The organism is Marinobacterium arenosum, from assembly GCF_019795155.1.
Classification (GTDB): Bacteria; Pseudomonadota; Gammaproteobacteria; order Pseudomonadales; family Balneatricaceae; genus Marinobacterium_C; species Marinobacterium_C arenosum.
Genome location: NZ_JAILYN010000007.1, coordinates 57,672 through 115,342, shown reverse-complemented (window position 1 = coordinate 115,342; position 57,671 = coordinate 57,672). Strand labels below are relative to the sequence as shown.

55 protein-coding genes (2 of these 55 cut by a window edge) are annotated in these 57,671 nt (G+C 61.9%); 8 read left to right on the top strand and 47 right to left on the bottom strand.

Annotated elements, in window-relative coordinates:
* From K6T12_RS05260 to K6T12_RS05250, 3 genes are all read left to right on the top strand, one after another.
* Positions 1-804: the 3' portion of a YeaH/YhbH family protein gene (locus K6T12_RS05260; RefSeq protein ID WP_222220179.1), read on the top strand. It extends 486 nt beyond the left edge of the window; the window shows 804 of its 1,290 coding nt (coding positions 487-1,290); its start codon lies beyond the left edge, outside the window; it ends in the stop codon at positions 802-804.
* Entirely contained in the window at positions 801-2,321 is a 1,521-nt protein-coding gene (locus K6T12_RS05255; RefSeq protein WP_222220177.1) for a SpoVR family protein, read from the top strand. The genes K6T12_RS05260 and K6T12_RS05255 overlap by 4 nt, the downstream gene beginning before the upstream one ends.
* A 244-nt stretch (positions 2,322-2,565) precedes the next feature.
* A complete protein-coding gene (locus K6T12_RS05250; RefSeq protein WP_222220175.1) occupies positions 2,566-2,937 on the top strand; it encodes a histidine triad nucleotide-binding protein in 372 nt (123 codons plus the stop codon).
* Between the two features lie 596 nt (positions 2,938-3,533).
* Here the strand turns inward: K6T12_RS05250 and tviB are convergent.
* Entirely contained in the window at positions 3,534-4,811 is a 1,278-nt protein-coding gene (gene tviB / locus K6T12_RS05245; protein ID WP_222220173.1) for a Vi polysaccharide biosynthesis UDP-N-acetylglucosamine C-6 dehydrogenase TviB, read from the bottom strand.
* 144 nt (positions 4,812-4,955) lie between these two features.
* Between tviB and mnmC the strand changes: the two genes are divergently transcribed.
* Positions 4,956-6,941 carry a bifunctional tRNA (5-methylaminomethyl-2-thiouridine)(34)-methyltransferase MnmD/FAD-dependent 5-carboxymethylaminomethyl-2-thiouridine(34) oxidoreductase MnmC gene (mnmC, locus tag K6T12_RS05240; RefSeq protein ID WP_222220171.1) on the top strand — a complete coding sequence of 662 codons (1,986 nt, stop codon included), beginning with the start codon at positions 4,956-4,958 and terminating at the stop codon, positions 6,939-6,941.
* Positions 6,942-7,006: 65 nt separating this feature from the next.
* Positions 7,007-7,651, top strand: a complete 645-nt coding sequence (locus K6T12_RS05235) for a CBS domain-containing protein (RefSeq protein WP_222220169.1) — start codon at positions 7,007-7,009, stop codon at positions 7,649-7,651.
* A gap of 461 nt (positions 7,652-8,112) precedes the next feature.
* On the opposite strand, the gene K6T12_RS05230 is transcribed toward K6T12_RS05235, so the two are convergent.
* The 14 genes from K6T12_RS05230 to ccmA all read right to left on the bottom strand — a co-directional run bounded on the left by K6T12_RS05230 (position 8,113) and on the right by ccmA (position 20,842).
* Positions 8,113-8,814, bottom strand: coding sequence for a DUF4126 domain-containing protein (locus K6T12_RS05230; RefSeq protein ID WP_222220167.1), 702 nt, complete (start codon positions 8,812-8,814; stop codon positions 8,113-8,115).
* A gap of 40 nt (positions 8,815-8,854) precedes the next feature.
* A complete protein-coding gene (locus K6T12_RS05225; RefSeq protein ID WP_222220165.1) occupies positions 8,855-9,070 on the bottom strand; it encodes a YheU family protein in 216 nt (71 codons plus the stop codon).
* Positions 9,071-9,109: 39 nt separating this feature from the next.
* Positions 9,110-9,634: a transglycosylase SLT domain-containing protein gene (locus tag K6T12_RS05220; protein WP_222220163.1), complete on the bottom strand. Its 525-nt coding sequence runs from the start codon at positions 9,632-9,634 to the stop codon at positions 9,110-9,112.
* Entirely contained in the window at positions 9,631-11,985 is a 2,355-nt protein-coding gene (gene ligA / locus K6T12_RS05215; protein ID WP_222220161.1) for an NAD-dependent DNA ligase LigA, read from the bottom strand. The genes K6T12_RS05220 and ligA overlap by 4 nt, the downstream gene beginning before the upstream one ends.
* A 49-nt stretch (positions 11,986-12,034) precedes the next feature.
* Positions 12,035-13,753 carry a cell division protein ZipA gene (gene zipA / locus K6T12_RS05210; protein ID WP_222220159.1) on the bottom strand — a complete coding sequence of 573 codons (1,719 nt, stop codon included), beginning with the start codon at positions 13,751-13,753 and terminating at the stop codon, positions 12,035-12,037.
* An 80-nt stretch (positions 13,754-13,833) separates the two neighbouring features.
* The gene (ccmI, locus tag K6T12_RS05205; protein WP_222220157.1) at positions 13,834-15,078 is read right to left on the bottom strand and encodes a c-type cytochrome biogenesis protein CcmI; all 1,245 of its coding nucleotides are present in this window, start codon (positions 15,076-15,078) and stop codon (positions 13,834-13,836) included.
* Positions 15,075-15,548 carry a cytochrome c-type biogenesis protein gene (locus K6T12_RS05200; protein ID WP_222220155.1) on the bottom strand — a complete coding sequence of 158 codons (474 nt, stop codon included), beginning with the start codon at positions 15,546-15,548 and terminating at the stop codon, positions 15,075-15,077. The genes ccmI and K6T12_RS05200 overlap by 4 nt, the downstream gene beginning before the upstream one ends.
* A complete protein-coding gene (locus K6T12_RS05195; RefSeq protein WP_222220153.1) occupies positions 15,545-16,087 on the bottom strand; it encodes a DsbE family thiol:disulfide interchange protein in 543 nt (180 codons plus the stop codon). The genes K6T12_RS05200 and K6T12_RS05195 overlap by 4 nt, the downstream gene beginning before the upstream one ends.
* Before the next feature lie 13 nt (positions 16,088-16,100).
* Positions 16,101-18,080, bottom strand: coding sequence for a heme lyase CcmF/NrfE family subunit (locus K6T12_RS05190; protein WP_222220151.1), 1,980 nt, complete (start codon positions 18,078-18,080; stop codon positions 16,101-16,103).
* A complete protein-coding gene (ccmE, locus tag K6T12_RS05185; RefSeq protein WP_222220149.1) occupies positions 18,077-18,538 on the bottom strand; it encodes a cytochrome c maturation protein CcmE in 462 nt (153 codons plus the stop codon). The genes K6T12_RS05190 and ccmE overlap by 4 nt, the downstream gene beginning before the upstream one ends.
* On the bottom strand, positions 18,538-18,714 hold the full coding sequence (gene ccmD / locus K6T12_RS05180) for a heme exporter protein CcmD (protein WP_222220147.1): 177 nt from the start codon (positions 18,712-18,714) through the stop codon (positions 18,538-18,540). The genes ccmE and ccmD overlap by 1 nt, the downstream gene beginning before the upstream one ends.
* 8 nt (positions 18,715-18,722) lie before the next feature.
* A complete protein-coding gene (locus K6T12_RS05175; protein ID WP_315853566.1) occupies positions 18,723-19,481 on the bottom strand; it encodes a heme ABC transporter permease in 759 nt (252 codons plus the stop codon).
* Between the two features lie 6 nt (positions 19,482-19,487).
* Positions 19,488-20,156, bottom strand: coding sequence for a heme exporter protein CcmB (gene ccmB / locus K6T12_RS05170; protein ID WP_222220217.1), 669 nt, complete (start codon positions 20,154-20,156; stop codon positions 19,488-19,490).
* 47 nt (positions 20,157-20,203) lie between these two features.
* Entirely contained in the window at positions 20,204-20,842 is a 639-nt protein-coding gene (gene ccmA, locus K6T12_RS05165) for a cytochrome c biogenesis heme-transporting ATPase CcmA (protein WP_222220145.1), read from the bottom strand.
* Positions 20,843-20,987: 145 nt separating this feature from the next.
* Between ccmA and K6T12_RS05160 the strand changes: the two genes are divergently transcribed.
* The gene (locus K6T12_RS05160) at positions 20,988-23,051 is read left to right on the top strand and encodes a flagellar hook-length control protein FliK (protein ID WP_222220143.1); all 2,064 of its coding nucleotides are present in this window, start codon (positions 20,988-20,990) and stop codon (positions 23,049-23,051) included.
* Complete coding sequence (locus K6T12_RS05155) at positions 23,048-23,386, top strand: EscU/YscU/HrcU family type III secretion system export apparatus switch protein (protein ID WP_222220141.1); 339 nt, start codon at positions 23,048-23,050, stop codon at positions 23,384-23,386. Before K6T12_RS05160 ends, K6T12_RS05155 begins: the two co-directional genes overlap by 4 nt.
* On the opposite strand, the gene K6T12_RS05150 is transcribed toward K6T12_RS05155, so the two are convergent.
* The 32 genes from K6T12_RS05150 to K6T12_RS04995 form a co-directional block, all read right to left on the bottom strand.
* The gene (locus K6T12_RS05150; protein ID WP_315853565.1) at positions 23,374-23,784 is read right to left on the bottom strand and encodes a DUF2802 domain-containing protein; all 411 of its coding nucleotides are present in this window, start codon (positions 23,782-23,784) and stop codon (positions 23,374-23,376) included. The genes K6T12_RS05155 and K6T12_RS05150 overlap by 13 nt on opposite strands.
* 87 nt (positions 23,785-23,871) lie before the next feature.
* Entirely contained in the window at positions 23,872-25,398 is a 1,527-nt protein-coding gene (locus K6T12_RS05145) for a chemotaxis protein CheW (RefSeq protein ID WP_222220139.1), read from the bottom strand.
* Positions 25,395-26,180, bottom strand: a complete 786-nt coding sequence (locus tag K6T12_RS05140; protein WP_222220137.1) for a ParA family protein — start codon at positions 26,178-26,180, stop codon at positions 25,395-25,397. Before K6T12_RS05140 ends, K6T12_RS05145 begins: the two co-directional genes overlap by 4 nt.
* 2 nt (positions 26,181-26,182) lie before the next feature.
* Entirely contained in the window at positions 26,183-27,106 is a 924-nt protein-coding gene (locus K6T12_RS05135; RefSeq protein WP_222220135.1) for an OmpA family protein, read from the bottom strand.
* Entirely contained in the window at positions 27,106-27,846 is a 741-nt protein-coding gene (locus K6T12_RS05130; RefSeq protein WP_222220133.1) for a flagellar motor protein, read from the bottom strand. The genes K6T12_RS05135 and K6T12_RS05130 overlap by 1 nt, the downstream gene beginning before the upstream one ends.
* Positions 27,846-29,075 (bottom strand): protein-glutamate methylesterase/protein-glutamine glutaminase, encoded by a 1,230-nt coding sequence (locus K6T12_RS05125; protein ID WP_222220131.1) that lies wholly within the window; start codon positions 29,073-29,075, stop codon positions 27,846-27,848. The genes K6T12_RS05130 and K6T12_RS05125 overlap by 1 nt, the downstream gene beginning before the upstream one ends.
* A gap of 34 nt (positions 29,076-29,109) precedes the next feature.
* Entirely contained in the window at positions 29,110-31,224 is a 2,115-nt protein-coding gene (locus K6T12_RS05120) for a chemotaxis protein CheA (protein ID WP_222220129.1), read from the bottom strand.
* Positions 31,225-31,235: 11 nt separating this feature from the next.
* On the bottom strand, positions 31,236-32,051 hold the full coding sequence (locus K6T12_RS05115) for a protein phosphatase CheZ (protein WP_222220127.1): 816 nt from the start codon (positions 32,049-32,051) through the stop codon (positions 31,236-31,238).
* Positions 32,052-32,070: 19 nt separating this feature from the next.
* The gene (gene cheY, locus K6T12_RS05110; RefSeq protein WP_222220125.1) at positions 32,071-32,454 is read right to left on the bottom strand and encodes a chemotaxis response regulator CheY; all 384 of its coding nucleotides are present in this window, start codon (positions 32,452-32,454) and stop codon (positions 32,071-32,073) included.
* 82 nt (positions 32,455-32,536) lie between these two features.
* Positions 32,537-33,247 (bottom strand): RNA polymerase sigma factor FliA, encoded by a 711-nt coding sequence (locus tag K6T12_RS05105; protein ID WP_222220123.1) that lies wholly within the window; start codon positions 33,245-33,247, stop codon positions 32,537-32,539.
* 12 nt (positions 33,248-33,259) lie between these two features.
* Complete coding sequence (locus K6T12_RS05100; RefSeq protein ID WP_390879075.1) at positions 33,260-34,087, bottom strand: MinD/ParA family protein; 828 nt, start codon at positions 34,085-34,087, stop codon at positions 33,260-33,262.
* A gap of 13 nt (positions 34,088-34,100) precedes the next feature.
* On the bottom strand, positions 34,101-35,762 hold the full coding sequence (gene flhF / locus K6T12_RS05095; RefSeq protein WP_222220119.1) for a flagellar biosynthesis protein FlhF: 1,662 nt from the start codon (positions 35,760-35,762) through the stop codon (positions 34,101-34,103).
* Positions 35,763-35,803: 41 nt separating this feature from the next.
* Positions 35,804-37,924: a flagellar biosynthesis protein FlhA gene (gene flhA, locus K6T12_RS05090; RefSeq protein ID WP_390879074.1), complete on the bottom strand. Its 2,121-nt coding sequence runs from the start codon at positions 37,922-37,924 to the stop codon at positions 35,804-35,806.
* 225 nt (positions 37,925-38,149) lie between these two features.
* A complete protein-coding gene (flhB, locus tag K6T12_RS05085; protein ID WP_222220117.1) occupies positions 38,150-39,292 on the bottom strand; it encodes a flagellar biosynthesis protein FlhB in 1,143 nt (380 codons plus the stop codon).
* A complete protein-coding gene (fliR, locus tag K6T12_RS05080) occupies positions 39,292-40,074 on the bottom strand; it encodes a flagellar biosynthetic protein FliR (protein ID WP_222220115.1) in 783 nt (260 codons plus the stop codon). The genes flhB and fliR overlap by 1 nt, the downstream gene beginning before the upstream one ends.
* Before the next feature lie 4 nt (positions 40,075-40,078).
* Complete coding sequence (fliQ, locus tag K6T12_RS05075) at positions 40,079-40,348, bottom strand: flagellar biosynthesis protein FliQ (protein WP_222220113.1); 270 nt, start codon at positions 40,346-40,348, stop codon at positions 40,079-40,081.
* Positions 40,349-40,357: 9 nt separating this feature from the next.
* Positions 40,358-41,107: a flagellar type III secretion system pore protein FliP gene (gene fliP / locus K6T12_RS05070; RefSeq protein ID WP_315853564.1), complete on the bottom strand. Its 750-nt coding sequence runs from the start codon at positions 41,105-41,107 to the stop codon at positions 40,358-40,360.
* Positions 41,104-41,568 carry a flagellar biosynthetic protein FliO gene (gene fliO / locus K6T12_RS05065; RefSeq protein ID WP_222220111.1) on the bottom strand — a complete coding sequence of 155 codons (465 nt, stop codon included), beginning with the start codon at positions 41,566-41,568 and terminating at the stop codon, positions 41,104-41,106. Before fliO ends, fliP begins: the two co-directional genes overlap by 4 nt.
* Positions 41,569-41,576: 8 nt before the next feature.
* Positions 41,577-42,026: a flagellar motor switch protein FliN gene (gene fliN, locus K6T12_RS05060; RefSeq protein WP_222220109.1), complete on the bottom strand. Its 450-nt coding sequence runs from the start codon at positions 42,024-42,026 to the stop codon at positions 41,577-41,579.
* 29 nt (positions 42,027-42,055) lie between these two features.
* Positions 42,056-43,033, bottom strand: coding sequence for a flagellar motor switch protein FliM (fliM, locus tag K6T12_RS05055; protein WP_222220107.1), 978 nt, complete (start codon positions 43,031-43,033; stop codon positions 42,056-42,058).
* A gap of 24 nt (positions 43,034-43,057) precedes the next feature.
* On the bottom strand, positions 43,058-43,579 hold the full coding sequence (locus tag K6T12_RS05050) for a flagellar basal body-associated FliL family protein (RefSeq protein WP_222220105.1): 522 nt from the start codon (positions 43,577-43,579) through the stop codon (positions 43,058-43,060).
* A gap of 358 nt (positions 43,580-43,937) precedes the next feature.
* Positions 43,938-45,773 carry a flagellar hook-length control protein FliK gene (locus K6T12_RS05045; RefSeq protein WP_222220103.1) on the bottom strand — a complete coding sequence of 612 codons (1,836 nt, stop codon included), beginning with the start codon at positions 45,771-45,773 and terminating at the stop codon, positions 43,938-43,940.
* 133 nt (positions 45,774-45,906) lie between these two features.
* Positions 45,907-46,350, bottom strand: a complete 444-nt coding sequence (gene fliJ / locus K6T12_RS05040; protein WP_222220101.1) for a flagellar export protein FliJ — start codon at positions 46,348-46,350, stop codon at positions 45,907-45,909.
* A 12-nt stretch (positions 46,351-46,362) separates the two neighbouring features.
* Positions 46,363-47,706 (bottom strand): flagellar protein export ATPase FliI, encoded by a 1,344-nt coding sequence (fliI, locus tag K6T12_RS05035; RefSeq protein WP_222220099.1) that lies wholly within the window; start codon positions 47,704-47,706, stop codon positions 46,363-46,365.
* Positions 47,703-48,473: a flagellar assembly protein FliH gene (locus tag K6T12_RS05030; RefSeq protein ID WP_222220097.1), complete on the bottom strand. Its 771-nt coding sequence runs from the start codon at positions 48,471-48,473 to the stop codon at positions 47,703-47,705. Before K6T12_RS05030 ends, fliI begins: the two co-directional genes overlap by 4 nt.
* A 94-nt stretch (positions 48,474-48,567) precedes the next feature.
* On the bottom strand, positions 48,568-49,590 hold the full coding sequence (gene fliG / locus K6T12_RS05025) for a flagellar motor switch protein FliG (RefSeq protein WP_222220095.1): 1,023 nt from the start codon (positions 49,588-49,590) through the stop codon (positions 48,568-48,570).
* Positions 49,583-51,259, bottom strand: coding sequence for a flagellar basal-body MS-ring/collar protein FliF (gene fliF, locus K6T12_RS05020; protein ID WP_222220093.1), 1,677 nt, complete (start codon positions 51,257-51,259; stop codon positions 49,583-49,585). The genes fliG and fliF overlap by 8 nt, the downstream gene beginning before the upstream one ends.
* Before the next feature lie 49 nt (positions 51,260-51,308).
* Complete coding sequence (gene fliE / locus K6T12_RS05015; protein ID WP_222220091.1) at positions 51,309-51,650, bottom strand: flagellar hook-basal body complex protein FliE; 342 nt, start codon at positions 51,648-51,650, stop codon at positions 51,309-51,311.
* A 322-nt stretch (positions 51,651-51,972) separates the two neighbouring features.
* The gene (locus K6T12_RS05010) at positions 51,973-52,602 is read right to left on the bottom strand and encodes a 3'-5' exonuclease (protein ID WP_222220089.1); all 630 of its coding nucleotides are present in this window, start codon (positions 52,600-52,602) and stop codon (positions 51,973-51,975) included.
* Positions 52,603-52,606: 4 nt separating this feature from the next.
* Positions 52,607-54,433 carry a putative nucleotidyltransferase substrate binding domain-containing protein gene (locus K6T12_RS05005; RefSeq protein ID WP_222220088.1) on the bottom strand — a complete coding sequence of 609 codons (1,827 nt, stop codon included), beginning with the start codon at positions 54,431-54,433 and terminating at the stop codon, positions 52,607-52,609.
* An 86-nt stretch (positions 54,434-54,519) separates the two neighbouring features.
* Entirely contained in the window at positions 54,520-56,328 is a 1,809-nt protein-coding gene (locus K6T12_RS05000) for a sodium:solute symporter family protein (protein WP_222220086.1), read from the bottom strand.
* 29 nt (positions 56,329-56,357) lie between these two features.
* Positions 56,358-56,618: a DUF4212 domain-containing protein gene (locus tag K6T12_RS04995; RefSeq protein WP_222220084.1), complete on the bottom strand. Its 261-nt coding sequence runs from the start codon at positions 56,616-56,618 to the stop codon at positions 56,358-56,360.
* Between the two features lie 300 nt (positions 56,619-56,918).
* Between K6T12_RS04995 and K6T12_RS04990 the strand changes: the two genes are divergently transcribed.
* Positions 56,919-57,671 carry the start of a hybrid sensor histidine kinase/response regulator gene (locus K6T12_RS04990; protein WP_222220082.1) on the top strand. It continues 3,174 nt past the right edge of the window, so the window shows 753 of its 3,927 coding nt (coding positions 1-753); it begins with the start codon at positions 56,919-56,921; its stop codon lies beyond the right edge, outside the window.

Here is a 57,671-nt window from a genome sequence, read left to right as displayed (position 1 = left end):
AAGATCCATATCATCCGTTCGCTGCGCGCCGCCAATGCGCGCCGTATCGCACTGTCCGGCAAAGAACGGCGTCGGGTACGCGAGCTGAAGAAAGAGATCGAAACGCTGGAGGCCCGGCTACCGGACGATGACGCCAGCGCCCAGATTGCCACCCTGCGGCTGGAGATCGAGGAGCTGGAAAAACGTATCCACCGGCTGCCTTGGATCGACGATTACGACCTCAAATACAACAACACCATCCGGGTGCCGGTTCCGTCCAGCAAAGCGGTGATGTTCTGCGTCATGGACGTATCCGGCTCGATGACCCAGAGCATCAAGGATATTGCCAAGCGCTTCTATATCCTGCTGTACCTGTTCCTGAAGCGAAATTACAAGCAGATCGAAGTAGTGTTCATCCGCCACCACACCCACGCCAAGGAGGTGGACGAACAGGAGTTCTTCTACTCCCGCGAAACCGGCGGCACCATCGTTTCCAGCGCGCTGAACCTGACCGCCGACGTAATCGCCCAGCGCTATCCGAAAGGCGACTGGAACATCTACGTGGCCCAGGCTTCCGACGGCGACAACTGGGATGGCGATTCCGATGTCTGCGGCAAGATCCTGCAATCGCGTATCCTGCCGAAGGTCCAGTATTACGCCTATGTGGAGATCACCACCGGGCCGCACCAGAACCTGTGGCTGGAATACCAGAACCTGCAGCAGGGCTGGCCGCACAGTTTCGCCATGCACCAGATCGAGGAGCCGACCGATATCTATCCGGTATTCCGCAAGCTGTTCGAACGCAAAACGGAGGGGGCGGCATGAAGAAGAAGGAACCGATCTCAACCGGCGCCGAATGGACCTTCGACCTGATCAATCGCTATGACGAGGAGATCGGACGGATCGCCGAAGGTTTCAGGCTGGACACCTACCCCAACCAGATCGAGGTGATCACTTCGGAGCAGATGATGGACGCCTACTCCTCGGTGGGCATGCCGTTGAACTACAACCACTGGTCGTTCGGCAAGCAGTTCGTCGAGACCGAGCAGAACTACAAGCGCGGCCGGATGGGGCTGGCCTACGAGATCGTCATCAACTCCAACCCTTGCATCGCCTACCTGATGGAGGAGAACACCATGACCATGCAGGCGCTGGTGATCGCCCACGCCTGCTACGGCCACAACTCCTTCTTCAAGGGCAACTACCTGTTCCGCACCTGGACCGACGCCTCGGCGATCATCGACTACCTGCTGTTCGCCAAGAACTATATCGCCAAGTGCGAGGAACGCTACGGGGTCAGTGAGGTGGAAGAGTTGCTGGACTCCTGCCATTCGCTGATGAACTACGGCGTCAACCGCTACCAGCGGCCGCCGCCGCTGACCGCCGAGGAGGAGAAAGCGCGCCAGGCCGAGCGGGAGGAGTATGTCCAGCGCCATATCAACCAGTTATGGAACACCATCCCGCAGAAGCAGGCCGAACAGCTGCCGAAGGAACAGCGCTTCCCGAAAGAACCGGAGGAGAACCTGCTCTACTTCATCGAAAAGAACGCTCCGTTGCTGGAGCCCTGGCAGCGGGAGATCGTGCGGATCGTGCGCAAGGTCGCTCAGTACTTCTATCCACAGAAACAGACCCAGGTGATGAATGAGGGCTGGGCCTGTTTCTGGCACTACAACCTGCTGCACCAGCTGTATGACGAGGGGCTGGTCACCGACGGTTTCATGATGGAGTTCCTACACTCCCACTCCAGCGTGATCTACCAGCCGCCGTTCGACAGCCCCTATTTCAGCGGCATCAACCCCTACACGCTGGGCTACAACATGATGCATGACCTGCGCCGCATCTGCGAGTCGCCCACCGACGAGGACCGCCAGTGGTTCCCCGACATTGCCGGCAGTCCCTGGCTGGACACCCTGCACGACGCCATGTGCAATTATAAGGACGAGAGCTTCATCCTGCAGTTCCTGTCACCGAAGCTGATCCGCGAACTGAAGCTGTTCACCATCCTGGACGACGCCGCCAGTCCGACCCTGAAGGTCTCGTCGATCCACGACGAGAGCGGTTACCGGCAGATCCGCGAGGACCTGGCCGCCCAGTACAACCTCGGCAACCGGGAACCCAACATCCAAGTCTACAGCGTCAATGTCCGTGGCGACCGTTCGCTGACCCTGCGCCATTTCGTCCACAACGGCCAGCCGCTGGGCGAGAGCTCCGACGAAGTGATGCGCCACCTGCACCGGCTCTGGGGGTTCGACATCCACCTGGATTCAGTGATGCCGGATGGCACTTTGTACAACAGCTTCCACTGCCCGCCCCGGCAGCAGGAACTGATCGAAGCAGTGTAATATTTTTCGGTCGCTATAATTCACCCCCGTATCTACGGGGGTGAATACTTTTTGGCATCAGTCTGGAACAGAGCTCAGGCAGAAAACCGAAAAGGGTGCACACTTGGCGTGGCGCGCTACCTGAAGCGGTACCCCACGCGCGGTTTGTCAGCCCATTCGCGCGGGCTATACTGGCTCCTTCATCGGCATGATTAAAACAATGCCCGACAAAATTTAAAAAGAATGCCCAGAAGAGAGAGCTGATATGGACTGCCTGTTCTGCAAGATCCTCAACAAGGAGATTCCGGCCCAGATCATCTACGAAGATGAGAAGGTGATCGCGTTCAACGATATCAATCCGCAAGCGCCGACCCACTGCCTGGTGATCCCACGCAAGCATATTGCCACCCTGAACCAGATCGAGGATACCGACCAGGAGCTGGTCGGCCATATGGTGCAGGTCGCGGCCAAGATCGCCGACCAGCAGGGTTTCGACCAGACCGGCTACCGTACCGTGTTCAACTGCAACGAACATGGCGGCCAGACCGTCTACCATATCCACCTGCACCTGCTAGGTGGCAAACCGATGGGCTGGCCCCCCTACCAGGAGAAGCTGAAGACTGCGGTCACGCAGTAAGCAAGCTGCAAGCTGCAAGCTGCAAGCTGCAAGCTGCAAGCTGATCAATGGTCGCCCGCAGCACCCGCAGGGCATAAAAGCGGGCTACTACAAGCGCCCCTACTGCAGAAACCTTCTCTCGATTCCGACCACAACGGCCTTCTACAGCCGTTGTGGTTGGAACTCCTGCTGGTTCTTCACCACACCGGCACAGCTGTGTACCGACTTGCGCATGACAGCGTCGGGCGATCCACCTGTAGGGCCGGACCCGGCCGGGTAGGCCCGGCCGGCCAAACGCCGATAGGCGTTTTCAACCGCCAGCGGCGGCCGCGCCCCGGGTGGCGCCCTACAGAGCCCTGCCGTAGCCCGCCCTGAGGGCGACCACCCACGCGATCGTTCTAGACCTGTCGCGGTCAGAACCCGCTGCTACGCAAAAGAGCGAGAAGCGGCAAGCAGCTCATCGAACCGGATGCCCCGCACGATGCCGGTGGATTCGTAGCAGACCGCTCCGAGGGCGACATCCACCGGACTGTGCCAACCCTGTCGCGGTCGGAGCCCGCTGCTACAGGGCCTCTGCCCACTGCGCCACTGTTAACTCAAATCTGTTAACTCAGCACTTAAAGACGGCCATCGCTCTGATCCGCCGGCAGCGCGGATTTGACGTCGAATAGCACATGCGCGGCCTTGCCGAAGGCGTGGATCGCATCGGCGCCCAGCTGCTGGAATTCGACATGGTTGACGGCTAGCACCACGGCGTCGTAGTCGCCCGGCTGCGGCCGTTCCACCAGCTCGATGCCGTACTCATGCCTGGCATCCTGCGGGTCGACCCAGGGGTCGTGGATATCCACCTCGATCTGGTAGTCAGCAAACTCGTCGAGCAGATCCAGCACCCGGGTGTTGCGGATATCCGGGCAGTTTTCCTTGAAACTGAGGCCGAGGATCAGCAGTCGCGATCCCGGCACGGTGATCCCCTTCTGCACCATCAGCTTGATCACCCGCGAGGCGACATGCTGGCCCATACCGTCGTTGATCCGGCGACCGGCCAGGATCACGTCCGGGAAGTAACCCAGCGACTGCGCCTTATGGGTCAGGTAGTAGGGGTCCACGCCGATGCAGTGACCACCGACCAGACCCGGCCGGAACGGCAGGAAATTCCACTTGGTGCCGGCCGCCTCCAGCACCTCCAGGGTATCGATGCCGACTTTCTCGAAGATGATCGACAACTCGTTGATCAACGCGATATTGAGATCGCGCTGGGTGTTTTCGATCACCTTGGACGCTTCGGCCACCTTGATGCTGCTGGCCTTGTGGGTGCCGGCGGTGATGATGCTGCGGTACAGCTGGTCGACCAGCTCGGCAACCTCCGGAGTGGAACCGGAAGTCACCTTGACGATGGTCGGCAGACGGTGGTTCTTGTCACCGGGGTTGATCCGTTCCGGGCTGTAGCCGACGAAGAAATCTTCGTTGAAGCGCAGGCCGGATACCCGCTCCAGCTCCGGCACGCAGACCTCCTCGGTGGCCCCCGGATAGACGGTGGACTCGTAGATCACCACATCGCCCTTAGCGAGCACCTCGCCTATGGCGGCGCTGGAGGCACGCAGCGGCGACAGGTCCGGCTGCTTGTACTCGTCGATCGGCGTCGGCACCGTAACGATATAGATATTGCAGTCCGCCACCTCACTCAACTGAGCGGTAAAGCTGAGCTGGTGCGCCTCGGCCAGCAGTTCCGGCTCGACTTCCAGGGTGCTATCCCGGCCGGCCTTCAGTTCGGCAACCCGGGCCTGGTTGATATCGAACCCGACCGTCGGCAACCGCTTGCCAAACTCCACCGCCAGCGGCAGACCGACGTAGCCCAGCCCCAGTACACAGATCTTCTTACCTTCAAGCGTCAGCATATTGATACCGTTTCTGCTTTCTACCGGCCCGCTGCCGTATAATGGACGCCGGCAACCCGAAGTCGCCGTTCCATCTCTGTTCGACAGGGCCACCGTAACTATGATTCAGCGCGCAGAATACCACCAAACTGTAACAATTTCGTTATGAAGCATACCCCCATCGAAGCCGCCACGCTCAGCTGGCAGGACAACACGCCGATCTCCGATCAGTTCGACGATATCTACTTCAACAAGGCCGGCGGGCTGGACGAGACCGACTACGTATTCCTGCGCGGCAATCGGTTGCAGCAGCGCTTCGCTGAGCATGAGGGCCCGCATTTCACCATTGCCGAGACCGGTTTTGGTACCGGGCTGAATTTCCTCTGCGCCCGCCAGCTCTGGCTGCAACAGAGCCGACCCGATCAGCAGCTGCATTTCATCTCGGTGGAAAAATTCCCGCTCAGTCGCGACGACCTGGCCCGCGCCCTGGCCCACTGGCCGCAGCTGGCCGATGGCGCCGGGCAGCTGATCGCGCAATACCCGCCTGCGCTGGCCGGCTTCCACCGGCTGATCCTCGATGGCGGCCGGGTACGGCTGACCCTGATGCTGGGCGATGCCGACGACTGTTTCCCGCAGCTGGACGGACGGGTCGACGCCTGGTTCCTGGATGGTTTCGCGCCGGCCAAGAACCCGGCGATGTGGAGCGACACCCTGTTCCGCGCCATCGCCGCGCACAGCGCCCCCGGCACCAGCTTCGCCACCTTCACCGCTGCGGGGCTGGTACGGCGCGGCCTGCAGCAGGTCGGCTTCGACGTCGAGAAGGTGCCGGGCTTCGGTCGCAAGCGCGAGATGCTGGTCGGCCGCTTCGCCGGCAGCACCGCAATCGACAGCACCGGTGTGCGCAACGCGCCCTGGTTCCAGCGTCCGCAGCCGCAGCCGCAGGACGACCAGCCGATCACCCTGATCGGCGGCGGGCTGGCCGGCTGCTGCACCGCCTGGGCACTGGCTCAACGCGGCCGCCGGGTACGCATTCTGGAGCGCGGCCCAGAACTGGCCGGCGGTGGCTCCGGCAACCGCCAGGGGGCGCTCTATGCCAAACCGACCCTGCAGATGACCAAGCAGGCCCGGCTGCATAGCCTCGGCATGCTGTTCAGCCAGCGGCTGCTGGCACAGCTGGACCCGCAACGCCAGTTGCACGACGACTGCGGCGTGATGCTGACGGCACCGAATGACAAGACGGCGACGCGCTTCGAGCAGGTCCTGGCCAGCGGCCACCTGCCTGCGCAACTGCTGCACGGGCTGGATGCCGCACAGGCCAGCGAGATCGCCGGCCTGCCGATCCATTCACCGGCGCTGCTGTTTCCGGCTGCCGGCTGGGTCAACCCGCCAGCATTGTGCCGACGGCTGGCCGAGCATCCGCTGATCGAACTGATCAGCGACTGCCAGGTGGAGAAGCTGCAATACGATCCGCAGCAGCAAAGCTGGCAACTCGAATGCAACAGCGGCCGTTACCGGGCCCGTCAGGTGGTGATCGCCAATGCCGCCGACGCCCGTCAGCTCGAACAGAGCCAGATGCTGCCGCTGAAAGCGATCCGCGGTCAGGTGACCCATGCTCCGGTGCCGGCAGATCTGCCGGCGCTGAAAACCGTGGTCTGCGCCGACGGCTATATTTCGCCGCCCTGGCAGGGCCAGTACTGCTTCGGCGCCACCTTCGATATCGGCGATACGGACAGCAACCTGCGGTCAAGCGACGTTCAGCGAAACCTGGCCACCCTGGCGGTAGCCCTGCCGGAACTGGCCGACGCGCTGGCCGAGCAGCCGCTGCATGAGGGCCGGGTCGGCTACCGCTGCGCCAGCAGCGACTATCTACCGCTGGTCGGCGAACTGCCTCGCCCGGCTGACTTTGTCGAACAGTACGACAAACTGCGCGACGACGCCCGCTGGCCATTCGATGACAGCCCGCCGGCGCGCCATCCCGGCCTCTACGTCAACCTGGCGCATGGCTCCAAGGGACTGATCACCGCGCCGCTGTGCGCGGAACTGCTGGCGGCGCTGATCTGCGACGAACCGCTGCCGCTCGACCGGGAGATCTGCGATGCGCTCGACCCGAGCCGTTTTCTGGTCAAGAAGCTGATCCGGCAGGCGATATAATAAGATAACAACAATAAACCAAGTGAATGCGTGCCCCCTGCCCGCATCCACCACCGGGAGGCATGATGGCACTGGTGATCTACGACCACGGCTACCGGGTACAAACCGATAGCAATGCGCTGTTCCCGGCCGGTAACGTGCGGCCTACCGAACAAATCAAGCCACTGCACCGCAGCGCCGATCTGGAGGATCAACTGCACGCCGACGGCAACAAGTTTCCACTGCCGGAAAACCTGACGCCGGAGCAACGCAAGCAAAAACAGGCGGTTCGCGCCTATGCCAACACCGACGAGCAGGCCCCGCCCGACAACCGGCCGCCGCCGCTGCTGGTCGGCCAGGTGATGAGCAAACCGGCACATACCATCTCGCCGGACAGCTCGGTGATCCGCGCCTGGCAACGGATGGAGAGCCTGGAGATCCGCCACCTGGTGGTGGTAGCTGATGACGGCCGGCCATTGGGCGTGGTCTCCGACCGCGACCTGTTGCGCCACGGCAAGGATTCCTTCGACAAGCTGTCAGGGCTCTACTCGGGGCAGTTGGTCGCGGCAAAGCGCACCACCGAACTGCGCCGGGTGGTTGCCACCTTTCTGGAACAGCGGATCTACTGCATTCCGGTGGTCGACGACAACGACCAGGTGATCGGCGTTGTCTGTCGCAGCGACCTGCTGCGACTGCTGATCAGCGGAGTGCATATGGAAGGCTGGGCCTGACTTAGCTGAGCTTTCAACGATAAGCTTCAAGCTGCGCATCGAGGCGGAGAGTCCGGCGCGATGCCGGTTGATTCGTAGCAGCCCGCTTTTATGCCCTGCGGGTGCCGAGGGCGATACCCACGGACTGTGCCAATACTGTCGCGGTCGGAGCCCGCTGCTACAGGGTCCACGCTTCGTAGCAGCCGCTCCGAGGGCGGTACCCACGGACGGTGCCAATACTGTCGCGGTCGGAGCCCGCTGCTACAGGGTTCACGCTTCGTAGCAGCCGCTCCGAGGGCGGTACCCACGGACGGTGCCAATACTGTCGCGGTCGGAGCCCACTGCTACAGGGTCCGTGCTTCGTAGCCCAAGATCGGTAGCCCAGATCGGTCGCCCGCGGAGCGGGCTGCTACGGCAGAATTGGCAGCGCCCTGAATGCTTGGCTAACGAGGGCAGCTGGTCATAAGCCAATGACCGGGCATTTAATCACCCGATCTACCTGGCCCATCCAGTTTCGCCGCCGGCGGGTTGGTAACCGGGGTCACCGGGCCTTTCGGCAACTCGGGCGGCTCGGAACCCGCCATGCCGAAGAATCGCAGGATCGCGCCGAACACCTTTTTCACCCCGCGCCACAGCTTCGGCAGCAGCCAGATCATCAACAGGATAAACAGCAGCAGACCGGCCAGGAACCAGGCCGGATGGTTCAGCGCGGTCCACAAACCGGCCAGCACCAGCAGGTCTTCACTGACCGAGGCGGTCCAGTTGGTGACCGGTTCCGGCGAGGTGTTGATCATCACCCGGCTGCCGGCCTTGACCGCATGGGCACCGGCGGCCAGCGAACCGCCCACCAGCGCCGCCGCCAGCTCCACCGCCGGGCTGATATCACCCACCGCACCGGCCGCCAACGCGGCCCCGGCCGGTATTCGGATAAAGGTATGCAGGCCGTCCCAGCCGGTATCGACGCCGGGCACCTTGTCGGCGAAGAACTCCACGCAGTACATCAAGCCGGCCGCCATCAATACCAGCGGATCGGCGACGATCTGCAGTTCGGCCGGCAGTTGGATATGGCCCATATTGCTCAGCACGCCGAGCATCAGCACGGTGGCGTAGAGATTGATACCGCTGGCCCAGGCCACCCCCATCGACAGCGCTATCAGGCTGACAATCTGATCGAGTTGCTCCATGGGGTACCTCCTCTAGCGTGAAAGAACAGCCCGGTCGGGTTCAGTCGAGCCGGGACCTTTCTACGATATTGCACTGCCCTGTCTGCTGGCTGAACAGGATCACCACCTCACCGAGGGCCAACAGTCGCTGCACCTGCGCAACCCGCGCCTCAAGTGAAACCTCCTGCTCGCCATAATCGGTACCGTCACGGCTGACGAACTCCTCCAGCAAGCCCTGCAGCGCCTCCGGGGAGAGTTGTTGATAGGGAATAATCATCAGTATAGGAATTGTTGCCAAGGGAACGGTCTGGCAGCACTACCAGACCTGCCACCAGCGCTCGCCGGCCACCGTCGGCGGACAGCGCTGCAGCCTGGCCTGCCATTGCTCGGCGCGCAGCGCGGCCTGTTCGGCCTGTTGTTCGAGCTGCGGATGCTGGCCCTTGATACGGCGGAAATAGCCACCGTGGCCGAGCCGGATCGCCAGGTAGTGATCGCTCACCTGCTGCCAGTCCAGCCGCAGCCGCTGCTTGCCGCGCTGACCAAACCAGCCGATGAAGTCGACCGAATCGGCCAGTTCAGCGGCGCTGGCCGACCAGTTTTCGCTCTGCATCCGGTACTCGTCCCAGTCCAGCGGTCGCGGCCGCACCCAGGGCGGCCCCTTGGGCTCCAGCAGGGCCAGACCCACCGCCGGCGGCATCTGCCAGCGTTGCAGGGCAACCTGTACCGCCGCCAGCTGATCCTCCTCACGGCCGCTGTAATCGCAGCTGTCGCCTGGCTGGGTCTGCCACAGACAGCCCTGCAGCAGCGGGGTCAGCATCACCAGCGACAGCAACGACCTCATGACTGAATTCCGTGCTCGGCCAACAGTTGCATAAACGCCTCCTCGTCGATCACCTCCAGCCCCAGTTGCTGGGCCTTGGCCAGCTTGGAGCCGGCGCCGGGACCGGCCACCACCACGTCGGTGTTCTTCGATACACTGCCCGCCACCTTGGCACCCAGCGCCTGCAGATGGTTCTTGGCCTCGCTGCGACTGAGCTGTTCCAGCGTGCCGGTCAGCACATAGATCAGCCCGTCCAACGGCAGTGCCGCACTGGCACTTGGCTCCGGCTGACACTGCCAGTGCATGCCGAACTCCAGCAACTGGGCTTCCAGCTGACGGGCCCGGCGGCAGAACGCCTCTTCGCCAGTATGGGCCAGCAGGCTGTCGATGGCACGTTTGGAGAGTTTTTCCACCAGCCGCAGCTGCAGTTCGTCGGCGGCCAGGATCGCCTCCAGGGTCTGGAAATGATCGGCCAGCCGAGCCGCCGTGGTCTTGGCCACCGCCGGGATCTCCAGTTTCACCAGCAGGTCGGCCAGCGAGATGGCGCCACCCAGGCGCGGATCCAGCTCACCGCTCTGCTGCAGTTCGATGCCTTGCTGCAGCAGGTCGTCGATCGCCTCGCAGTTGTGCGGGTCGGTGAAGAAATGGCTGATCTCCTGCGCCACCTCGCGGCCGATATCCGGCAGCCAGGTCAGCAGGTCCGGCAACGCCCGGCGGATACGGTCCAGCGTGCCGAAACTCTGCGCCAGCACCCGGGCGGTCTCCTCACCGACATCGGGAATACCGAGGGCATAGATAAAGCGGGCCAGCGGCACCTGCTTGCTGGCCTGCAGCGAAGCCAGCAGGTTGGCGGCGGACAGCTCGCCGAACCCCTCCAGCGGCACCAGCTGCTCCTTGCGCAGCCGGTACAGGTCGGCCGGGGTGCGGATCAATTCCTTGTCCACCAGCAGTTCGACACTCTTGTCGCCGAGGCCGTCGATATCCATCGCCTTGCGCGACACGTAGTGGATGATCGCCTGCTTCAACTGGGCTTCGCAGCTGAGCCGGCCGACGCAGCGGTAGGCGGCGCCTTCCACCTGCTGAACCTGGCCGCCCTTGCCGTAACGGGCGATCTGCACCCGCTCGACATCGGAGCCGCAGACCGGGCAGTGATCCGGCACGGCAACCGGCGCGGTGTCTTCCGGGCGACGCTCACGCAGCACCTTGACCACCTGCGGAATCACATCGCCGGCACGGCGGATCACCACACTGTCGCCGACCCGCACATCCAGCCGGGCGATCTCGTCCATATTGTGCAGCGTGGCATTGGAGACGGTGACACCGCCGACGAACACCGGCTCCAACCGGGCCACCGGGGTAATGGCGCCGGTACGGCCGACCTGGAACTCGATAGCGCGGACCCGGGTGATCTCCTCCTGGGCCGGAAACTTGTGGGCGATCGCCCAGCGCGGCGCGCGGGCAACGAAGCCGAGTTCCCGCTGCAGTGCCAGCTCGTTGACTTTGAACACGATGCCATCGATATCGTAGGGCAGCGAATCACGCAGCTGCGCCAGCTGAGAGTAATAGCCGAGGCAACCCTCTACGCCCTCCACCAGCCGCATATGGCGGTTGATGCGCAGCCCCCACTGCTGCAGTTGCTGCAGGATCGCCACATGCTGGCCCGGCAGCTCGCCCCCATCGACTATGCCGACACCGTAGGCGCACATCTCCAGCGGCCGTTGGGCGGTAATCCGGGAGTCCAGCTGACGCAGGCTGCCGGCGGCGGCGTTGCGCGGATTGACAAAGGTCTTATCGCCGCGGGCACGGGCCGCTTCATTGAGTTTGTCGAAGCCGGCCTTGGGCATATAGATCTCGCCGCGCACCTCCAGCCGGCGCGGATAGCCCTCACCGATCAGCCGCAACGGGATGCTGGGGATGGTGCGTACGTTCTGGGTAATATCCTCGCCGGTGGTGCCGTCGCCGCGGGTGGCGCCACGCACCAGTACCCCCTCCTCGTACAGCAGGCTGACCGCGATGCCATCCAGCTTGGGTTCGCAGGCGAACATCAGCGGCCGCTCGGCCGGCCACTCCAGCCGGTCGCGGATACGGCGCTCGAAATCACGCATATCGTCGGCGCTGAACGCGTTGTCCAGCGACAGCATCGGCTGTTCGTGGCGAACCTGACTGAATTCGCCGAGCGGCAGCATACCCACTCGCTGGGTCGGTGAGTCAGGGCTGACCAGTTCCGGATTATCCTGCTCCAGCTGCTTGAGCTGCTGGAACAGGCGGTCGTATTCGGCATCGGGAATCTGCGGATCGTCCAGCACGTAGTAGCGGTAGTTATGCTGGTTGATCTGGTCACGCAGACGCTGAATGTCCTGTTCGATAGACACGCGCAAGGGTTCTCAATCTATTAAAGCGGAAGGAAAAGCGCGTCGCCGTTCAGATGTTACGGCGACGCATGTTGTGCATTTCGAAGTCGCGTACGCGCTGGCGGTAGTGTTCCTGGGTTTGCGAGCGCATCACCGAACGGTTTTCGTCCACCAGCTCGCCGTCTAGATAGCGGGCCACGGTTTCCGCCGTCGCCAGCATGCAGTTGAAGGCGTTCATCACTTCGTGCGGCTCCTCCATCGACATGAAGAAGGAGACCGCCGGGGTGTTCTCCCGGGCCATACTGTCGATATCGAAGGTACCGCCACCGACTGCGTTGGCCATGCTGAACTGTACCGCGCCCCGGTCGATACCATCTTCGAAACGGTGGAAGATATCCATATCGCCAAAGCGCATGCCACAGGCCAGTACCAACTGCAGCAGTGCCTGGCCGTTCAGGCCTTCCGGCGATCTGGCCAGCACCGACACCACCAGCACATTGGCCGGGTCCGGCTCCTTGCGCAAGGTGCCGCCTTTGACCCGGGCGTTCTGCAGCGAATGGCGGGCATCAGAAGTATCTTCACGGGGATCGAAACTCTCGGCCAACTCCGGCGGCTGGGCGACTTGAGGTCCGGCTTCCCGGGGTCCGGCCTGCCGGGATACGGTCTCCGGAGAGATGGTCTGCCGTGCAGGAACAGCCTGCGGCGGCTCCAGCTCGATCTCGGCGGCCCGATCCAGCTGTTGTTCGGCCTCGGCCCGGAAATCAACGGAGGTTTCGACCGGCGCCGGCTCGACATCAGGCTGTGCCGGCGGCTGTTCAAGCTTGGCCGAGGGCTTTTCAGGCTTGGCTGAGGGCTCTTCAACCTTGGCTGAAGGCTCCGGTTGTGTCGCCACAGGCTGCGCTTCAGGCTCGGCATCCGGCTCCAGCGCCAGTTCGGCCTGGCTGTGGGTTATTTCAACCGCAGCTGTCTCTGCTGCTCGCGGTGCGGTCCGGCCGGGAGCGGTCCGGCCGGGAGCGGCCTGACGCGGCGCATCGGCACGCTGCGCCAGCAGTTCGGTGATCGGCTTGTCCAGGTCCATCAGCGGATCGTCGCTGAGCGGTCGCTGCTGATCAGCAAGTATCGGTTGCTCATCACCGATTCCCCGCGGTTCAGGCAACGGCTGGTCAGGCAACGGCGCCAGCAGCGGGTCCGGCTTGGCCGTTTCCGTCTCGCGCAGCGGATCGGCGTCCTCGGCAGCGGGCTGATCGGTCCAGTCGGCGGTCTGTTCTGGTGCCGGGCTCGGTTCAAGCGGCGTTTCGAACAGCGGTTCCGCGTCGCTCGGATCGACCGGCTCGGGCGTCTCGACGGCCGCCGGTCGAATCGGTACGGACTGCGGTTCCGGCTCGGTTTCCGGCTCCGCCAACTCGGTGATCAGCGGCACCCGTTCCGGATCGACAGCAGAGGGCTCCTGCGGCGGGTACTGATAGGTCGACTGCGCAGCCTGCGGCGGCTGCGGCTTACGCTCGGCAACGGCCGGCTCGGCAGCGTCGTCCAATTCGATCGCGGTATCGAAACGCGGCTCGATATGCTCGAACAGCGGTTGCGGTTGGCTCGACACCCGGGCGCCACCGTTGGGCAACTCCGGATTGAACTCATCTTCCGGCGCATCGCTATCAGGCAGTTCCTTGTCGATATCCAGACGCAGCCGGTTGTTGCGCGCACCTTTCATGCGCCGCCAGCCGTCCAGGATGATCAGCAGGATCACCAGGATGCCACCGATAATTAGCCATTCACGCAGACCGATTTCCATACGATCAACAGCTTCCCGTCGCTAAAAGTTAAAGAATGGTGCAACTATAGAACGAGCCCCGCTCGCTCTACAACCGCCGCTTACTCGACAACCTTGTCGATCAGCAGCTCAACCACCTGATTCTCGCCACCCACCTGCACCGGAGAACGGCTGCCATACAGATCACCCGGTTGCTGTTGCGGCTGGCCCGACGCAGAAACCTTGGCAGTCACCTCCACCTGTTGCACCGACGACAGCTTCGCTTCCGGCATCATCGCCAGCGAATCGTCCAGCACCACTTCGGCCGGCAGTTCGGCAACGGTCAACTTAAGCGCCGCCAGCGGCATCCGGCCGCCGACCGGACGGGCGAATACGAACACCGTATCCTCGGCCGAGACCTTATCCCGCAGGGTTTCAGCCAACGCCACGCTGACCCGGATCTGTACCGGCGCCAGTTCCGGCAGCTCCGGTGCCGGCTTGCCTTGTGCAATCAACGCTTCGCGCGCTTTGCCGATACCGGTGCGCAGGGACTCAGCGGCCTTGCCTTCGGCACGGTCGAGTGCCTTGCGCCAGTAATCGATCGCCGCTTCATACTGCTGCTGTTCGAAGGCATCGATACCCAGCAGCCCCAACGTGGTGACCTCGAACGGGTCGATCGCCAGCACCTGGTCGATCTGCTTGCGTATCTGGTCGGTCATCTGGCCATCGGCGGCGAAATAGAGTGCCTGGGCGTACTGCCCCATCACGCCGGGATACTGCGGCGCGTCCTGCGGCAACAGTGCAACCACCTTGCTCAGCGCCTCGGCGCCATCGGCATACCGGCCCATCCCCAGATAGGTACTGGCCAGCATATACCAGCCTTCGGCATTATCCGGCCGTGCCGCCAGTTCTTGCTCCAGCTGTGCCAGCGCTTCCTCCAGAGTCGGCTGGCGGCCGTCGAACGGGTCCTCGGCGAGTTGCTGGGCCACCATCAGGTCATCAAACCGGCCCAGCTTGGCATAGAGACCGAAAGCGGCCGTCGGCAGGATCAGTGCCAGCAACAGCACGGTGATCAGCTGGCGACCGTCGAGCTGGACCTTGGCCTGCAGCGGCAGAGCCTCGGCGTCATGCAGCAGGTTTTTCTCCAACTCCAGCTTCAGCTGCTCGAACTCGGCCTGCGCCAGGTTACCGCTGTCGAGTTCCTGCTGCAGCTCGGCCAGCCGCTCGCGGAAGATATCGATATTCTGCTGGCGGCGATCCTCGACCTGCTCGGCCAGTTGGGCACGGCGGGCCCGTACCAGCGGCAGGAACACAAACGCCAGCGCCAGCAGGGTCAGCAGGCTGATGCCGATCCACAAACTACTCATTTTTTATCGGGGTCCTGTTTCAAAAGCTCATCCAGCTGCCGACGCTGCTCGGGATTCAATGTTTCTTCAGGCTCAGCGTTGTCGGCCCGACGCTTGCGGCGGCTGATCATCAGCACCACCAGCGCACCGATCGCCAGCAGCAGGAACGGCCCGTACCAGAGCAGGTAGGTGCTGCCGGTCAGCGGCGGCCGATAGAGGACGAATTCGCCATAGCGGGTGACCATGAAGTCGATGATCTCGCCGTCCGGCTCGCCCGCCTGCAACATCCGGTGGATCTCGTTGCGCAGATCCTTGGCGATCGGCGCGTCGGAATCGGCAAGATTCTGGTTCTGGCACTTCGGGCAGCGCAGTTCGGCGGTCAGATGCCGAAACCGTTCGCGGGTCTGCTCGTCCTTGAACTCGTAAGTATCGATCGCCGCCCAGCCCTGCAACGGCCACAGCAGCGCCAGCAACATCAGCCAGCGTTTCATGAGCGGTCACCCGCGTTGATCTGGGCGATCACCTGCTTGAGCTGCTGCCATACGGTTTCATCGACCACGCCGACATGCTTGTAGCGGATCACCCCGTCACCGTCCACCACGTAGGTTTCCGGCGCACCGTACACCCCCAGGTCCAGCCCCAGGCTGCCCTTGTCGTCGTAGATATTGAGCGCGTAGGGGTTATCGTATTTGCGCAGCCACTCATTGGCCTGATCGCGGTCATCCTTGTAGTTGATGCCGACGATCTTGACGCCCTCTTCTTGGGCGATGCGATTCAGCTGGGCGTGCTCGACTTTGCAGGAGGGGCACCAGGTGGCCCAGACGTTCATCAACACCGGTTCGCCAAAGCGCAGATCGGCTTCGGTGAGCAGCTTGGCTTCGTCATCCAGCGCACTGAGCTGGAACGCTGGCACCGGCTTGTCGATCAGCGCCGACGGCAGTTCGGTCGGGTCCAGCTGCAATCCCTTCCAGAAGAACAGCCCCAGGACAAAGAAGATCGCCAGGGGCAGGAACAGTATAAATCGACGCATCGGGCCTCTCCGTTCAGGCAGTCACTTGTTCAGCGGAATTCGCGGCAACGGCCTGGCGGCGGCGCTGCTTGCGATAGCGCGGGTCGGTGGCGGCCAGCAGGCCGCCCAGGGTCATCATCAGGCCGCCGAGCCAGAGCCAGCGCACGAACGGCTTGTGCTGCACCCGCACCGCCCAGGCGCCCTGCGCCAGCGGCTCGCCGAGCGCGACATAGAGATCGCCGAACAGGCCGGGATCGATCGCCGCCTCGGTCATCACGTTGCCGCGTGCGGTATAGAGCCGTTTCTCCGGGCGCAGTTCGGTGTAGGGCTCGCCCCCCTTCAGCACCCGGATCACCCCCATATCGGAGGTATAGTTCGGGCCCTCGGCGTGGCGGGCGCCCTCGAAGACGAATTCGTAGCGCTTGAACGCCAGCCGGTCACCCGGCGCCATACGCAGGTCGCGCTCTTCGCTGTAGACCGACACCAGCGCGACCCCCACCACCGTCACCGCCACCCCGACATGCGCCAGCACCATGCCGTAGTAGCTGCGCGACAAGCCGCGCAGGCCGCTGGCCAGGTCCGGCTTGTTGGCGGTCTTGTTGCGCAGGTCGCGCAGGCCGGAGAAGCAGATCCAGAACGCCAGCGCCATTGCCAGCGCTACCCCGCCATTGAAGCCGTCGCCATAGATCAGCGGAAAGGCGATGCCCGCCAGCAAACTGGCCAGTGCCGGCAGCCACAGCTGTTTCAGCAGCAGCTTGCCGTCCACGCGCTTCCAGCGGCTGATCGCCCCGACACCGAGGAACAGCACCAGGATCGACATCAGCGGAATGAACAGCGCATTGAAGTACGGCGGGCCGACCGACAGTTTGCCCATCCCCAGCGCATCGATGAACAGCGGATAGAGGGTGCCGAGCAGCACCATCATCGCGGTCACCACCAACAGGATGTTGTTGACCAGCAGGAAGGTCTCACGCGACAACAGCTCGAAGCTGGATTCGCTCTTCACATGGGCCGCCTTGACCGCGTACAGCAGCAGCGAGCCGCCGATGGTGATCGCCAGCAGCGCCAGGATGAAGTAGCCGCGCTCCGGATCGGAGGCGAACGCATGGACCGAGGTCAGCACCCCGGAGCGGACCAGGAAGGTCCCCAGCAGGCTGAGCGAGAAGGCGAAGATCGCCAGCAGCACGGTCCAGCTCTTGAACACGCCGCGTTTCTCGGTCACCGCCAGGCTGTGCACCAGCGCGGTACCGACCAACCAGGGCATGAAGGAGGCGTTTTCCACCGGGTCCCAGAACCACCAGCCGCCCCAGCCCAGTTCGTAGTATGCCCACCAGCTGCCCAGCGCGATGCCGAGGGTCAGGAACGACCAGGCGATATTGGTCCAGGGGCGCGACCACTGGGCCCAGGCGGCATCGAGCCGGCCGCTGAGCAGTGCGGCGATGGCGAAGGCGAAGGCAACGGAAAAGCCGACATAGCCCATGTAAAGCATCGGCGGATGGAGAATCAGGCCGATATCCTGCAGCAGCGGGTTCAGGTCGCCGCCCTCGGCCGGGAAGCGCGGCAGCAGCCGCTCGAACGGGCTGGAGGTCAGCAGGGTGAACAGGATGAAGCCGACCGCAATCAGCCCCATCACCCCGAGTACCCGGGCAACGATATCCAGCGGCAGGTTCTCGCTCTTCAGCGCTACCGCCCAGGTCCAGCCACCGAGGATCAGCACCCACAACAGCAGCGACCCCTCGTGGCCGCCCCAGATCGCACTGAGCTTGTAATAGATCGGTAGAGCGGTATTGGAGTTGCCGGCCACGTACTTGACCGAGAAGTCGTCGCTGACGAAGGCATACCCCAGGCACAACATGCTGATACTGAGGAACAGGAACATGCCGCTGGCCAGCGGCCGGGCATAGCCCATCCAGAGTGCGTTGCTGCGGGCGGCACCGGCCAGCGGCACCACCGCCAGCAGCGCCGCCAGGCAGAGCGCCAGGATCAGCGAGAATTGACCGAGCTCGGGAATCATTTGTTGTACGCCTCCGCAGCCTGCCGCGGCATCTGGCCGGATTCCTTCAGCGCCTCCGCCACTTCGGGCGGCATGTAGTTCTCGTCATGCTTGGCCAGGACTTCCACCGCCTGGAACACGCCGTTTGCATCCAGTTTACCCTGCGCCACGATGCCCTGTCCCTCGCGGAACAGGTCGGGCAGGATACCGGTGTATTCGACCCGCACGGTGTCGGCGTAGTCGGTCATGTCAAAGCTGACCTTGAGGCTGTTCGAGTCGCGCTGGATACTACCCTCCACCACCATGCCGCCGGCGCGGATGCGGGTGTCCAGCGGCGCTTCGCCGGCAACGATCTGCTTCGGCGAGTAGAACAGGTTGATATTCTGGCTGAGCGCATACAGGGTCAGCCCGACGGCGACAGTCACGCCAAATACAATAAATAACACGATCATCAACCGCTGCTTACGCTTGGCATTCATCAGCTTTTCGCCTCCCGGCGCAAACGACGCGCCAGCTCGGACAGCAGCTGCTTGCGGGCAAGCACCGGACTGACCAGGTTAACCAGGATTACCACCAGGGCGATGGCGTAGCTCAGCCAGACATAGAGGCCATGCCCGTCCATCGCCAGAAACTCGGAAAAACTATCGAAACTCACCGCTCACCTCACACGCGCTGCAGCAGATCCCGCACCCATCCGGCACGGCGTTCACGTCGCAGAATTTCGTTGCGGACCCGCAGCATCAGCGAGACCGCGAAGAAACAGTAGAAGCCAATCACCATCACCAGCAGCGGCAGCCACATCTCGACCGGCATCGCCGGGCGTTCGGTCAGGGTGAAAGTGGCCGGTTGGTGCAGGGTGTTCCACCACTCCACCGAATACTTGATGATCGGGATATTGACCAGGCCAACCAATGCCAGCACCGCGCTGGCCTGGGCAGCGGTCGCTTCGCTTTCGATCGCCGAGTGCAGCGCGATCACGCCCAGGTAGAGGAACAGCAGGATCAGCATCGAGGTCAGTCGGGCATCCCATACCCACCAGGCGCCCCAGGTCGGCTTGCCCCAGATGGCGCCGGTGGCCAGCGCCAGGATCGCCACGGTGGCGCCGATCGGTGCACAGGCCTTGGCCACCATATCAGCGACCTTCATCTTCCAGATCAGGCCGATTGCGCCGGCCACCGCCATCAGCATGTAGCAGGACTGGGCCAGGATCGCCGAGGGCACATGAATGTAGATGATGCGGAAACTGTTGCCCTGCTGGTAATCGGCCGGCGCAAACGCCAGCGCCCAGACCATACCGGCCGCCAACAACAGCGCCGCCGCCACGGCAAACCAGGGCAGCAACTTGCCGGTAAAGTCGTAACACCAGCGTGGCGATGCCATCTGGTAGAACCAGCGCGGCATCCACTTCTTATTCTCAGCCATATACCTCTATCCGCTCACCGAAATTCTCAATGCCGCCGCGATCGCCAACGGCGCCAGCACCACACCCAATGCCAGCATCGCGCCGAGCAATGCCAGATAACCGCCCAGCGGCAGCCCGGTCACCGCCGCCTGCACGGCGCTGGATCCGAAGATCAGCACCGGGATATAGAGCGGCAACACCAGCAGCGAGATCAACACGCCGCCTTTGCGCAAACCGACCGTCAGCGCCGCGCCGATGGCACCGACCAGGCTCAGCGTCGGGGTGCCCAGCAGCAGACTGACAATCAGCCCCCACATCCCCTCTGCCGGCAGGAACAGCATCACCCCCAACAGCGGTGCCATCAACGTCAGCGGCAGCCCGGTCATCATCCAGTGCGCCAGCACCTTGGCCAGCACCACCAGAAACAGCGGCTGCGGACTCAGCAGCGTCTGTTCCAGAGTGCCGTCGTCGAAGTCGGACCGGAACAGGCTGTCCATCGACAGCAGCGTCGCCAGCAACGCACCGACCCAAACCACCCCCGGCGCCAGTTGGGCCAGGAAGGTCGGTTCCGGGCTGATCCCCAACGGGAACAGACTGGCCACCATCAGGAAAAAGATCAGCGGGTTAAGCAGGTCGCTGCGGCGCCGGAACGCCAGTAGCAGGTCGCGTTTCAATACCGCCCAGAACAGCGCCATTATTCCCTTCTCAACCGACTCCAGCCGGGCATTGGTCACGGGATTGTTCATAAAGTTCCCGCTCCGTTGGAAAGATCGAGTCGTCGGATCCGCTCGCCGAGCGCCATTTCGTGGTGGGTGGTCAGGATTACCGTGCCGCCGGCCTGGGCATGACGCAGGATCAACGCCTCTTTGGCCGCCACCCCCTTCTTGTCGATGGCGGTGAACGGCTCGTCGAGGATCCACAGCGGCGCATCGCTCAGGTAGAGCCGCGCCAGGCTGACCCGGCGGTGCTGACCCGCCGACAGGGTATGACAGGGGACATCCTCGTAGCCGCGCAGGCCCACCCGTTCCAGCGCCTCCAAGATACGTTCGCTATCCACCGACGGGTGCATGGCGGCATACCAGCTCAGGTTTTCCAGCGGCGACAGGGTGCCCTTGACCCCCGGCTGATGGCCAAAATAGAGCAGCGAACGATGGAACTGGTCACGGACATCGGCCAACGCCTCGCCACGCCAGTAGATCTCACCTTCGTAGTTGCGCGACAGGCCGCTGAGAATACGCAGCAGGGTGGTCTTGCCACTGCCATTGGGCCCTTCGATCTGCAGCACCTCGCCGCCGTTTACCGAAAAGCTCAGATCCTCGAACAGGACTCGGTCATCGCGCTCGCAAAAGAGCTTCTCTACGCGCAGTAACGGCTCGGACAACAGACACACCCCAGGCTGATCGACAGCTAAAACTACTTCACTTTTCGCGACTTTCGCCGACGAATAATAAAGCGAGTCATTATATACAAAATCCGGTTCGGTGTAGCATTGAGCCAACGTACTGATACTGCTGGAGTAGCAATCCTTGATCCCGGGCATACCATCCCCACCGCCAGCCGGCACCAGCCGCAACGACAGCAGCGACCAGGCCGCAGGGAAGACGTTGCCGGTCGATACGCCGATCAGCGGCAAGGTGGTGTCGGTCAGCCAACCGGCCGGTGGCAACAGCTACCGGCTGACGGTGGAGGTCAACAACCAGCTGCTGCAACTGACCGCCAGCCAGCCGCTGGCCAAGGGTTCGCTGATCGAACTGCTGCAACAGCAGGACGGCCGGCTACAAATTCAGCAACCGGCCAGCCCGCCACTCCCGGCCGGCACTGAGCAGGCCAACCGCCAGGCAAGCCTGCTGGCCCAACAGGCCCGCGACAGCGTGACCCTGCAGTTGAGCCGGCTCCAGCCGGGGCAACAGCCGGCAGAAAGCCCGGCGCTGCGCCAGCCGAGCAACGGGGTGGTGATCAGCAGCCAGCCGCAGCCCGCAACGGCCCAGGCCAACAACAACGGTGCCGCCGCAGCACAAACCGGCACCTCCGCCACGACCACAACAACAGCAACGGCAAGCCAGAGCGGCATGTCCGGACCGCCCAGTACAACGGCGGGCCCGCAAAACCAACCGCCTGCAACCACCGCCGGCACGACCAACAGCGGCGCAAGCGGCCAGACGGTAGCCAACACACTCAGTACACCGACCGGCAATGGCAGCGAAACGGCGCCAGCGACCCGGACAGCAGCCACCACGGCGCCGCCGCCAGGTAGCGCACCACCGGCTCCGTCGACACCGATAAATGCGACAAGCACAGCGACGCAGGCGGACGGCGCCAAGCCGGCACCCCAGCCAACCACCACGCTTGCGCCCCGTCCGTCGACCACCAACACCACGGCACCGATCGGACGTCCGGCCAGCCCGCCGCCCTCGCCGGCACCAACAATCAGCGATACCCCACAGCCAGCCAAGCCTGCCGCCCAGCCAAACGCCCCGCAGACCGCTTCGCCCGCGGCAGCAGCGGGCAACACCGGCAATCGCCAGACCACCGTTGTGCAAACGGCAACGAACACCTCAGTAACCACAACCGCACCAAGAGTCGAAGCAACGCAGACAACGCAGACAACGCAAAATATCCAACAGCCGCACCAGTTGCGGGTGCAACTGGCTGACAGCCGCACCCTTGAGCTGACCAGCCCGCGACCGGTTGCCATCGGCACCCAGCTTCGGTTAACGCCGCAACCGGACGGCAGCATCCAGGCCCGCGCGCTGGCGCCGCCGCCGGCGGTGCCGATGACCGAACAGCAGCAACGGCTGGTCGACGAACAGCTGCGCCAGGCCTTGCCGCAGCAGCAACCAACCGGCGAGGTATTCAGCCAGCTACAGCAGTTGGCCAGTCAGAACGGGGCCGTCAACCGCAGCCCGGTGGCCAACGCGGTCCGCTCGATGTTGTCGCTGTTCGGCGTTACGCCCGGCGACATCGACAGTCCGGAGGCGATCCAGCGCAACCTGGAGTTGGGCGGTCGGCTGACCGAATCCAACCTGGCACAGGGCAAGGGGCTGCCGGCGCAGGATATGAAAGCGGCACTGCAGCAGCTGCAGCAGCTGGGTGAACGGTTGCCGGAAGACGCCCGCCGCCAGCTCGACCAGTTGATCCAGAAACTGCAGTCGCGCCATACCAGCCAGCAGCTGGGCGCGCTGCAGCAGTGGCGCGAACTGCCGGACGGCGGCCAGGAGCGGGTGATCCAGCTGGACCTGCCGGTCAGGCAGGAGGAGCGCTACGAGAATGTCGAGGTGAAGATCACCGAGGAGCAGCGCCGCAGCCAGGATGAACGCTTCCAGACCCAGTGGCGGGTGCAGCTGCAGTTCGACCTGGCCAAGCGCGGCCACCTGACCGCCGAGCTGGTGCTGCAACAAGACGAACAGCTGTCCGGCAGTTTCTGGTGCGAACGGCGCGAGACCGCCAGCGAGATCCGCCAACGACTGCCCCAGTTCGTCAGCCAGCTGGACAATCAGGGCTTCGAAGTCAACGAGCTGCACTGCCATATCGGCCGCCCGCCGGGTAACAAGGACAGTGTCCGCAAGCAACTGATCGACCTGAAAACATGAACGAGAAGATTGAAAGGACCGCGCGGACCGATACGACCGACCTCGACAAGCAGGCGGTTGCGCTGCGCTACGAAGCCGACAAGGGTGCCCCCTATATCGCCGCCAAGGGCCGCGGGCTGATCGCCGAGCAGATCATCGAGCTGGCCGAGCAGCACGGCGTGCATATGCACCAGAGCCCGGAACTGGTTGATGTGCTGGTGAGATTGGAACTGGGTGAGGAGATACCGGAAGCGCTCTACCGGGCGATCGCCGAGATCATCGCCTTCGCCTACAGCCTGAAGAATGAGCAGCTCAGCCGCCCGTCGGTGCAGCGCGATGCCGGTTACCGGTCGTGACCAAGCGCGTCGTTGGATTGCAGCTCTTTATGTAGCAGCGCCATCAGCTCGGCCTCCGGTCGGCCGATACCACAATTCTTGACCAGGTCGTCGACGTCGGCGCCCATCTCCATCAGCCGGGCCGCCTGATTGTAGGCCAGTACACCCGGGTCGCGATTTTCCAGCTCCAGCTGTTTCTCGCTGGTAACGTTGAGGCGCTGCTCGACATCGACCAGCCGCTTGCCCATGCCGATCGAACTGCTGGTCATCGCCTGGATCTCATTGCGCAGTACATTGATCAGCGCATAGTGACTCTGCTTGTGGGAACGCAGCCGGCGCCAGAGCGCCAGCGCGATGCCCAGCGAAAAGGTCGCCAGAAGCAGAGCGGTGATAATGAGGGTCCACGCAGTGGCGGTCACGGCTATTCCTGTTGTAGAGCGGTTCTCGCGTACAGGATACTAGAGGAGCCTGCGCGACACCAACTCCTGCTCAAATCGAACGACTGCTCACAGAGCGCTATTTAGCTGGCTGATCAACGCGTCCACATCGAGGATTGCACAGCGCTCCGCCATGCAGGTACCCAACAACCAGGGCCGTCGGCTACGGTCCACCGACCAGGCGACCGAACTGCAGGGAATTCGCACTGAACGGGTCATCTCGTCGCAGGCCAGCGCCCAATAGCCGCCATCCAGCACCACCATATCCTGATAGCTGCACTTCTCGGCATCGTAGAGTTCCGGCATCAACCAGTGTGCGCTGTCCAGTACATAGGTGAGGGTATGATCATTCTTGACGATCTGACCGAGAATCCAGTCATGCTCCAGCTCCATGCGCAGCGACACCTTTTCGATACTGGTCGCCGACTGGATGTGCTCCATCGGGATCGCCACGTTGATGCCATAAACGGTGACCATGACGCAGTTGAGCTCGTCGCCGGCCCAGGCCGGTTTCTCCCCCACCGGCAGTGCCGGCGCAACGGGGACAGGTGGCTCAAGCGGCGCAGCAGGCTCGACCGGAGACTCGGCCACTGCCGCTTCGGCGGCCGCCAGCATCGCGGCGTCGGCCTCCGCTTCGAGTCGTTCGGATTCGGTCAGCTGTGGCAGGCCGTCATCATCCAATGCCGGCACCATCTGATCCAGCAGCGCCAGATCCTCCTCGCTCAGCTGAATGGCTTCAGGTTCGGCCGTATCGATAGCTTGCTCGATCACCACCGTATCGGCCAGCAGCTCCTGGTCTTCCGTCGGCAACTCCGGCAGCTCCAGCTGAAACTCAGCGTCAGCCGCCACGAGCGATTCTTCATCGAAGTCGGCCAGGGAGATATCGGTGACCGCCGGCTGTTCAGCGACGGCTGCAGGCTCGACCGGTACAACAGGTTCGTCAGCCGCCGACAGTTCTACCGGCAGCGGCTCGGAGATCGTCAGCAGCTCGGTCGCGTCAATCGGCTCCGGCGGCTCGATCGATTCGAGCGCCTCAAGCACATCCTCAGCCGCCAATGACTCGGGAACCTCAGGCACCGGTTCTGAGGTCGCTGCTGCCAGCTGCTCTACCGGCGCCGCGAGGTCCGTCTCAACGCTCAGCTCAGGCAATTCAGCTGCCGGCGACTCAGCCAGCGGGGCCGTATCGGCGAGCGACGGAATCTCCTCGGGCTCCGCCAGAGGTTCGCTATCGACCGTGTCAAACTCTTCGAGCACAGCGTCGCAATCACCAGCCGTAGCAACCTCGACGTGCTCGGCGCACTCTGGCAGGCCGATAGCATCTTCGACTGCCGCAAACCCGGACTCGGCCTCTGCAAGCGGCTCAGCCGTCAGCTCGGTCTCTGCGCAAGATTCCGCCGGAACCTCTTCGGCCGCCACCTCTTGCGGTTGCTCGGCTTGCGACGGCTGATCGAGCTGCGGATCCTCATCCAGAGGCTCGGCCAGGTCGGCCATCACCATCTCTTCCAGCAGATCCAGTTCCGGCTCCGCCTCCTGCAGCAGGGAATCCAGGTAGTCCTGTACCAGGCGCTGACCATTGTTCATCTTGGTATCGCTCATGACGCTTCCTGCTTCGAAGATTCCAGCAAAGACCGCAGCAGGCGGGCGTAGGCATGTACGCCACGACTGCTGGAATCCAGTTCAGACGGCACCACGCCGGCGATACTGGCATTACGCAGTTTGGTATCGGTCGGCACCACCGCGCTGGAGATCTCGCCCGGGTAACGATGATGCAACTCACGCAGGCTATTGACCGAAGCCTGGGTGCGGCGATCATAGAAGGTCGGGATAATGGTGTAGCGCAGTTCGCGGCGACGGGCGCGATTTATCATCCGGATGGTGCGCACCATCCGCTCCAGCCCCTTCATCGCCAGGAATTCGGTCTGTACCGGCACCAGCAGGTGGTGAGCGGCCGCCAGCGCATTGACCATCAACACCCCCAGCACCGGCGGGCTGTCGATCAGTACGAAATCATAATCGGCCTGTACCTGGCGCAACGCCTTGGCGACCTGCAAGCCCAGCCCCTCCTGGCCAACCGCCTTGCGCTCCAGGGTGGCCAACGAAGTCGCCGCCGGGACCATCGAGATCCGGTCATGACTGGTCGGTACGATCAGGCTGCGCACCATCTCCCGATCAAGCGGTTCGTCACTGTCAAACAGGTCGTAAACGCTACGCTCGAGCTCATCCGGATCGTAACCGAAGTAGCTGGTCAAGGATCCATGCGGATCCAGGTCAACGAGCAGAACGCTGTAGCCCACTTCGGCCAGCAGTCCAGCCATCGTCACAACGGTGGTGGTCTTACCCACGCCACCTTTCTGATTAGCCACGGCCCACACTTGCATCGTTATTGTTCCTGTTCAGCGTGATTCGTTACTGGTTCTGCCTGGCGGTACAACATGCCACCCCGCTCCGTTCGAAATTGTTCAATCACCGGCGGCTGGTTCGATATCCCGGCATCTTCCGGCAATATCTCGGAAATTGTCGCGCCAGACAACTGCTGCGCACCATAGATGCTGCGCAGCTGACCGATCTGGGCGTCTCGCGCCACCACCAGTACCACCCGCCGGTTCTTGCGGCGCCCTTCGGCCGTCCGATTGCTGTAGGCCGGCCGAAATTCACCATAGCCAACGGCAGACAGTCGTTGCGGCGCAACGCCAAACTCGGTCAGCAGACGGACCACCGCCGCCGCTCGGGCCGCCGACAACTCCCAGTTACCGGGGTAAGCGCCCCGCTGCACCGGCTGGTTATCGGTAAAGCCCTCCACCTGTATCGGCTGCGCCGATTCCAGCAGCGGCTGAACCAGTTGCTCCAACAGCAGCTCCGCATCCTCCGAGGGGGTGGCACTGCCGGAGCTGAACAGCAGGGCGGCATCAAGCTCCAGCTCCAGCCAGAGGCCGTCACCACCGAGCGATACCCGGCCCAGCTCGGGCTGGGCTTCAAGTCGCTGCTGCAACTGCTGCTGCAGTACGGCGAAATTGCCGCCCGCTGCGCGCCCCTGATCGGGCAGTAACCCGTCGTCCGCCAGTGCCGCCGGTGCAGTCGCGGCGACTGCATTGTCGTTTGCCGGAACCGCTGTGCCGCTGGATTCCGTGTTCTTGACGAACACATCGGACAGCGCAGCCGACAACTGCCGGTACTTCTCCTCGTTGACCGAAGAGAGCGCATACATCACCACGAAAAGGGCAAACAACAGGGTAATAAAATCTGCGTACGAGATCACCCAGCGGTCCGCATGGGGGTCGCTATCGCTGCGTACCCGGCGCGGCATTACTGGAGATACCCCATCAATCGACGCTGCAGAGCCTGCGGCGTATGGCCATCGGCAATCAACATCAAGCCCTCCAACACCATCTCCTGGTACTGGTAGCGGGCCTGAACATACGCCTTGATCCGATTGGCCAGCGGAATCAGCAGTAGATTGGCCAGCCCCACCCCGTACACCGTGGCAACAAAGGCGGTGGCGATACCGCTGCCCAGTTGCTCGGGGGCGGACAGGTTGCCAAGCACCTGGATCAACCCCAGCACGGCACCAATGATGCCCAGGGTCGGCGCATAGCCACCCATGCTTTCGATCACCCGCGCGCCCTGCAGATCGCGCTGCTCACGGGTGACCATTTCGATCTCCAGGGTGGCCCGCAGGCTATCGACGGTGCCGCCGTCGACCAACAACCGCAACCCCACCCGGGTAAAATCATCGTCCAACTGGTCGGCCTGCTGCTCCAACGCCAGCAGGCCATGCCGCCGCGCCAGCTCGCACCAACCCACCAGTTGACTCAAGCCGCTGCGACAATCCGGCAGCGAGGAGCGGAACAGCCCCAACATCAGACGGATGGCATAACGAAACTCGGCTGACGGTGTTTGCACCGCGGCGGCGGCCAGGGTGCCGCCGACCACGATCACAGCGGCCGGCAGGTTGGCCAACTGGCCGAGTTCACCGCCGTCCAGCTGGACTGCACCAACCACCGCGAGCAGTGCCAATAGCAGCCCGAGCAGGCCGGACAGGTCCATCAACGTCCTCCGGAGAGGATCGGGCCGATCTGCTCCAGATCCAGTATCTCGTTCGCCAGGCCGGCCTTGATGACCGCCTGCGGCATACCGAAGATGGTGCAGCTATCCTTGCTTTGCGCCCAGACGTGAGCGCCGGCCTGCTTGAGCAAGCGAGCTCCTTCACTGCCGTCCGCCCCCATCCCCGTCAGGATGATCGCCAACACCCGGTTGCCGTAACTTTTGGCCGCCGAGCCGTAAGTAACATCGACACTCGGCTTGTAGGTCAGCCGGTCGTCGCCCGGCAGGATACGGATCCGGTCATGCTGCTTGCCGTCGACGATCAGCTGGTGACCACCCGGCGCCAGCAGCGCTCGGCCCGGTTGCAACCGGTCGCCATCCTCCGCCTCCTTGACGGCGATCTGACACTGCTGATTGAGCCGTTCGGCAAACACCGTGGTGAACGTCTTCGGCATGTGCTGGATCAACAGCAACGGATAGGGGAAGCTGGCCGGCAACTGGGTAAGAATCTCCTGCAACGCCGCCGGGCCGCCGGTCGATGAGCCGATCACCACCAGCCGGGTATCGCGCGGGATAGCCAACCGCTGACTGCCGCGCAGCGTCGAGCGGGCAGCCAGATCCGCCGCAGCGCCACCGCCAAGCGGGCGGCGCAACGCCGTCGATGTAGCCGTCGATGCGGCCCTCGAATTAACTGTCGACTGCGCTGCCGGAGCCGGTGATGCGGACGCCGCAGCCGCGTCAGAAGATCGGCTGCGTTGCGGGCGGAACACCATGGTGGTGCTGCTCTGGCCCTCTTTCGCCCGGCTGCGCGCCATGAACGGGGTCAGTGCCCGTCCCTGCGAGCCGATGGTAACGATCTTGTCGCAGAGCTGTTTCTGGAGAGACAGCGAGCGATCCATCCAGGCCCGCATATCCTTGGAAAGGTAATCGACCGCCCCAGCCTCCAGAGCCTGCAGGGTAACCCGCGCGCCTTCCTGGGTCAGCGATGACAACATCATCACTTTGGTCGGACAATCGCGCATGATGATCCGGACCGCTTCGATGCCGTTCATCTGCGGCATCTCCACATCCATGGTTACCACGTCCGGTCGCAGTTTTTTGACCTGTTCAATCCCTTCCCGGCCATTACTGGCGCTACCGACCACCTCGATACGCGGGTCGGACGCCAGCAGCTCGCTTATACGATGTCGAAAGAATCCTGAGTCATCAACGATTAATACCCTAACTGCCATAGTCAGCGTTTCATTCCAGTTGAGCTACGCCCCCTCAGGAGGCGTAGTTCTTCAGCAGGTTCGGGATATCGATGATCAGCGCGATGCGACCGTCACCGGTGATGGTGGCGCCGGACAGACCCGGCGTGCCGTGCAGGATTGAACCGAGCGGCTTGATCACCACTTCCTCCTGGCCAACCAACTGGTCCACCACGAAACCGACCCGCATGGTGCCGACGTTGACGATCACCACATGGCCCTGATCGGGCAGCTTGGCCTGCTGCTGCCCCTGGATCAGCCAGCGCTTGAGATGGAACAACGGCAACGCCTGGTCGCGTACGATAATCACCTGCTGGCCGTCGACCGCGTTGGTCTGGGTCAGGTCCAGGTTGAAGATCTCGCTGACGTTGACCAGCGGCAGCGCAAACGCCTGATCTTCCAATACCACCATCAGGGTCGGCATGATCGCCAGCGTCAGCGGTACCTGGATCGCGATACGGGTGCCCTGGCCGAGCACCGAATCGATGCTCAGGGTGCCGTTCAACTGGGTGATCTTGGTCTTGACCACGTCCATGCCGACACCGCGGCCGGAGACATCGGAGATCTCGGTCTTGGTGGAGAAGCCCGCCTGGAAGATCAGGTTGAAACACTCCTGCTCGGTCAGACGGCGGGCGGCTTCGGCATCCAGCATGCCACGATCCACCGCCAGCTTACGCAGCTTTTCCGGGTCCATACCGGCACCGTCGTCCTGAATCACCAGCAGGATATGATCGCCCTCCTGCTCGGCGGACAACAGCACATGACCTTCACGCGGTTTGCCGATCCGATCACGCTCCTCCGGCGCCTCGATACCGTGGTCGACCGAGTTGCGTACCAGGTGGATCAGCGGATCCGCCAACGCCTCGACCAGGTTCTTGTCCAGGTCGGTCTCTTCACCGCGCAACTCCAGCCGGACCTCTTTGTGAAGGTTGCGCGACAGGTCACGAATCAGCCGCGGGAAGCGACCGAACACCTTCTTGACCGGCTGCATGCGGGTCTTCATGACCGACATCTGCAGATCGGCGGTCACCATATCCAGGGTTGCCAGCGCCTTGGCCATCTCCTCGTCTTCGCGGGTCACGCCAAGACGCACCAACCGGTTACGGATCAGTACCAATTCACCGACCATGTTCATGATCTTGTCCAGCAGGCGGGTATCCACCCGCACGTTGCTCTCCGGCGTTGCCTTGGCCTGGCCTGCCGGCGGTTTACCGGCGGCGCTGTCTTTCATCACCGGCTCCGCACTGACGGCCGGCGCAGCCACCGGAGCCGGCGTCGCGACAGCCGGTTCAACAGCTTCATGACGGGCATCGCGACGCTCTTCATTGACAAAGGCGAAGGCCCCCTTGCCCTGAGCCTGCAGATCATCCAGCAGGGCCTCGAATTCGCTATCGCTGATCAGTTCGTTGGACGATCCCGCACCTGTCGACTCGGCCACAGTGTCACCTCCGCTCATCTGTCCTGGCGCGCCACCCGGTCCGTGCAGCTCATCCAGCAGGCTTTCAAATTCATCTTCGGTGATCAGTTCCGAGCCACCAGCCGCCTCGACCGGATCCGCTTCGGGGATAGCCGCCGCATCGCCGGCGATATCCCCCAGCAACATCTCGAACTCGGCACTGGACTGGTCAGCCGCGCCACTGCTCGGCGCAGGCTTGGCCACTGGTGCCGGTGCCGGTGCCGGTGCCGGTACGACAGCCGGTTGCGGTTCCGGTGCGGCCGCCACTGCCGGTGCCGCCGGCGCACCACCGTTGACATAGTGATCCAGCGCAGCCAGCAGGCCGGCATCGGCCCGCTCAAGCCCCTGACCGTCGCGTACCGCCTCGAACATCATGTTGATGGCATCCAGCGCCCGCAGTACGACGTCCATCAGCTCGGCACTGATGCCGATCTCGCCGTTGCGCAGCATATCGAACAGGTTCTCGGCCTTGTGGCAGCAGTCGACCATCGCTTCGAGCTGCAGGAAACCGGCACCGCCTTTTACGGTATGGAAGCCACGGAAGATCGCATTCAAGAGCTCCCGATCATCCGGACGCTGTTCCAGATCCACCAGCTGTTCCGATAGCTGCTCCAGGATCTCGCCGGCTTCGACAAGGAAGTCCTCGAGAATCTCCTGATCCACATCAAAACTCATAGGAAGCTCCTTTAAAAACCAAGACTCGACAGCAATTCATCCACATCATCCTGATCACAGGCCACGTCGGGCGCATCCTTCTTGATCTGCGGACCTTCCGCCTGAACAGACGCCGTCTTGTTTTCATTCGGCTCAGCCCGGCTCGACAGCACCTCGGCCACATCGATACCGCTGAGCCGCTCCACCTGCGCCGCCATCTCCATCAGCTTGACCAGGTGTCCCTCGACATTGGTCACCAGGGTGATCACCCGGCGGATAAGCTGGCCGGTGATATCCTGGTAGCTTTGTGAAACCAGGATATCGGTCAACTGGCCGCGCAGGGTTTCAATTGTTTGTTCGGACTCTTCCTTCAAGGTGCAGGTACGGTCATATACACCTCTCAGGCCCTCGAACTCCCCTTCCAGCTGACCCACCAACGACAGCAGATCCTTGAAACGCTCACTCTGCTTGTCCAGTCGATCGACCAGCGTCAGCGCGGTATCGATCCGGTCCATGGTGTCATGGGCATTACTTTCGGTGACTTCGATCACATAGGCCAACCGTTCCGATGCATCGGCGAATACCTGACCGGCACCTTCAGCTTTGCTCTTGCCGTCAATCGCGTTGCCGACATCGCTGCTAAATGCCTTGATCGCCTCGTGCAACCCCCGGGTCAGGAAGCCCACCTCATTGTAGAAAGCGCGGTGTTTTGCCTCGTTGAGTTCCTGTATCAGAACCATGGCGCTGGCGAGATCACCCTGCTCCAGGACATCGACCAGCTCCCGCGCCTTGCTGTGCAGCAAGCTTTCGAACTGGTCGATCCCCTGACGGAGGTCCGGTGCGGTCATAACGGTAATTCCCTTAGGCTCAGTTCAAACGCTCGAAGATTTTATCGATCTTCTCTTTCAGCACCGCCGCAGTGAAAGGCTTAACCACATAGCCGTTCACACCGGCCTGAGCCGCCGCAATGATCTGCTCACGCTTGGCTTCTGCTGTCACCATCAGCACCGGAATATGTGCCAGGTTGGCATCGGCCCGTACGTGTTTCAGCAGGTCGATACCGGTCATGCCCGGCATATTCCAGTCGGTGATCAGGAAGTCAATTCCGCCCGCTTTCAGGATCGGCAGTGCCGTCTGGCCATCGTCGGCCTCCTGCACATTGGTCAACCCCAAATCCCGCAGCAGGTTTTTGATGATGCGCCTCATTGTAGAAAAATCATCTACAACGAGAATCTTAATGTCTTTCTTCAAGACACGTCTCCCCTATAGAACCACGCAACTCGTTGAGTTTAATCTTCATTAGGTCAATTACGTTGAGTCCGGTCAAGCCTTTTCATTGCCAGTCACGCAACCGGCTGCGCAATCGCATGGCGGCCTGACTATGAATCTGGCTCACTCGGGATTCGCTGACCCCCAGCACCTGACCGATCTCCTTGAGGTTGAGCTGCTCGTCATAATACAGCGCCAGCACCAACTTCTCGCGCTCCGGCAGACGCTCTATCGCCCCGGCCAGAGAGCGCAGAAAACTTTCTCGCGACACATGCCTTTCCGGACCGGGATCATCATTGGCGATATAGTCGCCCGGCCCTTCATCGGAGGAAGCAACCAGCTCGTCATAACTGAACAAGCGGCTCTCCATCGAATCTTTCAACAGCGCATAATAGTCGTCCAAGGTGACACCCAGCTCCGCCGCCACTTCGGCATCGGCGGCATCGGCACCGGTTCGCGCTTCGATTTTATGGATAGCGTCAGAAATACGACGGGTATTGCGATGAACCGAGCGCGGCGTCCAGTCGCCACGACGCACTTCATCGATAATGGCTCCGCGGATGCGGATACCGGCATAGGTTTCAAAGCTGGCGCCCTTGCAGGGGTCGTAATTGCGGTACGCCTCCAGCAAACCGATCATGCCGGCCTGTAACAAATCATCCAGTACAACGGATGACGGCATTCGTGCCTGCAAATGATGGGCGATTCGTTTAACCAACGGCGCATATTGCTCAATCAGCTCATCATTCGAAACAAATTGCACCTGGTTATACATGCAGGACCTGTACTAATCCTTTCTGCCTGCGCCACGCACCAACCGTTCGACAAAAAACTCCAGATGCCCGCGTGGCGTAGCCTGCACCGGCCAACTGGTGACTTTGTTCGCTAACTGACGGTAAGCCTGGGACGCTTTGCTGTTAGGAAACTTTTCAAACACAGCACGTTGCATCTGCACTGCCTTACGAACGGATTCATCATAAGGGATTGATCCGACATATTGAAGTGCCACATCCAGGAAGCGATCTGTAACAGTTACTAATTTATTGTACATATTTCGCCCCTCCTGGTCGGAGCGCACCATGTTGGCCAGCACCCGAAAACGGCTGATCCGGCTGTCACGGTTCAGCAACTTGATCAGCGCATAGGCGTCGGTGATCGAGGTCGGCTCGTCGCAGACCACCACCAGCACCTCCTGGGCAGCCCGCACGAAGCTGAGCACCGACTCGGAGATACCGGCCGCGGTATCCACCACCAGCACGTCTAACTCATCCTGGATATCGGCAAAAGCGTGCACCAGTTCAGCATGCTGATGGGGACTGAGCTGGGTCATCTCCTGGGTACCGGAGGAAGCCGGCACGATCTGCAACCCCGGCTTGACCGGCACCAACACCTGTCGCAAGGTACAGTCGCCAGCCAGCATATCGGCGATGTTGCGCTGCGGCCGGATACCCAGCATCACATCGACGTTGGCCAACCCCAGGTCGGCATCCATCAACACTACCCGCTGCCCCATCGCGGCCAGCGACAGCGACAGGTTCACCGACACATTGGTCTTGCCGACCCCGCCTTTTCCGCCGGTCACCGCAATCACCCGCACAGCTGCTGGGCTCATCATCTCGTCAGCCCCCTCAACCGGCCTTGAACAACGGTGTGACTTTGGCGGATTGCGCGATCTTCGCCTCAGTAGCCCGGCTCTTCTGAGCAGTCACCACGGCCCGGCTGACCAGCTCATGCTTACGCGCCACGCTGACATCATCCGGGATTTTCTGACCATCGGCCAGATAGGCGATCGGCAGCCGCTGCTCTACTGCCAGAGACAGCGCCTCGCCGAGGCTGCCTGATTCATCCAGCTTACTGAGCACGCAACCGTTCAGTCCCATCTCCTTATAGGCCGCATAGGCGCTTTCCATCACCTGACGCTGGCTGGAGCAGGACAGCACCAGCAGTTTCTTCAGCCGTACGCTAACCGAGTCCAGCATCTCCATCTGCAGTTCACTGTGCGGCTCGCTGGCATTCAGGCCGGCGGTATCGACCAGCACCAGGCGCTTGTTACGCAACGATTGCAGCACCTCGTCCAGAGTTTCTTTTTCGTTCACCACCCGCACCGGCACATCCAGTATGCGGCCGAAGGTACGCAGCTGTTCATGCGCCGCAATCCGGTACGAGTCGGTGGTCACCAGAGCCAGGCTGGCGCTGCCGTACTTCAGTACGTACTGGGCCGCCAGCTTGCCGATGGTGGTGGTCTTGCCGACCCCGGTCGGACCTACGAAGGCGATCATGCCGCCACGCTCGATGAAGTCTTCGCCGATTACTGGAATCGACTCGGCCAGCCGCGCCAGGGTGTTACGCCAGGCCTTGTCGGCGGCAATATTCGGTTCCACACCAGCCAGCAGCTGCCGGCTGAGGCGTTCGCTGATACCGATCAGGCCAAGCTTGCGGGCCAACGGACCGGCATCCCGCATCGAATCCGGCGCAGCCGAAGGCTCCACCAGGTCCGGTGCCGGCGGCTCCGCCGGAACCGAGGCGCTACGCGCCTGCTGGGCCTCCTGCGCCTGTTGCACCAACATCGCCTTGAGCTGCTGGATCTCATCCTGCATCGCCCGGATCACGGCATCATCGGCCGCGGCCGGGGCAACCGGTGCGGGAGCCGCCGGCTGAGGTGCGGCCTGTTGAGGAGGAGCCGGCTGAGGTGCGGCCGACTGGGATACGGACGGCTGAGGCGTAGCCGGATCGGCCAACGGAGACTGAGAGTGTCGACCGCGAACCGGCGCGGATACCCAATGCTCCGGCTCGTCGAGTTGAGGTTCCACCGCCAGCGGATCATGCAACCGCTGAGTCTGGCGGTTACGCTCGAAATTCTGCGCCGCCTCATTGGCCTTGGCCTTCTGGCGCGCCTTCAGCGATTCCAGGATCGCCCGCAGCTGTTCGTCATCGCCACCACGCATCTGCCGGTTGCCCTGCTGGGACGCCGCCATATCGGTACTGCCGGATTGCTGCGCCACGGCGATACGGGACTTGGCACGCAGCAGCTCTTCGCGTAACTGATCGGGCGACAACGCCTGGCGCGACGACACCGCCGCCCGCATCCGCTCCTCCTGCTGACGCTGACGGGTCTGCTCACGCTGAAACTCGGCCTGGGCGGCATCGTATTCATGCTCTTCGGCAGCCACCACTTCCACGCCGCCGGCCACCCGATGGTTGGAGACGATCACCGCATTAGCGCCGATCTCCTCGCGTACCCGGCGCATCGCCTGGCGCATGTCCGGCGCGAAAAAGCGTTTAACCTTCATACCCGTCCTTTATCGCGGCCCTCAGTTGCCGCCGCCGCAGATCAGCCCACATTCTGCCCCCCGACCGTAGCAACGATGGTAACCTTCTTATTTTCCGGTATCTCCTGGTAGGAGAGCACGTGGATATGCTGCTCTCCGTAGCGCACGAATTTGGCCAGCAGCGGCCGTACCGGCGCCGCCACCAGCAGTACCGCCGGCTTGCCGGCCATCTCCTGCTGCTGGGCGGCACTGGCCAGGGAGATCTGCAAGCGTTCCGCCATACCCGGCTCGATCACCAGGTTGTCGTCACCACCGCCCTGCTGCACCGAACCGAGCAACAACTGCTCCAGCTGCGGATCCAGGGTGATCACCGGCAGTTCCGGCTCGGAACCGTTGATGGTCTGCACGATCAGGCGCGCCAGTGCAATACGCACCATCGCCGTCAACATCATCGGATCCTGGGTGCGGGTCACCGCATCGGTCAACGCCTCGGCGATGGTACGGAAATCCTTCAGCGGCACCTGCTCCATCAACAGGTTCTGCAAAATCTTCAACAGATTGCTGATCGACAGCTTGGCCGGCACCAGCTCCTCCACCAGTTTCGGCGACGACTTGGCCAGCATATCGAGCAACTGCTGCACCTCTTCATGCCCCAACAGATCCTTGGCATTGGCCTGCAGAATCTGGTTCAGGTGGGTGGCGACCACGGTGGAGGCGTCCACCACGGTATAACCAAGCGACTGGGCGCGCTCCTTGTCGGACAGCTCGATCCAGACCGCGTCCAGGCCAAACGCCGGATCCTTGACGTCGATCCCCTTCAGCGAACCGAACACCTGGCCGGGATTGATCGCCAACTCACGATCCGGGTAGACCTCAGCCTCACCGACCACCACCCCCATCATGGTGATCCGGTAGGCACCGGGCAGCAGGTCAAGGTTATCGCGGATATGCACCGAGGGCACCAGGAAACCGAGTTCCTGTGACAGTTTTTTGCGCACTCCTTTGATCCGGTTCAGCAACTGACCGCCCTGCAGCTTGTCGACCATCGGTATCAACCGATAGCCAACTTCCAGGCCGACCATGTCGACCGGCATCACGTCGTCCCAGTCCAGCTCCTTATGCTGTTCCACCTCTTCCGCCTGGGTGGCGGGCAGCTGCTCGGCTTCCTGGACGGCCTGCTCCGCCTGCTGTTTCTTCTTGCGATCGATCCACCAGACCGCACCGCCAACCACCGCCGCCAGCGACAGAAAAGCGAAGTGCGGCATGCCGGGCACAACCCCCATCATCGCCAGAATTGCGGCGGTGACGCCCAGCGCCTTTGGCGACGCCATCTGGGCGATTATCTGGCCGCCCATATCGTGGGAGGCGTTCTGCCGGGTCACCATGATCGCCGCTGCGGTAGACAGCAACAGCGACGGGATCTGGGCCACCAGACCGTCACCGATGGTCAGCAGCGAGTAGAACTCCGCCGCGGTGGCGAAATCCAACTGGTGCTGGGCCATACCGATCGCCAGCCCACCGATGATGTTGATGAACAGGATCAGGATGCCGGCCACCGCATCGCCACGTACGAACTTGGAGGCACCGTCCATCGAGCCGTAGAAGTCCGCCTCCTGAGTCACGTCCTGACGGCGGGCCTTGGCTTCCTCCTGATTGATCAGGCCGGCATTGAGGTCGGCATCGATCGCCATCTGCTTACCGGGCATGGCGTCGAGGGTAAAGCGGGCGCTTACTTCCGATATACGGCCAGCGCCTTTGGTGACCACCACGAAGTTGATGATTACCAGAATCAGGAACACCACCAGACCGACCACGTAGTTGCCGCCGATCACCACCGAGCCGAACGCCTCGATCACCTTCCCGGCGGCGTCGCCACCTTCGTGGCCGAACAGCAGCACCACCCGGGTCGAGGCCACGTTCAGCGCCAGCCGCATCAGCGTCGCCACCAGCAGGATGGTGGGGAATACCGCAAAATCCAACGGCCGCATCGAGTAGACGGAAACCAGCAGCACCACGATCGACAGGGCGATGTTAAAGGTAAACAGAACGTCCAACAGGAACGGCGGCATCGGCAGGGTGACCATTGCCATGATCACCAGCAACAACAACGGCACCCCGAGGTTGCCGTTGGTCAGGCTGCGCGCGTTCGCAATTAGACTTTCTTTGTTCAGACCGGCTAGCAAAGCGTCAAAATCCCAGCACCAAATAGACGTAAAAGTGACAGATTAACGGTTTCATCTGATGATAGCCATGCATCCTGTACTGTTTATTGACGCCGATGACCATCGCGCGAATTACAATGCAAGAAACCGGCCAGCCCCGGAGAGCGTGCTTAATAATTCAATTAACGCGACTGCCCCCGAATTATCGCCAGACAGGGCGCGAGGAAAGACGCTCGGTATTCCAAATCAGTCATCCCGGCGCAAATCGTGCGGTATATCCAGATCCGCATCACCCGGCGGAGTCGGCTTGCTGTCCTGATAGCTCTTGTAGCGACGCAGCTGATAGACGTAAGCCAGCACCTGGGCCACCGCCATAAAGAGACCGTCGGGAATCTGCTCGCCGATTTCGGTGGAGTAATAGATCGCCCGGGCCAGCGGCGGCGCGGTCAGGATCGGCACCTCGTGTTCGCGGGCCACCTCACGGATTTTCAGCGCCACGAAATCGGCCCCCTTGGCCACCATGATCGGCGCATCGCTGACACTGGTGTCGTACTTCAGCGCCACCGAGTAATGAGTCGGGTTGGTAATCACCACGTCCGCCTCAGGCACCGCACCCATCATATTGCGCTGAGCGATCTCCCGCTGCAGCTGGCGGATACGCCCTTTCACCTCGGGCTTACCCTCGGTGTTCTTCATCTCATCCTTGATCTCCTGCAGCGTCATCTTCAGCTTCTTGGTGTACTCGTAAATCTGGTAGGGCACATCAATCGCGGCAATCAGGATCAGCGACAACGACATCACCAGAAATACCCACATCACCAGCTCGACCGCATCGCCCATCGCGGTACGAATGTCACTGCTACCCAACGCCAGCAGGTCGTCTTTGATCATCCATAACGAGAACACGCCAAAAGTGCCCACCAACAGAAACTTGGCCAGCGCCTTGGCCAACTCCACCAACGCTTTAACGGAGAACATCCGCTTCAAGCCGGATAGCGGATTGATCCGGTTCAGCTTGGGGGCCAACGCCTGACCGCTGAAGATCCACCCCCCCAGGGCTATCGGACTGATCAGCGCCGCCAACAACACCAAGCCAAAGAAGCCTCCGATACCGAGCAACCCGTCAAACAGGCTGCTGCCGAGATGCTCAAACATCATTTTGACATCGAATACCGCATCGCGGTCCAGGCTGAAGTTGTAGCGCAGCATACCGGCCATCAGATGGACCAGATAATTACCGAACACCAGCGCCGCGGCCACGCTGGCCATCAGCACCGCCATAGTGCCCAGTTCTCGCGATCGCGGAACGTCCCCCTTTTCGCGGGCGTCCTGCAATCGCTTGGGTGTTGGCTCTTCGGTCTTTTCCTGACCGTCTTCGTTTTCTGCCATCAACGCCCCCCGAACAGCACGCTGGTTACGAAATCGAGCGCGAACTCACTGATACGCTGGTACTGCCCCAGGAAGCCGGACAGACTGGCGTAGACCACGAACAACCCCATGGTCATGGTAAACGGAAAGCCGATGGCGAAGATGTTCAGCTGAGGGGCGGCACGGGTCATGATGCCGAACGCGAAGTTGACTACCAGCAACGCGGTGACCGCCGGCAACGACATCAGCAGAGCAGCGGAAAACAGCCACAGGCCCGACAGCGCGATCTGCCAGAACACGTCGGGCTTGAGCCCCTCCAACCCGACGGGGATCAGATTGAAACTGCGCACCAGCACGTCAATCAGTACCAGGTGGCCGTTCATCACGATAAACAGCAACATCACCAGGGTCAGGTAGATCTGACCGAGAATGACCACCGACACCCCGTTGGCGGGGTCGGTCATCGAGGCGAACCCGAGCCCCATCTGGGTGGCGATCAGCTGGGCGCCAAGCACGAACACCTGGAACAGGATCTGCGCGATAAAGCCCAGTACGGTACCGATCAGCACCTGTTGCAGGATCACCAGCAGGGTCTGCAGCGACAGGCCGTCGAACTCGGGCATCGGCGGCAGCAGCGGCACCACCAGCACCGTCACCGCCAGCGCCAGGCCGAGCCGGATCCGCACCGGCACCAGCTGCGAGCCGATCACCGGCATCACCATGAAGAACGAAGCGATACGGAACAGCGGCCACAGGAAGGCGGCTACCCACTGCTCGATCTCCAGGATGCTGATCTCAAACATCGCCCTAACCTATCAGCAACGGGATGTTCTTAAACAGATAATTGAAGTAGTCGCTGATCTTGGTCACGATCCAGGGACCGGCCCACATGATCACCAGCAGGGTGATGATCAGACGCGGCAGGAAGCTGAGGGTCTGCTCGTTGATCTGGGTCGCCGCCTGAAAGGTGGAGATCAACAACCCCACCGCCAGACTGGGGAATACGATCACCGACACCAGCAATACGATCAGGTAGAACGCCTCACCGAACAGGTCCAATACCAGCTGCGCGGTCATTCTGACCTCCTATATGCCAAAGCTGGCCGCCAGCGTGCCGATCACCATCGCCCAGCCATCGACCAACACAAACAGCATGATCTTGAACGGCAGCGAGACAATCACCGGCGACAGCATCATCATCCCCATCGCCATCAATACGCTGGCGACCACCAGGTCGATCACCAGGAACGGAATGAACAGCATGAAGCCGATCTGGAAGGCGGTCTTCAGCTCGCTGGTAACGAATGCCGGCACCAGGATATTGAACGGAATCTCCTCCGGGCCGTTGACCGGCGCGGTGCCGGAGATCTTCATGAACAGGTCGAGGTCGCTTTCACGGGTCTGATGCATCATGAAATCGCGGAACGGGCCGCTGGCCGCCTCCAGGGCCTGGATCACATTGAGCTGTTCATTGATATAGGGCTGCACTGCCACCAGGTTCACCTGGTCGATCACCGGCCCCATGATAAACAGCGTCAGGAACAGCGACAGGCCGATCAGGATCTGGTTGGACGGGGTCTGCTGCAAACCCAGCGCCTGACGCAGGATCGCAAAGACGATAATGATGCGGGTGAACGAGGTCATCATCATGAGGATCGCTGGCAGGAACGTCAGCATCGTCATGAGGATCAGAATCTGCAGCGTCACACTGTAGTTGGTCGCACCATCCTCGCCGGTACTCAGGGTGACCGCCGGAATCCCGCTATCGGCCGCCCAGCCAAGACTTGGCAGCAACATCAGCAGCGGAAACAACAGCAGTTTCAGACCGCGCATCATGCCTGCCGTCCCCGCACCGCATCGCGCAGCCGCTCGCTGAACTGGCCACCGGCGGCGGCATCCACCACCGGCTCGTCAAACTCCGCCAGAGTGCTGACCCGGCCCGGCGCCACACCGAGCAATACCTGCTTGCGATCCCCCACCTGCACCAGCACGACCTTTTCGCGGCTGCCCAGCGACAGGCCGGCAACCACCTTGATCGCGCCCTGCTGGACCGCAAGGCCACCGAACCGGCGCATCAGCCAGGCCAGCAGCAGGATCATCACCACCACCGCCGCCAGCCCCAGCAGCAACTGCATCACCGAACCGGCATCGATCGGCGTGGGCATCGCAGGCGGCGGCGCCTTCGGCTGCGCCGTCCCAGCCGGTTGCTCGGCGGCCAGCAGTGGCGGGCAAAATGCCAGCAACAGCAGGCCGAGCAGCAGGCTACTGCGGTAAACCAGTTGGGTGATTAGAGCCATGAAATAAATTATTTGAGCCGCTTGATTCGTTCCTGGGGGCTGATCACATCGGTCAGCCGGATACCGTAGCGGTCGTTGACCACTACCACTTCGCCATGCGCGATCAGGGTGCCGTTAACTTTGACGTCCAACGGCTCACCGGCGACCCGGTCCAGCTCGAGCACCGAGCCCTGGCTTAACTTCAGCAGGTTACGGATCGGAATCTCGGTCTGACCCACCTCCATGGTGATCTCGACCGGGATATCCATAATGACATCCAGCTTCGGATCGGCCACCGGCACCGCCTCGTCTTTCAGCTCCTCCAGCTCGACCGCCTTGGCCGCCGCAATCTCGGCCTCCTGGGCCGACATATCCGCCATGATGCTATCGACATCCACACTGGCGTTGCCGGTCTGCTCGCCCAGCGCGGCAGCCCATTCGTCAGCCAGCGCCTGCGGATCCTGATTATCATCACTCATGCATCAAACTCACTAAACTCACTGCTCGGCTATTGCAGCTTTTCCAGCTGCTCAAGGATTTTCACTGCCAGGCGCCCGCGGGAGACGCCCAGTTTACAACTGAAGACCGGTACCTTGTTGGCCTTCAGCTGGAAGGTTTCAGGTATCTCCACCGGAATCACGTCACCGGCCTGCAGCTCCATCACGTCGCGCAGCGTCATCTGCCGCTCGGCGATGCGCAGCTCCAGATCCATCGAGGCCATCTTGAGGTCGCGCTGCAGCGCCCGCTCCCAGCGTTCATCCTTGGCCTCCTCGTTGTTCTGAAAGCCGGAAACCAGGATATCGCGTACCGGGTCCAGCATCGAATAGGGCATGGTGACATGGAACTCACCACTGCCTCCCTCCAGGTCAACCTGAAAAGTACTGACCACCACCACCTCGGTCGGATTGACCGCGTTGGCCATCGCCGGGTTGACCTCGTGACCGACATGCTCGAACTCCAGATCCATCACCGGTCGCCAGGCTTCCTTCAGGTCGGCAAAGAACTCGTTGACCGCCTTGAACACCAGCCGCGTCTCGGTTGGCGTGAACTCGCGCCCCTCGATCTTGGCATGACGACCATCACCGCCGAAGAAGTTATCGACCAATTTGAACACCAGCTTGGCGTCCATGATCATCAGCCCGGTACCGCGCAACGGCGAAACCCGCATCAGGTTCATACTGGTCGGCACATAGAGGGTATGGATGTAATCGCCGTATTTCATCACCTGCACACCGCCGACGGTAACATCGGCGGTGCGGCGCAGCAGGTTGAACAGGGTGGTGCGTACCGAACGGGCAAAGCGTTCGTTGATCATCTCCAGGGTCGGCATCCGGCCACGAACAATACGTTCGTGGCTGGCCAGGTCGTAGGGGCGTATATCGCCGCCGTCCGACTCCTGTTCGTCCTGCTCCTCGGACACATCATCGTCTACGCCATGCAACAGCGCATCGATTTCATCCTGGGAGAGGAGGTCTTTGACCGACATAGAAGTAGTTAAGCCTGCCCGGACTTATTGCATTACGAAGTTGGTAAACAGGATCGTCTCGATACCCGGCTTGCCAATCTTCTCCATCATGATCTCACGCACCAGCTCGGTCGCTTGGCTACGCAGTTGTTGCTTGCCCTCGACCGTGCGCAGCTGGGTGAATTTCTGGGTCGCAAACAGGTTATTCAGGCGCGATACCACCAGCGGCATATGCAGCGTCAGCGCGTCTACCACCTGCTGATCACGGGTCTTGGCCTCGACATAGGCCTGCATGTAGTGCGGCTGGCCGTCCCCCTCGCTCTGCAGGGTCACCACGAACATCGGCTTGCCCCCCATGGTGCGCACCTTGGTATAGGCCGCCTTCTGGCGCCCCTGCTGCTCCGCCGCCGCAGTCTCTTGCTGTTCGCCACTGTCGCCGAGCAGGAAGTAAGCCGCCGCCCCACCGCCGCCGCCAATGATCAGCAACGCCACCAGTGCAATAATGATCAGCTTGAGCTTGGAACCTTTCTTGCCGGAGCTCTCTTCGCCGTTCTGTTCGTCTGCCATCGAAAACCTCTAACGCTGTTTTACCGCCTTCGGGAAACCGCTGAAGGGCATCCTGTTGGGATCGCCTAATATAACACGGCGGCGCGGCACGTAAGAGCCTGGCCTCAATCTTTTGCCCGCCTGCGTTGTCGCCTCAATTAGCACCAGACAAGGCGCGAGAAGCGACGTTTAGTTGACCTAAATAAGCGCCGAGCAACGCGGTATGGCGCTATTTGCGGCACAACCCGAAGGGACCGGGCTATTTTCGCGCATTGCTGCGTTTTTCGTCGCTCATGTACCGCAGTACAGCACGCTCCTCATTCCTTGCACTGCGCGAAAATAGCCTCCGTCGCAGCCGGCAAAAGATCGAGGCCAGGCTCTACGCGTAATAGTCGACCAGAGAAAGGCCCTGAGCACCGTCCTGCTGGCTCAATTCCTCATCGCCGCCCAACCCGGATTGGGCATAGCCGGCCCGTTCGCCCGACTCGCCATCACGGCCCTCGTGACGCTCACCGGAGGAGTGATCGGCCACCGACGAATCGGCCAGGTTGAGGCCCTGTTCGGCAAACATCTCCCGCAACCGCACCAGACTCTGTTCGACCGTATCGCGTACCGAGGCGTGCGGCGAAACGAAGCTGACGCTGACCTGATCCTGGTTCACCTGAATGCGCACCTGCAACGAACCCAGCTCCGGCGGATCGAGCTGAATCTCGGCCACCCGGCTCTGCTGATTCGCCAACCAGACCACTCGCTCGCCCAACGCCGACGGCCAGTTGGGCGACTTGAGATGAGGTGATCCCGGCAGGTTGAACTGCTGCGGCTGTTGCTGAGCCGCTGACGGCTCGGTGGCGGCCTGACGGACCAGCTGAGCAAAGCCGCTGCTCGGCGCCCCGTTCTGGCCACCGGCGCCGCTACCACTATTCTGGCTTGAACTCTCTCGACCGCTACCGTCGGCGCCATCACCGGCCAGGTTACGCAGCCGTTCAGCCAGCACCGGATCAAGTTCACCTTCAACCACGGGTTCGTTAACTACCGCTGCGGCCTGGGCCCCGACACCCTGCGCCGGCGTGCTGTTGGCGGCGGCCACCGCCTGCGCCATGGACGAGGATCGAGTACCGGCCGGCGCCTGTTCGGCCATACCATCGGCCTGCGGCAGCGCCGATTGTGCTGCCTGCTGCGCGGCCTGAACCGCCTGCGCCGTGTTACCCGCACTACCCGCCGTCGCAGTGGCGGTGGACGCGATCGACATCCCCGCTGCAGCCCCCCTGTTTTCGGACAGCGTTTGCTCAAGCCTTTCCGACAGCCCGGCGGCGACCGCCGCCCCCGGCTGCATCTGCTGAACTTGCTGCATCGCCTGATCGGCCGGAGTCAGCCAGCTATTATCGTCAGCCGCAGGTACGGACTGCGGGTTGCTCAGCATCCGGGCCAGCGCACGGTTCTGAATCGCGCCCTCCAGGGGGAGCGCCTGCTGCGCAGCGGCGTCGGCCGGCATTCGCTCATCGGCCGCAGCCACTTCAAGGACCAGCGGCAGCTTTTCCAGCACCGGCGTTGTCTCGACGGCCTGATCGCGGGCGGCGGCAGCTAGCTGCGTGTCGTTCGCAGGCTGTGCCGGCGTTGCCTCAGCAACCTGACTATCGCTCCCGCTGTCCGCCGCTACGTTTTCAGTCTGCCCCTGATCACTCAGCCCGAGCCGTTGCCGCAATGCGACAGCCAGTTCCGCCGCCAGCGGTTGCTGCTGCTCCGCCAGCGCATCCAGCTCCTGCAGCAACTGCTGCTGCAGCTCGGGCGGGAAGCCCTGCTGCTGCAGATCGGCGACCAGCTCATCGGATAGCTGCCCGGCAGTCAGCTGCTGCAGGGTATCGGCCGACAGCTGGCCTTCGGCCAGTTCCTGCAACGCCTCCTCCGACAGCTGCAGGGAGGCAAGCTGCTGCAGCGCCTGTTCCGACAGCGGCAATGTTGCCGGCGGCAAACCGTCGGCCATCAGCGCCCCCTGGGGCGGCAAATTCAGGCCCATCGCCGGCAAGCCCTGACCGGCCTGGGCAGCCTGACCGGCGCCGCCGGGCGTCGTCGCCATCAGCGACTGACCAAGCAGGCCGGCAAAGAAACCGCCCTGACTGAAGCCGCCCGGCAGCCCGTTGGCCAGCGTTGTCGCGCCGCCTTGCAGCCCAAGGCCCAGCAAACCACCGGAAAGGGTTGGGGAAATCTGATTGTTCATTTGGACTCCTGCACCAGGGTAACCTGGACAACAGAACTGCAAAATAGAGGCCAAGGTTGAATGAGCTGCAAGCCCACAGTTTATCTGCGGCGGTGACTCTGGAAGGCAATACCGGCGCGAAGAGCGCCGGCGATCAGAAAAAGTCGGGAGGGCGGCGCTGCGAGCGCTCATCCAGCTCTTTCTGCAACTGCTTGTCGGCCTGAGCCCGCTCCTGGTCGACCGCCTTGGCCTGCAAGACCTCCATCGCCTTGAGATGGGCATAGCTCTTCTGCCAGTGCTGCTCGACCGCAACCAGCTCCTGCTGATTCTGCGCCATGCCTTTGCGGTGCTGTTCGATCGCCTTGGTGATCTTTTGCATGAACGCCTGGCGGGTCTGCATCTCGGATGGACCCAAGGTACGCTGACCGGCCTGCTGGAACTGCTGCTGGTACTCCAGCAGGAAGTTCTGCAGCTGCTGCAGGCTTTGCTGATCCTGCTGGGTACGGGCACGGCTGGCGGCCAGGAACTGATCGGCCTGCTGCTTCTTGCGCTCGGCCAACTCCTTCACCAACTGCAAGCGGTCAGATCGCTTTGCCATTCGCCCCCCTCATCATCTCTTCTGGCCCGGCATCGGCTCGAGCGACATAAACAACTGCTGGATACACTGCTTCAGCGGCAGGGGTTCATCCATGCGCTGCTGCAGGAAGGCCCGCAGTACCGGCATCCGCTCGATCGCCTGATCGGTTTCCGGGTCGCTGCCGGCGACGTAGGCGCCCACCGCGATCAGATCGGCATTCTGCTGGAATTTCGAATAGAGTTTCTTGAACTCCAGCGCCTTAGCCAGATGATCCTGGCCGACAATTGATGGCATCGCACGACTGATCGACGCTTCGATATCAATCGCCGGGTAGTGCCCCTGCTCGGCCAGCCGGCGGGACAGCACCACGTGACCGTCCAGAATCGCCCTTGCCGAATCGGCCACCGGGTCCTGCTGATCGTCCCCTTCGGTCAGCACCGTATAGAATGCAGTCACCGAGCCGCCGCCCGGCTTGCCGTTGCCGGCCCGCTCCACCAGCTTCGGCAGTTTGGCGAACACCGACGGCGGATAGCCTTTGGTGGCCGGCGGCTCGCCCACCGCCAGCGCGATCTCGCGCTGCGCCTGGGCATAACGGGTCAGCGAATCCATTAACAGCAACACGTTCTTGCCCTGATCGCGGAAATACTCGGCGATCCGGGTGGTCAGCTGGGAAGCCCGCAAGCGCATCAACGGCGAATCGTCGGCCGGCGACGCCACCACTACCGAGCGGGCCAACCCCTTCTCACCAAGGCTATGCTCTATGAACTCCTTAACTTCACGGCCTCGCTCGCCGATCAGCCCCACCACGATAATCTCGGCCTCGGTGAAGCGGGTCATCATCCCCAGCAACACCGACTTACCGACACCACTGCCGGCAAACAGTCCCAGCCGCTGTCCGCGACCAACGGTCAGCAACGAATTGATCGCCCGAACACCGACATCCAGGGTCTGATGGATAGGTTCACGCGACAGCGGGTTGATGGTCTCGCCGGCCAGCGCCACCTTCTGTTCGGTATGCAAAGGGCCACGACCGTCGATCGGCTTGCCGACGCCATTCAGCACCCGGCCGAGCAGTTCCGGCCCGACCGGTACCGAGCCCACCTCCTGCACCGGAATCACCCGCGCGCCAGGTTGCAGGCCATCGATGGTATCGAGTGGCATCAGGTAGACCCGGTCGCCGGAGAAGCCCACCACTTCGGCTTCCACCCGGACGCGGGGATTCAATTCGATCAGGCAGCAGTCGCCAATGGCCACCTGGATACCGACCGCCTCCAGGGTCAGGCCGATCATCCGGGTGACCCGGCCTTCAATCCGGGCCCGGGCGGGGCTGTACCTTAACGTGCGGTAACCGGCCAGACGCTCGATCAGCTGGCTCATTCTGCCGAACCGTTGTCCTGCCGGGAAAGATAGTAGTCGCGCAACTGGCTGGCCACCTGCTGGTAACGCTGCGCCAGGGTGTTGTCGGCGAAGGTGTTGGCGGTCTGCACGATGCAGCCGCCCGGCTCGACGCTGTCATCGCCGACCACCTGCCAGCTCTCATGGTTACGCTGCGCCATTTCAGTGACGATATCGACAGCAGCCGGATGCACCCGAATGCGGACGTTTTCATGCGGCTTCGGCAGCTGGTCAATCACCTCCTGCACCGCCTGGCGCACCACCTGCGGATCGAACTCCGCTGCCAGCTCGACCACTGCGCGGGACAGCTGCAAGACCATCTCCACCACCTGGTTTTCCAGCTGCTCGGCGATACCGTCCAACGGCGCCTGCTGGCGGGCGATCATCTCGGCCAACTGCTGCTGCAGCTGTTCGACCTTCTCGCGCCCCCCACCGAAGCCCTCTTCATAGCCCTGCTGCCGCCCCTCCTGTTCGCCCTGAGCACGCCCCTCCGGCAGACCGACCTCATAGCCGGCCTTCTTGCCCTCGGCAAAACCCTCCTGATAAGCGGTTTCGCGGATCTCCTCAAGCTCGCTGACGGTCAGCTTTTCCGCCGCCAACTCCTCCTCGACCACCTCGACCCGGCCGCCTTCGCGCTGCACGAAGCCGAACAACCGGGTACCGCTGACAGAGGGCAGATCCCAACCGGCGGTTTCGGCCGGCAGATCGGAGGCGGCAATGCGGGCAACCCGCGTATCGATCCGTTTCATAAGCTTATCCGAGCATCCCGTTGCACCGCTGGCAGCCGGCTTCGCACACGCATCACCGTGCCCGAGCAAACGGACCAGCCGTTCAACGCGCTCATCAGATCATCTCCTCGCCACTGCCGCCGAGCATAATCTCGCCTTCGTCGGCCAGGCGACGGGCAACGGTGAGGATCTCTTTCTGGGCCTCTTCCACTTCGCTGACCCGTACCGGCCCTTTCGCCTCCAGATCATCACGCAGCAGCTCGGAGGCACGCTTGGACATATTGCGGAAAATCTTCTCCTGCAGGGCGGTTTCGGCCCCTTTCAACGCCACCACCAGCACGTCGGTGGAGATTTCGCGCAGGATAACCTGGACACCGCGGTCGTCCACGTCGACCAGGTTGTCGAATACGAACATCAGGTCCTGGATCTGGGTTGCCAGATGCTCGTCCACCTCTTTGATGCCTTCCATCATCTCCACTTCGACCGACGAATCGATGAAGTTCATGATATTGGCGGCGGACTGCACGCCGCCCAGCGACGCCAACTGGCTGCCGGCGGCACCGCCACTGAACTGGCGCTCGAGAATATCGTTCAGTTCCTGCAACGCCTGCGGCTGCACCCGATCCAGCGCCGCCACACGCATCAGCACGTCGAGCCGCACTTTCTCATCGAAGAACGACAGCACATTGGCCGCCACGTCGGCATCAAGGAAGGCGATCACCACCGCCTGGATCTGCGGGTGCTCGAAACGGATGATCTCGGCGATCTGGCGCGGCTCCATCCAGCGCAGGGTATCCAGGCCGGAGGTATTGGTGTTCATCAGGATCCGGTCGAGCAGGGTCTTGGCCTTCTCCTCACCCAGCGCCTGGTTCAGCATCGCCCGGATGTAGCGGTCGTTGTTGATGCCGATACCGGTCTGGTCGGATACCTGGTCCATAAAGGCTCCCACCACCGCCTCGACCCGGGTCTGGGGTACGTTGTCGAGCTTGGCCATCGCCTCGCCGATCAACTGCACCTCCTTCGGCCCCAGATGCTTGAGGATTTCGGCCGCGTCCGACTCGCCCAGACTGATCAGCAGGATGGCTGCTTTTTCAACATTGCTGAGCCCCACGATGGAGCTTTCCGCGTCGTCACTCATCCTCTGCGACCCACTGTTTTACAGCCTGCGCCACCCGGGCCGGATCTTCGGCCACCAGGCTGCGAATGGCATTGATCTGATAATCGAAACTCTGATTGGGGGTCGGCAGCAACCCCTCGTCGCTGCCGAAGGTAATCTGGTCGTCGGCGATGCCGGCCTCCTCCAACCCTTCCAGTTCGGCCATTACATCACCGGCCGCGCCGAGCCCGGTGACCTTGCCCTCGGTACCGGTGACCGCCAGCGAACGCAGGATCGGCCGCAGGATGCCGAACACCAGCAGCAGCACGAACAGCACCGCCAGCACCTGCTTCACCACATCCCAGAACCAGTCCTGCATCCAGAAAGGCGCGTCCTCGACGACATCCATCTCCGGCGGCACAAACGGCGAGTTCACCACATTGATGCTGTCGCCACGTACCGCCGAGTAGCCCACCGCATCCTGGACCAGCACGCGCAGCCGCTCCAGCTCGCTCTCGCTCCATGGCTGACGCTCGACCGCACCACTCTGCGAATTGAGGGCGCTCAGGTCATCCACCACCACCGCCACGGTCAGACGACGCACCCGGCCCAGCTGATGCTTGGTATAGCTGATCGAACGATCCAGCTCGAAGTTGCGGGTCGCCTGCTTACGGCTACTGCCGGCCTGGGCCTTGGCGACCGCGTTAGCCCCCTCACCGACCGCCTCCTCCGGCACCGCCGAAGCGCCCGGCGGCTGGTTCGACAGGGCGCCGGGAATACCGACCGGCGCATTGCCGCCTACCCGGTTCTCGTCCAGCGTCTGTTCGGAGCGCAGCGCCGGCAGGTCCGGGTTGAACATCTCGTCGGTCTGCTCGACTTCGGTAAAGTCGATATCGGCCGACACCTCGGCACGGAACTTACCCATGCCAACCACCGGCTGCAGAATACTGTTGACCCGGTTAAGCAGCGTCTCCTCGACCTTGCGGGTGTACTCCATCTGCTTGGCGGCCAGTACCACGTCGCCGTCAATCTCGCGGGTGTTCAGCAGATGGCCGCGCTGGTCGACCACGGTGACATCCTTGGCGTCCAGTTCGGGGATACTGGACGCCACCAGGTTGGCGATGGCCGCCACCTGGTTACGCTCCAGCTTGCGGCCGGCAAACAGCTCGACGAACACCGACGCGCGCGGCTTGCGCGCGTCACGAATAAACACCGATTCTTTTGGGATCGCGAGGTGGACCCGGGCACTGCGTACCGAGATCAGACTGGCAATGGTGCGTGACAACTCCCCTTCCAGGCCTCGCCTGAAACGGGTGGTTTCCATGAACTGGCTGGTACCCAGCCCCTGTTCTTGGTCTAGCAGTTCGAAGCCGACCGTCTTGTCGGCGGTAAAGCCTTCCGCCGCCAGCCGCAGTCGCGCCTGGTGCACCTGCTCCTGCGGCACCAGGATCGCTCGACCATCGGCATCGAATTTATACGGCAGGTTATACAGGCGCAGCTGCTCGATCACCTGGTTGGCGTCGGCGAAACTGAGATTGCTGAACAGCACCCGGTACTCGGGTTTCTGGGACCAGAGCACCACGGCGAAACCGATGGCAATACTGGCAGCCAGACCGATCATCAGGCCTACCTGGCGTACAATGCCCAGGCGGTTGAATCCGATAACCGGATTGCCTTTATCAGTACCAAGTTTTGCCGGATTATCCGCCATCAACTAACTCGCGCCACTCACCCGTTGGAATTAACAACAGCCGCAATATTCAAATCGGCATTTTGGAGATATCTTCGTACGCCGTTACCAGCCGGTTGCGCACCTGAACCATCGCCTGGAAGGAAACCGAGGCTTTCTGCATGCTGATCATTACTTCGGGCAGGTCCACGGTCGGATCCCCTTTTTCATAGGCAACCGACAATTTTTTGGCTTCGGTTTGGGTCTCGTTGACTTTATCGACCGCATTCTTCAACAGGTCGCCAAAGCTGCTCCGTTCTGCGCGAAGATCCGGTTCAGCGCGTACCGGCTGGATGGTGCTGGTCGGATCCATCTGTGCCCGGATCGCCCGCATCTGCGCCAGCACACTGTTTATATCCGCACGATCGACCATTCCGCCCCCTAAATTCGGCAATTAATTGACATTATAGAGAGCAACACCCGCCCATCAAGACCGACAACGCCCCATAACGCCAATAAATTGGCTTAAAACAGCTGTTTAACCCTATCGAAAGTAGTCTTATGCAAGCATCAAGCCAACATCCTAAACCGCCGTTCAGGATGGCCGCTCTACAGACGGGATCACAGCCGGCGCCAGCCGGCTGGCCAGAATAGCAGATTCCGCCCCGCATCGCGCCCTTAGATTAATCACCGATTCAGGTCGACGGTAATGTGACGCGATGGCAGGGCCGAGAAGGCGAACAACGGGGCAACGACTAATAGTGTGCTGCCGGCGCCTCGCCATATTTCAGTCGCACATACATCAGGGCCACGGTGATGGCATCCCCCAGCGCCGTGTGACGCTCGAGAATCGGCAGGTCAAGCTGACTGGCGATGGTGTCGAAACGCAGGTCGACATTACCGCCCACCGCTTTCCATTTGATGATGTCGTGGTAGACATGGGACAGCTCGATCGCCTTGTTCGGCAGACCGAAGCCGAAGCGCGGCCGGATGAATTTCTCCAGCATGCGCATATCGTAGTTGACGTAATAGCCGAGGATCGGCCGGTTGCCGACAAACTCCAGCACCTGGTCCAGCGCCTCGTCCAGCGTGATGCCGTCACATAGGTCACTGGCGCGCAACTTGTGGATCTTGATCGAGTCGCCGCTCAATGACTCGGGCGGCTGCAACTTGATATCCAGCCGCTCGCTGGTCATCACCTTACGGCCTTTGATGCGGACCGCGCCGATCGACAGGATCTCGCCTTTCTTGATATCCAGCGAGGTGGTTTCGCAATCGAGCGACACCACTTCGTCGCCGTCGTAGGGTTGAAACAAATAACCGTAAGGGCCGCTCCGATGGTCGATACGCTCTTTGAACTTTCTGATCGTTTTCGGAATGATCATCCGCTCAGCTCCCCAAGTGGTATCTCAGCGCCAGATGCTTCTTGAACCCCTTGACGATATGCAGGGCATCGCGCAACAGGTCTCGCTCCATTTTATTCAGCGATTGCAGCTCGATGATATTAGGCGTTTGGTCTATGCCCGCCTCGCTGCTGTCGACCCGCTTGATCTGCTGACGCAGCCGCAACTCGACAAACAGGCTCAGCGCCTCGGCCAGATCCTTGGCATGTTTCTGCTCCATCTGGCCGGCCTCCACCAGCGCCTCGATCCGCTTGAAGGTATTGGTGGCCAGAATCCGGTGCTCCAGCGCCAGGGTGCGCACGCCGTGCACGATCGGGAAGATGCCGCCTTTCTTGATATCCAGTTCGCCCTTCTCCTTCAGGTTGCCGAAGAAGGTCAGCGGGGTATCGAACTCCAGCGATGCCTTGGCGAAGTGTGAGAAAAACAGATCATTATTGCGCAGGTGGCGCAGGAACCAGTTACGGCCCGCCTTGAAGATTGCCGGGTTGCCGGCCACCGGCTTGCCGTCGACGGCGATCGCCAGGTTCAGCAGTGAATCGCCATCGCAACGGGCCGACCAGTCGCCGAGCATCTGGGTCCAGTCGCCCAGCGACTTCACCCATTGCGGATTGGACACCATGATGTTGCCCGGACAGGGTGGAAATCCGAATTCGATCAGCGTCTTGCTGTAGCGCTGCATGGTCGGCAACATCTCCGGCCAGTCCAGCCCGTCACGGTGGATCAGGGCGTTGTCCTGGTCGGTCTTCATGATCTGCTCGGCACGCCCCTCCGAGCCCATCACGATCAGGCAGACGTGCGGCTGCATATCCGGCGGAATCATCAGATCGAACAGCTTGGCCATGATGCGGCCGTTCATCGCCGCCAGCAGGTCCATCGCGAAGCGGGTCTTGACACCGTGCGACACCAACGCCTTGATCAGGTCGTTCAGCCCCGCCGCCGCTTCTTTCAAATCCTCGACGGTCGAGGCGCGCTCGATGCGCAGGCCGATGACATGGCTATGGCTGGAGAAATAGCTGAGCACATCGGTCAGCTCGACGATCCCCTGCAGCTCGCCCTTGGCCATCACCACCACCCGCTCGATCTGCTGCTGGGTCATGATGATCAAGGCATTGAACAGGTAGTCGTCCGGGGTGGTGGAGATCAGCCGGTAGGATGCGATCTCGGCAACATCCGAGTCCAGCGGCTTTTCGCACAGCACCGCCGCATTGAGCAGGTCGGTGCCGGTAATCATGCCGTAACGATTGCCCTTGCGCACCAGCACGCAGTCGGCCTTGCGTTCCTGCATCAGCGCGGTGGCCTCCTTGATGGTGGTACCCTCCAGCACGATCAACGGCTCGCGGATCAAGCCGTCCGATACCCGCGCCAGCATGAATTCGGTCATATCCTGGTCGCCGTGCTGGGCGACGATCTCCGACTTGGCGGCCAGGTTCTGCTGGAAGTAATCGGCAAACAGCGAATTGCTGGACACCAGTTCAAGCAGCACCCTGGTCGGCAGGATGTGACAGATGGTCTCCTCCTCGGCGATAAAGTTATGGATCGCCCGGCCGCGAATTGCCGACCAGCCGCCGAAGTAGTCCTCATCGGTATAGTGCACGAACACATGCTGGGTCTGCTCGGCGCTGTCGTCGCGGGCCTCGCTCTCGCTAACCCGCCCTTTCAGCACGATATAAACCCCTTCGGGTTCGTCGCCGGCGGCCAGAATCACTTCGCCACGCTGGTAATAGCCGATATCCAGGCTGGAACGCAGCAGGTTCTGCTCCGGCTCGCTCAGCAGGCTGAACGGCATGTTTTCCATCTTGAATGAGGTAGGCATATCCTTTCCGACTCCTATAAAGAGAAAAGGCACACCAGCTCGCGCCGGTGTGCCTTGTCAGCTTTTACGGGTAACTCAGGCGCGGATCAGTGCGCGTGAGCTGTACCGGCACCGCGCGGGATACGCAGATCTTCCACGATATCCTGAATCTCCTTCGGCGGTTCCGGCGTCATGCTGGCAACCACGAAGGCCACGACGAAGTGCAGGATCATACCCACGGTACCGAAGCCACCCGGCGAGATACCCATGAAGTACTCATCCGGCGTGCCGCCGCCCCAGACGAAGTACCACATGTACAGCACGGTGGAGACCAGACCGGTGAGCATACCGGCGATAGCGCCCTGAGTGTTCATCCGCTTGTAGAAGATACCCATGACGATGGCCGGGAATACCGACGCACAGGCCAGACCGAAGGCCAACGCCACCACCTGGGCCACGAAGCCCGGCGGATTGATCCCGAAGTAACCGGCGATACAGATCGCGACGATGGCCGCCAGGCGGGCATACATCAGCTCCTGCTTGTCGGTGATGTTCGGGTTGATGGTCTTCTTCATCAGGTCATGCGAGATCGCGGTGGAGATTACCAGCAGCAGGCCCGCCGCGGTGGACAGTGCCGCCGCGACCGCACCAGCCGCGACCAGCGCGATAACCCAGTTCGGCAGCTGCGCGATCTCCGGGTTGGCCAGTACCATGATGTCGCGGTCGACGTAGACTTCGTTGGCGAATGGCTGCTTGCCGGCATCGAAATCAGCCGAGGCGATCGCGTTGCTGGTCAGGCGCTGGTTGTTCTCACCACGCTCATCGGTGAAGGACGGTTTACCGCCTTTGCCTTCGAACGCCGCACCGGCAGCATACTGCACCTTGCCGTCACCGTTACGGTCGTTCCACGCCAGCAGACCGGCATTCTCCCAGTTCTTGAACCAAACTGGCATCTGGCTGTACTCGGTGCCCGCATTGTCAGCGCCGTTGATGGTCTGGATCAGGTTAACGCGACCAAAACCAGCAACGCCCGGTACCGAAGTGTACAGGATGGCGATGAAGATCAGCGCCCAGCCGGCAGAGGTACGTGCATCCTTGACGCGCGGTACGGTGAAGAAGCGTACGATTACGTGCGGCAGGCCCGCAGTACCGCACATCAGCGCAACGGTCAGGAAGAAGATATCGATAGTCGATTTCTTACCGGCGGTGTACTGCGCAAAGCCCAGGTCCATTGACAGCTTGTCCAGCGTCGCCAGTACCGACTGGCCGGATTCCAGGGTCGCCCCCAGGCCGGTCTGCGGCAGGATATGGCCGGTGATCTGCGCGGACAGGAAGAAGGCCGGCACGGTGAATGCCAGGATCAGTACGCAGTACTGCGCCACCTGGGTGTAGGTGATCCCCTTCATGCCGCCCAGTACCGCGTAGAAGAACACGATCGCCATACCGATCACCACGCCGGTGTTGATGTCGACGTGCAGGTAGCGGGAGAACACGATACCTACACCACGCATCTGGCCTGCCACGTAGGTGAAGGAGATGACGATGGTGCAGACCACGGCGATGGTACGCGCGGTGCTGGAGTAGTAGCGGTCACCGACGAAGTCCGGCACCGTGAACTTGCCGAACTTACGCAGGTAAGGTGCCAGCAGCAGTGCCAGCAGCACGTAACCACCGGTCCAGCCCATCAGGTAGGCGGAACCGTCACGGCCGATGAAGGAGATCAAACCGGCCAGGGAGATGAAGGAAGCCGCGGACATCCAGTCCGCCGCGGTTGCCATCCCGTTGGCCACCGGCGGTACACCGCCGCCCGCCACGTAGAACTCCTTGGTCGAGCCGGCACGCGCCCAGATGGCGATGCCGATATAGAGGGCGAAGGAGCCCCCGATGAACAGGTAGGTAAGTAAGTCGAGACTCATATGACTGCCGTCCTTAATCGTTATTATTTTTATTCGTGAACGTCATACTTCTCGTCCAGTTTGTTCATGCTGGCTACATAAGCCCAGATCAAACCGACGAAGACGAAGATAGACCCCTGCTGACCAAACCAGAACCCCAGCGGGAAACCGAAGAACTGGATTGCGTCCAACTGTTCGACGAACAGGATGCCGCAGCCGTAAGAGACCACGAACCAGATCGCCAGATAGGTCATAATGATGCGCAAGTTCTCACTCCAGTAAGCTTGCGCCTGATCGTTGCTGATTGACATGGCACCATCCGTTTTTTTGTTATTAGGTAGTAGGCATAAAAACAGGCCCTATCGAGACTATCAGACCGCCTATATCGGAGAAGCCCGACTTTAGTCGCGCCCCGCCGCGCCCAAGGTTGTCAACAATCTCGAACAAAACGCCCGAACCCAGGCGTGGCCTGGGCTGCCGCCCGACAGCAAACATAGAAAATGGATTCGGCCACAACAAGCTATACAAAGGTATTACAGGACCAGTAGACTGGTTTTCATGGTGCCTGAAGACGTACTATCCGGCACCGTCAAGCAGGAGTTTTTGTCGACATGTTATCCGGCTGGTCCATTATTCTGATCTCGCTCGCCTATCTGGGCTTGCTGTTTGCAATCGCCTACTTCGGCGACAAGTACGGCAGTAACAACAACAGCGGAAAACCGATTATCTATTCCCTTTCGCTGGCCGTTTACTGCTCGTCCTGGACCTTTTACGGCGCTGTTGGCCGTGCGTCGACCAATGGCTGGGAGTATCTGGCCACCTACCTTGGGCCGGTGCTGGTATTTATATTCGGCTGGCGGCTGATCGAAAAGATAATCCTGATCAGCAAGCAGCAGAATATCACCACCATCTCGGACTTTATCTCGTCGCGCTACGGCAAGAGCCAGTCGCTGGCGGTGATGGTGACGCTGCTGGCGGTGATGGGCACCATCCCCTATATCGCCATGCAGCTGAAAGCGGTGGCGATCAGTTTCAACGCCCTGACCGCCACGCAGGGAGGCACCCTCGACCTGGGTGCCGACACCGCGCTGTTCGTCGCGATCCTGATGGCGGTATTCGCGATCCTGTTCGGTACCCGCCAGATCGATGCCACCGAACACCACCAGGGGCTGGTATTGGCGGTGGCTTTCGAATCGATCATCAAGCTGGCGTCGTTCATGGCGATCGGCCTGTTCGTCGCCTTCGAGCTGTTCGACGGCGTCGGCGAAACGCTGTTCAATATCCGCCTGCAGCTGAGCTACAGCGAGAAGTTCTCCAACTGGCTGACCGACAGCTTCATCACCGAGACCCTGCTGGCCTGTGCC

What these genes read in the sequence shown, in the direction of transcription:
- K6T12_RS05115 (WP_222220127.1), bottom strand. Translation starts at nt 32,051, where the DNA reads ATGACCGCACCGGACCTCCGTCAGGGGATCGACCAGTTCGAAAGCTTG.
- K6T12_RS05175 (WP_315853566.1), bottom strand. Translation starts at nt 19,481, where the DNA reads ATGGCTGAGAATAAGAAGTGGATGCCGCGCTGGTTCTACCAGATGGCA.
- K6T12_RS05120 (WP_222220129.1), bottom strand. Translation starts at nt 31,224, where the DNA reads ATGAGTTTTGATGTGGATCAGGAGATTCTCGAGGACTTCCTTGTCGAA.
- K6T12_RS05135 (WP_222220135.1), bottom strand. Translation starts at nt 27,106, where the DNA reads ATGCCGCGCCGGGTACGCAGCGATAGCGACCCCCATGCGGACCGCTGG.
- K6T12_RS05225 (WP_222220165.1), bottom strand. Translation starts at nt 9,070, where the DNA reads ATGATTATTCCCTATCAACAACTCTCCCCGGAGGCGCTGCAGGGCTTG.
- K6T12_RS05155 (WP_222220141.1), top strand. Translation starts at nt 23,048, where the DNA reads ATGAACGAGAAGATTGAAAGGACCGCGCGGACCGATACGACCGACCTC.
- K6T12_RS04995 (WP_222220084.1), bottom strand. Translation starts at nt 56,618, where the DNA reads ATGTCAATCAGCAACGATCAGGCGCAAGCTTACTGGAGTGAGAACTTG.
- K6T12_RS05045 (WP_222220103.1), bottom strand. Translation starts at nt 45,773, where the DNA reads ATGAACAATCAGATTTCCCCAACCCTTTCCGGTGGTTTGCTGGGCCTT.
- K6T12_RS05050 (WP_222220105.1), bottom strand. Translation starts at nt 43,579, where the DNA reads ATGGCAGACGAACAGAACGGCGAAGAGAGCTCCGGCAAGAAAGGTTCC.
- K6T12_RS05235 (WP_222220169.1), top strand. Translation starts at nt 7,007, where the DNA reads ATGGCACTGGTGATCTACGACCACGGCTACCGGGTACAAACCGATAGC.
- fliO (WP_222220111.1), bottom strand. Translation starts at nt 41,568, where the DNA reads ATGGCTCTAATCACCCAACTGGTTTACCGCAGTAGCCTGCTGCTCGGC.
- ccmI (WP_222220157.1), bottom strand. Translation starts at nt 15,078, where the DNA reads ATGAGTAGTTTGTGGATCGGCATCAGCCTGCTGACCCTGCTGGCGCTG.
- K6T12_RS05140 (WP_222220137.1), bottom strand. Translation starts at nt 26,180, where the DNA reads ATGCAAGTGTGGGCCGTGGCTAATCAGAAAGGTGGCGTGGGTAAGACC.
- K6T12_RS05125 (WP_222220131.1), bottom strand. Translation starts at nt 29,075, where the DNA reads ATGGCAGTTAGGGTATTAATCGTTGATGACTCAGGATTCTTTCGACAT.
- K6T12_RS05100 (WP_390879075.1), bottom strand. Translation starts at nt 34,087, where the DNA reads ATGATGAGCCCAGCAGCTGTGCGGGTGATTGCGGTGACCGGCGGAAAA.
- fliP (WP_315853564.1), bottom strand. Translation starts at nt 41,107, where the DNA reads ATGATGCGCGGTCTGAAACTGCTGTTGTTTCCGCTGCTGATGTTGCTG.
- K6T12_RS05255 (WP_222220177.1), top strand. Translation starts at nt 801, where the DNA reads ATGAAGAAGAAGGAACCGATCTCAACCGGCGCCGAATGGACCTTCGAC.
- K6T12_RS05000 (WP_222220086.1), bottom strand. Translation starts at nt 56,328, where the DNA reads ATGAGTCTCGACTTACTTACCTACCTGTTCATCGGGGGCTCCTTCGCC.
- tviB (WP_222220173.1), bottom strand. Translation starts at nt 4,811, where the DNA reads ATGCTGACGCTTGAAGGTAAGAAGATCTGTGTACTGGGGCTGGGCTAC.
- K6T12_RS05030 (WP_222220097.1), bottom strand. Translation starts at nt 48,473, where the DNA reads ATGAAACGGATCGATACGCGGGTTGCCCGCATTGCCGCCTCCGATCTG.
- fliQ (WP_222220113.1), bottom strand. Translation starts at nt 40,348, where the DNA reads ATGACCGCGCAGCTGGTATTGGACCTGTTCGGTGAGGCGTTCTACCTG.
- K6T12_RS05145 (WP_222220139.1), bottom strand. Translation starts at nt 25,398, where the DNA reads ATGAGCGATACCAAGATGAACAATGGTCAGCGCCTGGTACAGGACTAC.
- ccmE (WP_222220149.1), bottom strand. Translation starts at nt 18,538, where the DNA reads ATGAATGCCAAGCGTAAGCAGCGGTTGATGATCGTGTTATTTATTGTA.
- K6T12_RS05250 (WP_222220175.1), top strand. Translation starts at nt 2,566, where the DNA reads ATGGACTGCCTGTTCTGCAAGATCCTCAACAAGGAGATTCCGGCCCAG.
- K6T12_RS05220 (WP_222220163.1), bottom strand. Translation starts at nt 9,634, where the DNA reads ATGAGGTCGTTGCTGTCGCTGGTGATGCTGACCCCGCTGCTGCAGGGC.
- fliN (WP_222220109.1), bottom strand. Translation starts at nt 42,026, where the DNA reads ATGAGTGATGATAATCAGGATCCGCAGGCGCTGGCTGACGAATGGGCT.
- K6T12_RS05130 (WP_222220133.1), bottom strand. Translation starts at nt 27,846, where the DNA reads ATGGACCTGTCCGGCCTGCTCGGGCTGCTATTGGCACTGCTCGCGGTG.
- fliE (WP_222220091.1), bottom strand. Translation starts at nt 51,650, where the DNA reads ATGGTCGATCGTGCGGATATAAACAGTGTGCTGGCGCAGATGCGGGCG.
- K6T12_RS05195 (WP_222220153.1), bottom strand. Translation starts at nt 16,087, where the DNA reads ATGCGTCGATTTATACTGTTCCTGCCCCTGGCGATCTTCTTTGTCCTG.
- fliI (WP_222220099.1), bottom strand. Translation starts at nt 47,706, where the DNA reads ATGAGCCAGCTGATCGAGCGTCTGGCCGGTTACCGCACGTTAAGGTAC.
- K6T12_RS05005 (WP_222220088.1), bottom strand. Translation starts at nt 54,433, where the DNA reads ATGCCTACCTCATTCAAGATGGAAAACATGCCGTTCAGCCTGCTGAGC.
- K6T12_RS05105 (WP_222220123.1), bottom strand. Translation starts at nt 33,247, where the DNA reads ATGTATAACCAGGTGCAATTTGTTTCGAATGATGAGCTGATTGAGCAA.
- fliJ (WP_222220101.1), bottom strand. Translation starts at nt 46,350, where the DNA reads ATGGCAAAGCGATCTGACCGCTTGCAGTTGGTGAAGGAGTTGGCCGAG.
- zipA (WP_222220159.1), bottom strand. Translation starts at nt 13,753, where the DNA reads ATGGAAATCGGTCTGCGTGAATGGCTAATTATCGGTGGCATCCTGGTG.
- K6T12_RS05190 (WP_222220151.1), bottom strand. Translation starts at nt 18,080, where the DNA reads ATGATTCCCGAGCTCGGTCAATTCTCGCTGATCCTGGCGCTCTGCCTG.
- K6T12_RS05200 (WP_222220155.1), bottom strand. Translation starts at nt 15,548, where the DNA reads ATGAAACGCTGGCTGATGTTGCTGGCGCTGCTGTGGCCGTTGCAGGGC.
- K6T12_RS05010 (WP_222220089.1), bottom strand. Translation starts at nt 52,602, where the DNA reads ATGATCATTCCGAAAACGATCAGAAAGTTCAAAGAGCGTATCGACCAT.
- fliG (WP_222220095.1), bottom strand. Translation starts at nt 49,590, where the DNA reads ATGAGTGACGACGCGGAAAGCTCCATCGTGGGGCTCAGCAATGTTGAA.
- fliR (WP_222220115.1), bottom strand. Translation starts at nt 40,074, where the DNA reads ATGTTTGAGATCAGCATCCTGGAGATCGAGCAGTGGGTAGCCGCCTTC.
- mnmC (WP_222220171.1), top strand. Translation starts at nt 4,956, where the DNA reads ATGAAGCATACCCCCATCGAAGCCGCCACGCTCAGCTGGCAGGACAAC.
- flhF (WP_222220119.1), bottom strand. Translation starts at nt 35,762, where the DNA reads ATGAAGGTTAAACGCTTTTTCGCGCCGGACATGCGCCAGGCGATGCGC.
- K6T12_RS05230 (WP_222220167.1), bottom strand. Translation starts at nt 8,814, where the DNA reads ATGGAGCAACTCGATCAGATTGTCAGCCTGATAGCGCTGTCGATGGGG.
- flhB (WP_222220117.1), bottom strand. Translation starts at nt 39,292, where the DNA reads ATGGCAGAAAACGAAGACGGTCAGGAAAAGACCGAAGAGCCAACACCC.
- fliF (WP_222220093.1), bottom strand. Translation starts at nt 51,259, where the DNA reads ATGGCGGATAATCCGGCAAAACTTGGTACTGATAAAGGCAATCCGGTT.
- ccmB (WP_222220217.1), bottom strand. Translation starts at nt 20,156, where the DNA reads ATGGCGCTGTTCTGGGCGGTATTGAAACGCGACCTGCTACTGGCGTTC.
- fliM (WP_222220107.1), bottom strand. Translation starts at nt 43,033, where the DNA reads ATGTCGGTCAAAGACCTCCTCTCCCAGGATGAAATCGATGCGCTGTTG.